The 54,753-nt window shown below is 64.5% G+C and carries 52 protein-coding genes, 1 tRNA gene, 1 pseudogene and 1 riboswitch (1 of these 55 cut by a window edge); of the genes and pseudogenes, 18 read left to right on the plus strand and 36 right to left on the minus strand.

Annotation, left to right across the window (positions count from 1 at the left end; translation table 11 throughout):
* Window positions 1-900: the 5' portion of an extracellular solute-binding protein gene (locus HMI57_RS14930; RefSeq protein WP_228721148.1), read on the minus strand. 366 nt of this gene lie to the left of the window's left edge; only the first 900 of its 1,266 coding nucleotides appear in the window; it begins with the start codon at window positions 898-900; the stop codon falls past the left edge of the window.
* Window positions 901-1,054: 154 nt separating this feature from the next.
* On the opposite strand from HMI57_RS14930, the gene HMI57_RS14935 reads away from it, so the two are divergent.
* The 3 genes from HMI57_RS14935 to HMI57_RS14945 all read left to right on the plus strand — a co-directional run bounded on the left by HMI57_RS14935 (window position 1,055) and on the right by HMI57_RS14945 (window position 3,717).
* Window positions 1,055-2,071 (plus strand): LacI family DNA-binding transcriptional regulator, encoded by a 1,017-nt coding sequence (locus HMI57_RS14935; protein ID WP_171586800.1) that lies wholly within the window; start codon window positions 1,055-1,057, stop codon window positions 2,069-2,071.
* Between the two features lie 66 nt (window positions 2,072-2,137).
* Complete coding sequence (locus tag HMI57_RS14940) at window positions 2,138-3,145, plus strand: NAD-dependent epimerase/dehydratase family protein (RefSeq protein ID WP_171586801.1); 1,008 nt, start codon at window positions 2,138-2,140, stop codon at window positions 3,143-3,145.
* 53 nt (window positions 3,146-3,198) lie between these two features.
* Complete coding sequence (locus HMI57_RS14945) at window positions 3,199-3,717, plus strand: polyketide cyclase (RefSeq protein ID WP_171586802.1); 519 nt, start codon at window positions 3,199-3,201, stop codon at window positions 3,715-3,717.
* 136 nt (window positions 3,718-3,853) lie between these two features.
* On the opposite strand, the gene HMI57_RS14950 is transcribed toward HMI57_RS14945, so the two are convergent.
* Complete coding sequence (locus HMI57_RS14950) at window positions 3,854-4,204, minus strand: cytoplasmic protein (protein WP_171586803.1); 351 nt, start codon at window positions 4,202-4,204, stop codon at window positions 3,854-3,856.
* Between the two features lie 245 nt (window positions 4,205-4,449).
* On the opposite strand from HMI57_RS14950, the gene HMI57_RS14955 reads away from it, so the two are divergent.
* On the plus strand, window positions 4,450-5,109 hold the full coding sequence (locus tag HMI57_RS14955; protein ID WP_171586804.1) for a Type 1 glutamine amidotransferase-like domain-containing protein: 660 nt from the start codon (window positions 4,450-4,452) through the stop codon (window positions 5,107-5,109).
* A 42-nt stretch (window positions 5,110-5,151) separates the two neighbouring features.
* On the opposite strand, the gene HMI57_RS14960 is transcribed toward HMI57_RS14955, so the two are convergent.
* Window positions 5,152-5,745 carry a GNAT family N-acetyltransferase gene (locus tag HMI57_RS14960; RefSeq protein ID WP_171586805.1) on the minus strand — a complete coding sequence of 198 codons (594 nt, stop codon included), beginning with the start codon at window positions 5,743-5,745 and terminating at the stop codon, window positions 5,152-5,154.
* A 227-nt stretch (window positions 5,746-5,972) separates the two neighbouring features.
* On the opposite strand from HMI57_RS14960, the gene HMI57_RS19415 reads away from it, so the two are divergent.
* The gene (locus tag HMI57_RS19415; protein ID WP_171586806.1) at window positions 5,973-6,707 is read left to right on the plus strand and encodes a serine hydrolase domain-containing protein; all 735 of its coding nucleotides are present in this window, start codon (window positions 5,973-5,975) and stop codon (window positions 6,705-6,707) included.
* A gap of 578 nt (window positions 6,708-7,285) precedes the next feature.
* On the opposite strand, the gene HMI57_RS14975 is transcribed toward HMI57_RS19415, so the two are convergent.
* Window positions 7,286-8,200, minus strand: a complete 915-nt coding sequence (locus tag HMI57_RS14975) for a hypothetical protein (protein ID WP_171586808.1) — start codon at window positions 8,198-8,200, stop codon at window positions 7,286-7,288.
* Window positions 8,201-8,401: 201 nt separating this feature from the next.
* Here HMI57_RS14975 and HMI57_RS14980 point away from each other — a divergent pair, with 201 nt between their 5' ends.
* Window positions 8,402-8,902, plus strand: coding sequence for a hypothetical protein (locus tag HMI57_RS14980; RefSeq protein ID WP_171586809.1), 501 nt, complete (start codon window positions 8,402-8,404; stop codon window positions 8,900-8,902).
* Between the two features lie 185 nt (window positions 8,903-9,087).
* Here HMI57_RS14980 and HMI57_RS14985 read toward each other — a convergent pair whose 3' ends face one another.
* Window positions 9,088-9,399, minus strand: a complete 312-nt coding sequence (locus tag HMI57_RS14985; RefSeq protein WP_171586810.1) for an ANTAR domain-containing protein — start codon at window positions 9,397-9,399, stop codon at window positions 9,088-9,090.
* 464 nt (window positions 9,400-9,863) lie between these two features.
* Between HMI57_RS14985 and HMI57_RS14990 the strand changes: the two genes are divergently transcribed.
* The 4 genes from HMI57_RS14990 to HMI57_RS15005 all read left to right on the plus strand — a co-directional run bounded on the left by HMI57_RS14990 (window position 9,864) and on the right by HMI57_RS15005 (window position 13,408).
* Window positions 9,864-10,523: a GAP family protein gene (locus HMI57_RS14990; protein WP_171586811.1), complete on the plus strand. Its 660-nt coding sequence runs from the start codon at window positions 9,864-9,866 to the stop codon at window positions 10,521-10,523.
* 182 nt (window positions 10,524-10,705) lie between these two features.
* A complete protein-coding gene (locus HMI57_RS14995; protein ID WP_171586812.1) occupies window positions 10,706-11,413 on the plus strand; it encodes an ABC transporter ATP-binding protein in 708 nt (235 codons plus the stop codon).
* A complete protein-coding gene (locus tag HMI57_RS15000) occupies window positions 11,410-12,705 on the plus strand; it encodes an ABC transporter permease (protein ID WP_171586813.1) in 1,296 nt (431 codons plus the stop codon). Before HMI57_RS14995 ends, HMI57_RS15000 begins: the two co-directional genes overlap by 4 nt.
* 67 nt (window positions 12,706-12,772) lie before the next feature.
* Window positions 12,773-13,408 carry a TetR/AcrR family transcriptional regulator gene (locus HMI57_RS15005; protein ID WP_171586814.1) on the plus strand — a complete coding sequence of 212 codons (636 nt, stop codon included), beginning with the start codon at window positions 12,773-12,775 and terminating at the stop codon, window positions 13,406-13,408.
* Between the two features lie 15 nt (window positions 13,409-13,423).
* Here HMI57_RS15005 and HMI57_RS15010 read toward each other — a convergent pair whose 3' ends face one another.
* On the minus strand, window positions 13,424-14,998 hold the full coding sequence (locus HMI57_RS15010) for an alpha/beta hydrolase domain-containing protein (protein WP_171586815.1): 1,575 nt from the start codon (window positions 14,996-14,998) through the stop codon (window positions 13,424-13,426).
* Window positions 14,999-15,503: 505 nt separating this feature from the next.
* Between HMI57_RS15010 and HMI57_RS15015 the strand changes: the two genes are divergently transcribed.
* Window positions 15,504-15,695, plus strand: coding sequence for a hypothetical protein (locus HMI57_RS15015; RefSeq protein ID WP_171586751.1), 192 nt, complete (start codon window positions 15,504-15,506; stop codon window positions 15,693-15,695).
* 254 nt (window positions 15,696-15,949) lie between these two features.
* Window positions 15,950-16,558 carry a hypothetical protein gene (locus tag HMI57_RS15020; RefSeq protein ID WP_171586816.1) on the plus strand — a complete coding sequence of 203 codons (609 nt, stop codon included), beginning with the start codon at window positions 15,950-15,952 and terminating at the stop codon, window positions 16,556-16,558.
* Window positions 16,559-16,594: 36 nt separating this feature from the next.
* Here HMI57_RS15020 and HMI57_RS19185 read toward each other — a convergent pair whose 3' ends face one another.
* From HMI57_RS19185 to HMI57_RS15040, 4 genes are all read right to left on the minus strand, one after another.
* A complete protein-coding gene (locus tag HMI57_RS19185) occupies window positions 16,595-17,125 on the minus strand; it encodes a hypothetical protein (RefSeq protein ID WP_171586752.1) in 531 nt (176 codons plus the stop codon).
* A 22-nt stretch (window positions 17,126-17,147) separates the two neighbouring features.
* Complete coding sequence (locus tag HMI57_RS15030) at window positions 17,148-17,807, minus strand: SDR family oxidoreductase (RefSeq protein WP_171586817.1); 660 nt, start codon at window positions 17,805-17,807, stop codon at window positions 17,148-17,150.
* 523 nt (window positions 17,808-18,330) lie between these two features.
* Window positions 18,331-19,395, minus strand: a complete 1,065-nt coding sequence (locus HMI57_RS15035; RefSeq protein WP_171586818.1) for an MsnO8 family LLM class oxidoreductase — start codon at window positions 19,393-19,395, stop codon at window positions 18,331-18,333.
* A gap of 140 nt (window positions 19,396-19,535) precedes the next feature.
* The gene (locus HMI57_RS15040) at window positions 19,536-19,745 is read right to left on the minus strand and encodes a substrate-binding domain-containing protein (RefSeq protein ID WP_346655229.1); all 210 of its coding nucleotides are present in this window, start codon (window positions 19,743-19,745) and stop codon (window positions 19,536-19,538) included.
* Between the two features lie 384 nt (window positions 19,746-20,129).
* On the opposite strand from HMI57_RS15040, the gene HMI57_RS15045 reads away from it, so the two are divergent.
* On the plus strand, window positions 20,130-20,312 hold the full coding sequence (locus HMI57_RS15045; protein ID WP_171586820.1) for a hypothetical protein: 183 nt from the start codon (window positions 20,130-20,132) through the stop codon (window positions 20,310-20,312).
* Window positions 20,313-21,473: 1,161 nt separating this feature from the next.
* Here the strand turns inward: HMI57_RS15045 and HMI57_RS15050 are convergent.
* Window positions 21,474-21,821: a hypothetical protein gene (locus HMI57_RS15050; RefSeq protein ID WP_171586821.1), complete on the minus strand. Its 348-nt coding sequence runs from the start codon at window positions 21,819-21,821 to the stop codon at window positions 21,474-21,476.
* Window positions 21,822-21,851: 30 nt separating this feature from the next.
* Window positions 21,852-22,922 (minus strand): alkene reductase, encoded by a 1,071-nt coding sequence (locus HMI57_RS15055; RefSeq protein WP_171586822.1) that lies wholly within the window; start codon window positions 22,920-22,922, stop codon window positions 21,852-21,854.
* A gap of 140 nt (window positions 22,923-23,062) precedes the next feature.
* Between HMI57_RS15055 and HMI57_RS15060 the strand changes: the two genes are divergently transcribed.
* On the plus strand, window positions 23,063-23,332 hold the full coding sequence (locus HMI57_RS15060; RefSeq protein WP_171586823.1) for a hypothetical protein: 270 nt from the start codon (window positions 23,063-23,065) through the stop codon (window positions 23,330-23,332).
* 280 nt (window positions 23,333-23,612) lie between these two features.
* On the opposite strand, the gene HMI57_RS15065 is transcribed toward HMI57_RS15060, so the two are convergent.
* Window positions 23,613-23,694: transfer RNA gene (locus HMI57_RS15065), tRNA-Leu, on the minus strand.
* Between the two features lie 170 nt (window positions 23,695-23,864).
* Here HMI57_RS15065 and HMI57_RS15070 point away from each other — a divergent pair.
* Window positions 23,865-24,491: a response regulator gene (locus tag HMI57_RS15070; RefSeq protein WP_171586824.1), complete on the plus strand. Its 627-nt coding sequence runs from the start codon at window positions 23,865-23,867 to the stop codon at window positions 24,489-24,491.
* Window positions 24,492-24,574: 83 nt separating this feature from the next.
* Here the strand turns inward: HMI57_RS15070 and pyk are convergent, their stop codons facing one another.
* From pyk to hisI, 11 genes are all read right to left on the minus strand, one after another.
* Window positions 24,575-26,068, minus strand: a complete 1,494-nt coding sequence (pyk, locus tag HMI57_RS15075) for a pyruvate kinase (RefSeq protein ID WP_171586825.1) — start codon at window positions 26,066-26,068, stop codon at window positions 24,575-24,577.
* Window positions 26,069-26,138: 70 nt separating this feature from the next.
* Window positions 26,139-27,596 carry a glutamate synthase small subunit gene (locus tag HMI57_RS15080; RefSeq protein WP_171586826.1) on the minus strand — a complete coding sequence of 486 codons (1,458 nt, stop codon included), beginning with the start codon at window positions 27,594-27,596 and terminating at the stop codon, window positions 26,139-26,141.
* The gene (gltB, locus tag HMI57_RS15085) at window positions 27,589-32,340 is read right to left on the minus strand and encodes a glutamate synthase large subunit (RefSeq protein ID WP_216607557.1); all 4,752 of its coding nucleotides are present in this window, start codon (window positions 32,338-32,340) and stop codon (window positions 27,589-27,591) included. Before gltB ends, HMI57_RS15080 begins: the two co-directional genes overlap by 8 nt.
* 273 nt (window positions 32,341-32,613) lie before the next feature.
* Window positions 32,614-33,666: a prolipoprotein diacylglyceryl transferase gene (gene lgt / locus HMI57_RS15090; protein ID WP_171586827.1), complete on the minus strand. Its 1,053-nt coding sequence runs from the start codon at window positions 33,664-33,666 to the stop codon at window positions 32,614-32,616.
* Window positions 33,667-33,669: 3 nt separating this feature from the next.
* Window positions 33,670-34,470 (minus strand): tryptophan synthase subunit alpha, encoded by an 801-nt coding sequence (gene trpA / locus HMI57_RS15095; RefSeq protein WP_171586828.1) that lies wholly within the window; start codon window positions 34,468-34,470, stop codon window positions 33,670-33,672.
* Window positions 34,467-35,801 (minus strand): tryptophan synthase subunit beta, encoded by a 1,335-nt coding sequence (trpB, locus tag HMI57_RS15100; protein ID WP_171586829.1) that lies wholly within the window; start codon window positions 35,799-35,801, stop codon window positions 34,467-34,469. Before trpB ends, trpA begins: the two co-directional genes overlap by 4 nt.
* A 43-nt stretch (window positions 35,802-35,844) precedes the next feature.
* Window positions 35,845-36,669 carry an indole-3-glycerol phosphate synthase TrpC gene (trpC, locus tag HMI57_RS15105; protein WP_171586830.1) on the minus strand — a complete coding sequence of 275 codons (825 nt, stop codon included), beginning with the start codon at window positions 36,667-36,669 and terminating at the stop codon, window positions 35,845-35,847.
* Complete coding sequence (locus tag HMI57_RS15110; protein WP_171586831.1) at window positions 36,670-37,002, minus strand: HGxxPAAW family protein; 333 nt, start codon at window positions 37,000-37,002, stop codon at window positions 36,670-36,672.
* Window positions 37,003-37,076: 74 nt separating this feature from the next.
* Complete coding sequence (locus HMI57_RS15115) at window positions 37,077-37,739, minus strand: Trp biosynthesis-associated membrane protein (protein ID WP_171586832.1); 663 nt, start codon at window positions 37,737-37,739, stop codon at window positions 37,077-37,079.
* Entirely contained in the window at window positions 37,736-39,310 is a 1,575-nt protein-coding gene (locus HMI57_RS15120) for an anthranilate synthase component I (RefSeq protein ID WP_171586833.1), read from the minus strand. The genes HMI57_RS15115 and HMI57_RS15120 overlap by 4 nt, the downstream gene beginning before the upstream one ends.
* A 60-nt stretch (window positions 39,311-39,370) precedes the next feature.
* A complete protein-coding gene (hisI, locus tag HMI57_RS15125; protein ID WP_171586834.1) occupies window positions 39,371-39,781 on the minus strand; it encodes a phosphoribosyl-AMP cyclohydrolase in 411 nt (136 codons plus the stop codon).
* Window positions 39,782-39,900: 119 nt separating this feature from the next.
* On the opposite strand from hisI, the gene HMI57_RS15130 reads away from it, so the two are divergent.
* Window positions 39,901-40,548, plus strand: a complete 648-nt coding sequence (locus HMI57_RS15130) for a TIGR03085 family metal-binding protein (protein WP_171586853.1) — start codon at window positions 39,901-39,903, stop codon at window positions 40,546-40,548.
* Between the two features lie 323 nt (window positions 40,549-40,871).
* Here HMI57_RS15130 and hisF read toward each other — a convergent pair whose 3' ends face one another.
* The 11 genes from hisF to aspS form a co-directional block, all read right to left on the minus strand.
* Window positions 40,872-41,642, minus strand: a complete 771-nt coding sequence (gene hisF / locus HMI57_RS15135) for an imidazole glycerol phosphate synthase subunit HisF (RefSeq protein ID WP_171586835.1) — start codon at window positions 41,640-41,642, stop codon at window positions 40,872-40,874.
* Between the two features lie 10 nt (window positions 41,643-41,652).
* Complete coding sequence (gene hisG, locus HMI57_RS15140; protein WP_171586836.1) at window positions 41,653-42,495, minus strand: ATP phosphoribosyltransferase; 843 nt, start codon at window positions 42,493-42,495, stop codon at window positions 41,653-41,655.
* Between the two features lie 72 nt (window positions 42,496-42,567).
* A complete protein-coding gene (locus HMI57_RS15145; RefSeq protein ID WP_171586837.1) occupies window positions 42,568-42,831 on the minus strand; it encodes a phosphoribosyl-ATP diphosphatase in 264 nt (87 codons plus the stop codon).
* A 63-nt stretch (window positions 42,832-42,894) separates the two neighbouring features.
* A complete protein-coding gene (gene ribH, locus HMI57_RS15150) occupies window positions 42,895-43,374 on the minus strand; it encodes a 6,7-dimethyl-8-ribityllumazine synthase (RefSeq protein ID WP_171586838.1) in 480 nt (159 codons plus the stop codon).
* A 73-nt stretch (window positions 43,375-43,447) separates the two neighbouring features.
* Window positions 43,448-44,275: a GTP cyclohydrolase II gene (gene ribA / locus HMI57_RS15155; RefSeq protein ID WP_171586839.1), complete on the minus strand. Its 828-nt coding sequence runs from the start codon at window positions 44,273-44,275 to the stop codon at window positions 43,448-43,450.
* Window positions 44,272-44,967 carry a 3,4-dihydroxy-2-butanone-4-phosphate synthase gene (gene ribB, locus HMI57_RS15160; RefSeq protein ID WP_171586840.1) on the minus strand — a complete coding sequence of 232 codons (696 nt, stop codon included), beginning with the start codon at window positions 44,965-44,967 and terminating at the stop codon, window positions 44,272-44,274. The genes ribA and ribB overlap by 4 nt, the downstream gene beginning before the upstream one ends.
* On the minus strand, window positions 44,964-45,674 hold the full coding sequence (locus HMI57_RS15165; RefSeq protein ID WP_171586841.1) for a riboflavin synthase: 711 nt from the start codon (window positions 45,672-45,674) through the stop codon (window positions 44,964-44,966). Before HMI57_RS15165 ends, ribB begins: the two co-directional genes overlap by 4 nt.
* Window positions 45,659-46,798, minus strand: coding sequence for a bifunctional diaminohydroxyphosphoribosylaminopyrimidine deaminase/5-amino-6-(5-phosphoribosylamino)uracil reductase RibD (gene ribD, locus HMI57_RS15170; protein ID WP_171586842.1), 1,140 nt, complete (start codon window positions 46,796-46,798; stop codon window positions 45,659-45,661). Before ribD ends, HMI57_RS15165 begins: the two co-directional genes overlap by 16 nt.
* 5 nt (window positions 46,799-46,803) lie before the next feature.
* Window positions 46,804-47,484, minus strand: a complete 681-nt coding sequence (gene pnuC / locus HMI57_RS15175) for a nicotinamide riboside transporter PnuC (RefSeq protein WP_171586843.1) — start codon at window positions 47,482-47,484, stop codon at window positions 46,804-46,806.
* A 101-nt stretch (window positions 47,485-47,585) separates the two neighbouring features.
* Window positions 47,586-47,731, minus strand: a riboswitch (FMN riboswitch).
* Between the two features lie 225 nt (window positions 47,732-47,956).
* On the minus strand, window positions 47,957-49,507 hold the full coding sequence (locus HMI57_RS15180; RefSeq protein ID WP_171586844.1) for an HNH endonuclease signature motif containing protein: 1,551 nt from the start codon (window positions 49,505-49,507) through the stop codon (window positions 47,957-47,959).
* Between the two features lie 219 nt (window positions 49,508-49,726).
* Window positions 49,727-51,493 (minus strand): aspartate--tRNA ligase, encoded by a 1,767-nt coding sequence (gene aspS / locus HMI57_RS15185; protein WP_171586845.1) that lies wholly within the window; start codon window positions 51,491-51,493, stop codon window positions 49,727-49,729.
* Between the two features lie 122 nt (window positions 51,494-51,615).
* Between aspS and HMI57_RS15190 the strand changes: the two genes are divergently transcribed.
* A complete protein-coding gene (locus HMI57_RS15190) occupies window positions 51,616-52,860 on the plus strand; it encodes an APC family permease (protein ID WP_228721145.1) in 1,245 nt (414 codons plus the stop codon).
* 30 nt (window positions 52,861-52,890) lie between these two features.
* Here the strand turns inward: HMI57_RS15190 and hisS are convergent, their stop codons facing one another.
* Window positions 52,891-54,237: a histidine--tRNA ligase gene (gene hisS, locus HMI57_RS15195; protein WP_171586847.1), complete on the minus strand. Its 1,347-nt coding sequence runs from the start codon at window positions 54,235-54,237 to the stop codon at window positions 52,891-52,893.
* Window positions 54,238-54,548: 311 nt separating this feature from the next.
* On the opposite strand from hisS, the pseudogene HMI57_RS15200 reads away from it, so the two are divergent.
* Window positions 54,549-54,753 (plus strand): annotated as a pseudogene (locus HMI57_RS15200) (DUF349 domain-containing protein); the annotation flags it as partial.

Consider the following 54,753-nt stretch of genomic DNA (forward strand, 5'->3'; position numbering starts at 1 on the left):
GCCCTCAACCTCAGGGAACGGGAACCAGCCCAGGTCCGGGAGTGGCTCCTCGTCAGGTGTCAGCGAAGCGATGACACCTGGGTTCCACGCCCCCATGAGCTCCATGGATGCCTTCTTGTTGGCGAGGAGTCCAGCCGAGCTACCTGCACCCTGCTGCGCGGAGGTGGTGAGGAATCCGTTGTTGAACGGCTCTGTGTCGACGAACTCCTGCAGGTTGTTACCGGCCTCCAGCCAGCATGGGTCGTTGAACTCCATGGTTTCAGCAGCAGTGTTGAGAGCATCCTGTGAGCAGGCTCGAACCGCGAAGAAGTAGTACCAGTGCGCGGCAGGCCAGGCATCCTTCGCGCCGACGGCGATGGGGTCGACTCCTGCACCCTTGAGCTGCTCAACAGCGGAACCGAGTTCGTCAATCGTCGTCGGTGTCCCCTCAACGCCCGCTTCGGCGAAGAGGTCTCCGCTGTAGTAGATGCCACCAGGCAGCACGGCGGTCGGCATTCCGTAGATCTTCCCCTCGACCGCGAAGGCGCTCAACACCCCTTCGGGCACAGCGGCCCTGGTGGCATCGTCGATAGAATCCGTAATGTCCATGGCCTGTCCGGCCGCAACGACATCCGCAAGCTTGCCGCCGCCGCGCGCCATGAAGATGTCGGGTGCATCGCCGGAGTTCAGCGCGGTTTGGAGCTTTCCGTCCATCTCCTCGTTTTGGATGGACTGGATCTCGATGGTCACGCCAGGGTTTTCCTCCTCGAACGCTGCGACCGTGTTCTCCCAGTAGGCCTTACCATCACCCGTCGTTGAGTTGTGCCAGAACGTCATGGTGACGTCGCCGTCTTCTGTTGCTCCACTGTCGGAGCCACACGCTGACAGGCCGCCGAGGGCGATTGCTGTCGCCGCCCCCATGGTCAGCAATTTCCTGGTGCTGTGCTTGTTCATCTTTGAACACCTCTCGAAAGTTTCGACATTTTTGTCGAAATCAATTAGTATGTGATGAGCGTAACAGTGGCCCGGTGAAACGCAAGTGTTTCCCGCGAAAAAAGATGAAGATTGGTTCCCCATGATCGACTCAGGTCGTAAGGTCAAGCTCAATGAATTAGCCGATGAGGCCGGAGTTTCGCTCTCCACGGTCTCCAAAGTCCTCAACGGACGGTCAGACGTGTCCGCGCAGACCCGGGCAAAAGTCGAAGAGCTCCTCTACAAGCACGGATACCAGCGACGCCCAGGCCTGCCCAACAGGGACTCCTTGATCGAGCTCGTTTTCCCTGAACTCGAGACAGCCTGGGCCATGGAGATTATCCGGGGGGTCGAAAATGTCGCTCGCGCCAACGATATGAGCATTGTCCTGACCGAGTCAGGGGACCGCCACTCCCCCTCCCCGGCCTGGATCACCGGGGTTCTCCGTCGACGCCCGGTCGGGGTAGTGCTCCTCTTCGCCGATCTCGCCGCGGAGGCGAAGGCAACCCTCCAATCCCGCGCCATCCCGTTCGTGATCATCGACCCGGCCGGAGATCCGGCCCCGGATGTCCCCGCGATTGGGTCAGCCAACTGGTCCGGCGGCCTCGACGCCACCCGCCACCTCATCGAATTGGGACACACCCGGATTGCTGCGATCACCGGTCGCGACGACATGATGTGCTCCTTCGCCCGCGTCGATGGATACCGGTCCGCCATGAACACGGCCGGCATTGAAATCGATGAACGCTTCGTGCGGTTCGGCAACTTCCGGGTCGACGGTGGCTGCAGCATCGCTCTCGAACTCCTGACGCTGCCGGACCGCCCCACAGCGATCTTCGCAGGGAGCGACCTCCAGGCGCTCGGCGTCATCGAGGCTGCCAGGACGCTTGGGCTCCGGGTGCCCGCTGACCTGTCCATCGTCGGTTATGACGATCTGCAGCTCGCTCAGTGGTCCAGTCCTGCCCTCACGACTGTGCACCAGCCGCTTACGGCGATGGCCGAGGAAGCGGCGCGGCTCGTGATCCGCATGAGTGAGAGTACCCTCACAACCATCCCCCGGATGGACCTCGCAACGCGGCTCGTCGTCCGTGATAGCACGGCCCCGCCGGCTGCGGGCTGACGGGCCGGCGCGAACGCGGTGCGAACTTTCAATAGGCGGGCTCAAATGAATCACCAGGAGAAAACCATGCAGGGCTTGAAAGTACTCTTCATCGGCGGCAGCGGAATCATCAGCGCCCACTGCACGAAACAGGCAGTAGATGCAGGCATGGACGTCTATCTACTCAACCGCGGCATCAGGAACTTGCGTCAGGTACCCGAGGGCGTGACCACCTTCGTCGCTGATTCTCGGGACAAGCAGGCAGTCCTTGATGCCATAGGCGGTCACCATTTCGACTGCGTCGTCAGCTGGGTCAACTTCACTCCGGAGCAAGTGAAGCAGGACGTCGAAATTTTCGCCGGACGAACCGGACAATACGTCTTCATCAGTTCAGCATCGGCATATCAGACACCACCGACACACATGCCCGTACTGGAATCCACTCCGTTGAAGAATCCCTTCTGGGAGTACTCGCGCAACAAGATCGCATGCGAGGACCTCCTTACTGCGGCCTACCGCGAGGAAGGATTCCCCATCACAATCGTCCGGCCCTCTCATACCTACGACGAAACGATGATCCCATTCGACGGAGGGTGGACGATTGTGGAACGCATGCGCGCCGGGCGACCCATCATTGTGCCCGGAGACGGAACCTCGTTATGGACGATCACCCACAGCCGTGACTTCGCAAGAGGGTTCACCGGTTTGCTGGGAAATACATCAGCGATTGGTGAAGCTGTGCACATCACCGGCCAAGAGACACCTTCGTGGAACCAGATCTATACCCAGGTCGCAGCGGCCGCCGGCGTCCCTGACCCCGTCCTGCTCCATGTCGCCTCGGAATCTATCGCCGAAGCCGACCCTGAGTGGGGCGCGGGCCTCTTGGGCGACAAATCCCACACAATGATTTTCGACAACACGAAAATCCGCTCACTGGTCCCCGGATTCACCGCCAGCATCCCCTTTAGTCAGGGCGCGCGGGAAATGATCGCCTGGCATGACTCGGACCCGACACGCCGAACAGTGGACGCACACATGGACGCCATTATGGACCGGCTCGCCGAAGCATACGCACCACGACGACTTCGTCTTTAGGTACGGCAACTGCCCTTCGGTTCGTACTAAAATCGGGTCAGATGGCTAGGAGCATGCATATCGTGGACCAGGAACATGTAAGCGCATCCTTGAGGATCTCCGCGTCCGCCCCGCACGTGTTCGCGGTACTGGCGGATCCGATGATGCACTCTGCCATCGATGGCAGAAGCTCCGTTGCCGACGGTACGGGCCGGATTCAGCAAGCTGTCGACCAGGCGCGGCTGACCGAGGTGGGACAGATGTTCCGGATGGGAATGAATCATCCGAACCACCCAGAGGGTAACTACCAGACGGTCAATAAGGTTCATGTGTTCGACCCACCACGCGCCATCGGCTGGCGGACTGGGCACGACCCTAAAGGTGATGGACAACTGGAGTTTGGCGGTTGGTTCTGGCGCTACGACCTGATGTTCGTCGACCAGTCGGAGACCGAGGTGACGCTCACCTACGATTGGGCGGCGGTGCCGCAATCTATTCGCGAGTACCTGCGATTCCCACCGTTCGCTCCGGAGCGTCTCACAAACTCACTGCAGCATTTGGCCGAACTAGCCGCTCCCAAGCTGAACACGTAAGCCTCCGCGGGTCGTCGTGGATCCAAGCCGATACCAGTCCGCAACGCCTCGACCACCTTGGACGCACCCGGTTAGGCGATCCTTCCAAGCAGGCGGGTCAAGGTACCGACTCTTGCTCCTGCTATATTGGCGCCGTCTACGATCGGATGGGCCCAAGATAATCGGCGTGTTCCCCAGATGAGTCGGGCGCGGCTTCCTTGAGTTCAACAAAGAATGTATGCGTATCCGTGTCGCCAGTATTTTCACCATAGTGGTCTTGCTCCGGTAACCACCGTGCCACACCAGCTGGCAACTCCACATCGATGCTTCTACCATTTGATGAAAGTCGGCGGCGGAACGAGCTGGCCGTGATCATCACGCTGTCGGGATGATGATGCTCGGTCGATGTGTCCCCAGGGCTATCCGTGTACTCAAGCACGCGCACTCGATTGTTTTCGAACACCAGCCGGTAGTTCTCAGGATTCGTCTCAACAGGGTCCTTTGACATAGCCGGACTCTACTCCTGCAAGAAAAACACCACTAGCGCAAACTGCTCCACCTACAGACCTGCAAGAGTAGGCCGCATGGCGCCAATCGCTCCCCGGCGGTGGGTAAGAACATTTCCTACGCAATACCTATTGAAGTGCCGAGCGCGACGCCGGCAGGCTTATTAGGTAGGCCGGTGAGTTCCCGCCCAGTCAGTCCCTCGTCGTCAAGCACACCCACTATCCACGCAAAACTTCGGAGGAACGTTTGAAACTCTTGCTTACGTCAGGCGGTGTGACGAACCCGAGCATTCACTCGGCGCTCGTGCAACTTCTCAATAAGCCGATCAGCCAGTGCCGCGCTTTGGTCGTCCCGACGGCGCAGTGGGGGCACCCACTGTGCGGACCGGCCTCGGTGTGGGGCCTACTGGCCGCCCAGCCAGATTTCCGTCACCTGTCCGGTCTGGGCTGGGCTTCGCTCGGAGTTCTCGAGCTCACCGCACTGCCCACCATCGGCAAGGAGCGATGGGTACCGTGGCTTCAGGAAGCGGACGTGTTACTGGTCGACGGCGGCGACGCGACCTACCTCTCCCATTGGATGCGGGAGTCCGGGCTAGCCGACCTGCTGCCGTCACTTCCCGACACGGTCTGGGTGGGAGTGAGTGCCGGAAGCATGGTGATGGCGCCCCGCGTCGGAAACTCTTTCGTCGAGTGGCCCTCTGCGCCGGACGATCGCACGCTAGGAGTGGTCGACTTTTCGATCTTCCCGCACTTAAACGCTTTCCCTACCAACACTCCTACCCACGCAGAGCGGTGGGCCGCCGACCTCGGAGGCCCGGCCTATGCGATCGACGAACAAACCGCCATCAAGGTCGTCAACGGCTCCGTCGAGGTGGTTTCCGAAGGGCAATGGAAGAAGTTTGAGTGATCAATACCGAACACTTGTGCGTTGGATTCACGGCGGCATTGCTCAGCCCGGGGCAGGTTGAATCGTCTTGCGCATTACGGTTTTGCGCTTGCCGATGTGGCGCTCGAACGTGAACCCAGCCTTCTCGAACATGGCGCGAGTGCCGTTGTGAAGGAACGAGGACGACGTCCTTTTGCCGGGGACAAGTTCGTTGGGGAACGAGATCACCTCGCCCCCGCCTGCATGGGCGATCAGCTGGAGCGCGCCGTCTAGCGCTTCCCGCGCTACGCCCGATCGTCGGTGGTCGCGGTCGACGAAAAAGCACGTAATGCGCCACGGTGCTGGCTTAGTCTCGCCAGCGTCGTATTCCTTACGGTGGTAGATCCCCGGCAGCTCAGCCGGACTGCCGTACTCGCACCAGGCGATCGCGTCCTCGCCGTCGAAAACGAGCGCAGCATGTGCGACGCCCTCCTCCACGAGTCGTTGTTTGAACGTTGGCCCGTCGTACTTGGCTTTGACTGTGTCCGCAGTGTCACCATGAAAATACGAGCAATAGCACCCGCCCCAGACTCCGTTGTGTTTCTGCGCAAGCGCTAGCCAGGCGGGGAAAGTCACCGGAGTGAGCGCCTTGATCGTATGCGAAGTCTTCACACTCACCTCCGCAATCGGGCCGGAAACGAAGTGGGGAAGGTCAGGAAGCCGGCTTGGTCGCAAGAGAATCGGGAACACACAAGGTGACTAAGTTTTTCGTCGTTCCACCCCGACATTAGTGAACGCCTCCAATACGCGACCCGACAGCCCTTCCAGTGCAACAGTAAATCCGGTGCCGAACCAACTTCAAGGAGTTCGATCACCCCAAAACCGGCCACTGTTACGATCAGGCGATGGAAGCGCTACAGCTGATCGAGACGATCCGTCCGATGGTGGACGACGGTGAAGTTCCCGGGGCTGTCGTGGGGGTCGTGGATCACGGCCGTACCTCGGTGGCCGCTGTGGGGACCACTGAACCTGGCGGGGCTACCGCGATGACCCGTGATGCGGTCATGCGTATCAGCTCCAACACGAAGCCCCTGGTTGCCGCTGTCGCACTGCTCCTGGTTCAAGACGGTGTGTTGAACCTCGACGATGCGGTCGAGAGATTCGTCCCTGAATTGGCCGACCGCCGCGTGCTGCGCCGGATTGATGGCCACCCGATGGATACCGTCCCAGCTCAACGATCAATCACGATCGAGGATCTCTTGACGATGCGGATGGGCTTCGGATTCGTCCCTGAGAGTGCCTGTCCCGCAATGAAAGACGCTGAGAAAGCTGGCCTGGGGTTTGGCCCCCCTGACCCCTCGGCGATGCCCTCACCCGATGAATGGCTGGCCCGCTTCGCCAGACTGCCCTTGCTGGAGCAGCCGGGCACAACCTGGAGATACGACTTAGCTTTCGGGGTACTGGGAATCGTGCTTGCACGCGCGACAGGACAGTCGCTTGACGTCCTCATGCGTGAGCGACTGTTCACACCCCTTGCCATGTCTCAGACTGGGTTCGTCGCTCCGCCCCAGCACCTTGTGCCTGCCTTCGCGCAAAGCGAGGACGGTTTGATGCTCTTTGACAACATCCTCGAGATGTAGATGGTCGACGCCACCGGCGATCCCCGACGCGCGCGGTGGCCTGGTATCCACGGCAAGTGATTTGCTGCGATTCGCCGGCATGCTGTTCGATGACAGCGGCGGACTGCTGTCCGCCGAATCAGTTGTGGCGACGACGTCCGACCAGCTCACCGCGGAACAAAGATCCGGCCCCTCAGCGCAACCCTTCCTGGATGGAGGCGGATGGGGGTATGGAATGGGAGTGAGCGACGGAAATTGTGGACGTCGCTACGGATGGGGCGGGGGGCTAGGCACGCTCTGGTACAGCTGGCCCGAGCACCGAGCGGCAGTCGTCCTGATGACCCAAGTGTTACCCCCGTCAACGAAGCTCTTCGATGCATTCACCAGCGCCGCCGAAGCAATACTCAACCCTTCTCCGCCTATTTCCGGGCTATGAGGAAAATTTGAACGTCTCGGGTCTCCAAGTCACCCCGCATGTAACGATGACAAGTTGGCGCTCACTAGCAGTCCTGAATATCTCGTAAGGAGGAGAATCCTTGAGCGAGTACGGGGCGTGGTGAGATCCCTGGTGCGTGTGTGGGTCACCGACGCGCGCATGCCTAAGCCTTGTCTGTTTTGGGCTCCGTGGCGGGTTCGAGGTAGAGCGGTTCCCCACGACGCCAGGTCTGGAAGGCCATCACGATGGCAATCACAATGGTGATGACCCCGGGAATCATGAGAAGTGCTGCACCCGCATAGTCGCGGGACCCGGCGAATAGAGCGAGAAACAGCAGCGCACCACCGATGAAAGCCACTGAGAGGTCGAGCCCTTGACCTCGCCGGTCGTTGCGGTAGAAGTAGGGTTTTGGCTTGGTTTGAACGAAATTGGGGTGTCGCCTCATCTGCCCGGGATAGGACAGTTTCTTGATCACCGACACGAGTGTCGCGGTCGCCGCGCCGACCGCGGCGATGGCCGGGACGATCAGCAGCAGGTACAGGTGCTGTTCGTTCAGGACACGGTTACGAGGGGAAAGAACGCCGTACTCCTGCTGCACCGGAAGCAGGAAAACGTACAGTCCCAACAGGAGAGCCACCCAGGCACAGTGTAATGGGAGTCCGATTGGCAGGACGGGTCGGTTGACGCTGTGCAGCAGACGCGGGAAAGACTGATACTGCACGACGGCGTCGGGCTGCCGCGAACTGATGCTGTGGATCAGCAGCAGCCAGGAGCCGATCAGGAATCCGGCAACGGCCGCAGCGGCAAAATAGAAAGTCCGCGGTAACTGGGGGTCGAAACCAATACCGCTCAGGTCCCAGGATGCCGCGAGGAAACCGGCGGAGGACCCACCGGCCGCGGTCAATAGTATGAGTGATGCGTAGCCGGCCACGGACACCACAACAAGGACCAGGCCAACCGCCAGGACGCTCGAGCGCAGGCGGGCGGAGACCGCCATCTCCTGCGCCGTGGGCAATGCGTCCGGGACTGGCCTGAACTCGGGCGGTCCCCAGAGAATCCGGCGAAAGATTTTATCCATGTGGGTGATTCTCCAAAAAAGGTCGACGGCGACGTGCAACCCGGGGGTATTGTGCTCGGACACGATCCCCGCAAGAGGCACTGGCGCAGATGGTGCGTCCGCCACGGTACAGTCTGAACTCCTGGACGGAGCCAGCATCTTCCCCTTTTCGGGGGCGATGGCAGTGATCGTCAACCAAACCCTACGTGAGGCGGTGAACGGATGCGTTCCAAAAGACGGCTGGGCCTTGGCGTGGTGGTCCTGGCTTTGATGCTTGCGGTTGTCGTGCTGTTCGTCAGTTGCAGCTCCACCGGTGACCTGAAGCGGACCGAGGCCCGGCTTGATGAGCTGCCCGGTGTCAACGGGTCGTACCTGTGGACCTCATCGGACGGATTTCCGACCAACCGCCGGCTGAGCGCCCGGATTTACGTGGACTCCGACCCCGGGGAAGAACTGGCGGCGCTGCTTGACGCGGCCCTGGAAACGACGTGGTCGTTCACCGGATTCGAGCCGACCGCCGGGATCAGCTTCCAGATTGTGGTCGGGCAACGCCCCGAGGAACCCGTGGCCTCAAACTGGGACAACCGTGTTGTGCTTGAGGACGTCCTGCCGGAGATCGGGCTCGACATCGACGGTGTGGGAGTACCGTCCTTCGGCGACGAAGTCCAGGTGACTCCCGAGGTGATGACCGACCGTTACGGTCCCTGGCCAGGCGACGACTAACGACTGCCGACCGCGGACGATCGAGATACCTACCGTGTCCCCGACACTGCCGCCGCCGCTCCGCCGCGGGTACTTCCGTCCGACAGGAGACTGCTCCTGATTTCTGCTTCCCAGCAGAAAGGTACCGCATCACGAAGCAGACACCGCCCCAGCATGGTCAAAAGGGGGTCGCAAACGACGCAGGGTTAGAGGGCGAGGGAACCTTCGACGATCTTCCCTGAGGGCTCCCGTAGATTCAGGTGGTCTGGTCGCGCGTACCGGGCGAGCCGGGCGAAGGCTTCGTTCATGTCGACGCCGTTCATCTGAGCAATTACAGCCTTCGCTTGTTCGATCAAGACTCGACTGTTCAAGGCGCGCTGCAACTGGTCGTTGACCAGGGTGCTTTCGCGGAGGGCTTGCTCGTGCAGCAGGCTAATCGTCGCCACATCGACGAGGGCCAGCCCGATGGCTGAGTCCTCATCGCTCAGCGCCCCCGTATTGCTGCCACACAATCCCATCGCTCCGATCATTCACTCTTGAACTCTCAAAGGAACTGTGTGCGCTGAAAGGAACCCTTGCCTAAGCGCTGCTGAATAACGGGCACAATTCCAACTCCCGGGGCCAGCTGCCACAGACGATCTTGGAGACCTCAATCTATTCCCTGGGTTCCGATTCACCGAGCGGCTTTCGCCGGTTCGGAGATGCGGGCGGAACTGCTGGATCAACTGCGCCATCTACGGGCGCGACCGACGGGATGGTTTGAGAATCCCGCCTTCCGCCCCGCCACGCCATATTTCCCTCTTCTGGACATTGCCCTCACTATGCGATGACTCGCCCCAAGCCAGATCACCTCATTCGGGTGATGTTGCGCCGAAGTTGATCAGGCGAGGCTTGACGTGTTGCCGTATTGGGTCTGGTGATCGATCGGAGGCGAATCGCGCCTAATGAACCGTCTATTGCGGGTCCGCCCTAGGCACTTTTGTTGACCGCCCTCGGGCTGCTGATTCCCATCGCAGTAGCAGTCGCGATCAGCACAGTCCCAATCCTCGTCGGGATCGGATTGCTGCTCTCTGAAACCGGCAGCAGCTCACCAATCGCCTACCTGATTGGGTGGGTTACCGGTCTTTTTGCGGTTGCGGCGTTGTTCAGCCTCGGGCTCTCCGCCGCTTCCCCGGCGAATGCGCAGAGTTCCCTTCCATTCCTCGGCACCGCCGAAATCCTGATCGGGGTAGCACTGGGGACTTTTGGCATGACTATGATCTTTCGTAAGTCCACCCCCGGTACCACACCTTGGATTGACAGAATGTCCCGCATCGGACCGCTGCCTGCGGCAGGTGTGGGCATGGTTCTGAACCTTCGGCCAAAAGCATTGCTTCTAGCGGCGGCCGCAGGTTTAGCAATTGGAACTGCGCGTTTGACAGTCGCTGAAGCTGCCATCGCTTTGGCAACTTATACAGCCATCGGTTGTGTCACCGTGGCAATACCCATCGTTCTGACTCTCGCTAGACCAGACGCTATGAAAGTGCGTCTCCGAGTGCTCCTCGGGTGGCTCCAACGCAACCAGAGAATAGTTACCGGAATCGTCCTGATAATGATCGGTGCAGTCGTACTTGGAAATGGATTGACCCACCTGGCGACCTGAGTGCGCCAAGAATGTTTCACCCAACTGGCTTCAAACGAGACTTTGATTGCTCCTAAGCGATGCGCAAGCGACACCTGTCTCCGATCTGTACTCCCCCGAAACCAACGACAAATACAGTCTAAGCATGTTATTGTGCAGTCACTGCATTTTTTATCCGGGGACCGGACTGAGAGTTCACAACAATGACATCCACGCCGATCATCGATGCCAGGAATATCAGTAAAGCCTACGGATCCGGGACAGGGCGGTTCGAGGCGCTCCGAGATGTCTCTCTCCGAGTGGACCAGGGTGAGAGTGTTGCCATCGTGGGTAAGAGTGGATCTGGAAAATCCACGCTGATGCACATCATCGCGCTGCTTGATGTCCCTGACACAGGAACGGTTTTTTTCGCCGGTCAAGATGCGCTGTCGCTTCCCGCGAAGCAAATCAGCGAGGTTCGCAATAAGGAGTTCGGCTTCGTCTTCCAGCAGTTCTTCCTCACACCTGGTGCCTCGGTACTCGACAACGTCACCTTGCCTCTGAAAATAGCCGGTGTTTCGAGCAAGCTGCGGAAAGAACGCGGGCTGGCAGTCCTGAAACAGTTCGAACTCGCAGATAAAGCTTCGAATAGGGCCACGGACCTCTCAGGCGGTCAGAAGCAGCGCGTGGTGATCAGTCGGGCGGTGGTCAACAAACCGAGCGTCATCTTCGCCGATGAACCAACCGGCAACCTCGACAGTGCCACGGGAAAAGTGGTCGAGGACACGCTCTTTGATTTGAACCAAGACCTCGGAATCACGCTCGTCATTGTGACCCATGACGAGGACCTCGCGGCACGATGTGACCGCCAAGTCTTTGTGCACGACGGCGTCATAGTCTCCGAATCCCGCAAACCTGAGCACGCAGCATGAAAGCCACTGACCTGATCGGTTCCGCCGTTCGCAACACGTTCCGCAGCAAGCTCCGGACAACCCTCACCGTGCTTGCACTGTTCATCGGTGCGTTCACCTTGACCCTAACGACAGCAGCAGGCGCGGGAGTCACCGACTACGTCACGAAGCAAGTGGCGAGCCTAGGCACAGATGATGTTTTCATCATCTCCCGCACCGCACCAACGTCAACTGACGGCCCCGTCCCGTACGACCCCGCCACCTCAAGCGCATCCTCCGGCGCCGAAGGGACCAGCCTCCCGGGCGCAGGAGGAAGCGATCCCCTAACGGACGCCGACCTCGCCGAACTGGCAGGTATTGACGGGATCCTCAGCGTGGACCCGGTCCAGGGCATCGCCATCGACTTCATCGAACTCGACGGCGGACCACAGTATGAGTTCAGCATCAACCCCACCTCCTCCATCACGCAGGCTGATCTCCTAGCAGGAAAGCAGCTCACCCAAGACTCATCGACCAATGAAATAGTGATTCCCTCCAATTATGTGGAATCGCTTGGCTTCGCCGACGTTGAGGACGCCGTCGGCTCCACTGTCCAACTTGGTCTGACCGATTTACTCGGGGAGCACCACACGGTCGACGCCGTCGTCGTCGGCGTATCTCAGGACAGCCTCCTCGCCGCCGGCGCGGGCGCGAATCCTGCACTGGTTGCCGAAGCCGCGGACCTACAATCGGCACGGATCGACACCGGCCCGGCCCGTTACCCCCTCGCCGTCGCCTACTTCGACCCGTCCCAATCTGTTGCGGGGATCGACGCGTTGCAGGCCGAGATCTCTGATGCAGGTTTCAGTGCTCAAACCGTTCAGGACCAACTCGGGGTCATCAAGACCGTCATCGATGGGATTGTCGGCGTCTTGAACGCCTTCGCTATCGTCGCGCTCATTGCTGCCGCGTTCGGGATCGTGAACACGTTGCTGATGAGCGTGCAGGAACGCACCCGCGAGATCGGCCTGATGAAAGCAATGGGAATGCGTGGCGGCAAAGTGTTCTCCCTCTTCAGCCTCGAAGCAGCGTTCATCGGGTTCCTCGGCAGTGCCATTGGAGTCATCACCGCCGTCGCGATCGGCACAGCGCTCAACTCAATCCTCAGCGCAGGTCCCCTCTCCGCCCTCCCCGGGTTGGAGATCCTGCTTTTCGAACCTTCAGCCATCATCGGGGTCATAACCCTAATCATGGCGATTGCCTTTGTGTCAGGCACGCTTCCTGCGAGCAGGGCCGCGCGAAAGAATCCCATCGACTCGCTACGCTACGAGTAATCGCATGATCCAATCGACCAGACCCGCCAATGCGCGAAGGGCGAACTCGTAGCAGGAGGAACCGCGCATGATAGTCCCCAAAGAACCGGGACCGCGCCAACGTAAACAAGCAGCGACAGCGCTCACTATCGAACGGAGCGCCGTCGCTCTCGTGCTCGAACACGGTCTCGAAGCGGTCACCGTTGACATGATCTGCGCTGCCAGCCACGTATCCCAGCGCACCTTCTTCAACTATTACGGGACAAAGGACGCGGCGATCCTCGGCACGGTCCCGGTCAGTCTCAACGAACAGAAGGTACGGGAATTCCTCGCTTCAGACTCCCCCGACCTCCTCGGGGATCTGTTGGACCTTCTCGCCGCGCTCCTTCCCGGAGAAGGAACTGACCTGGAACTCGTCGCCTCGCGGATGAAGATCATCGCCCAGACATCGTCACTGATGCATAAGGAAATGGAGCGGTTGTCAGCTATCCACGATGACGTCTGCAGCATCCTGTATCTTCGTTTGCGCCGACACGCTCAACCGGGGGAAACAGAAGACGCGATCCGGCAGCAGTGCACGCTAATTGCCCACCTCATCCCCGGCCTGGTGCGTTTCACGTTCGAACAACCACACAACGGCGCCACTCCCAGCGAGGCCGGCCCCACATCGCTCCTGACCGCGGCGTTGAAGAAGCTCATCCCACCGGACCAGCGAGCCGATTAAGCCTGAGCAGTACGGCTAGGGAATGTCGCTTCTCGCCGCGTCTTGCCGCAGGTCACGTGCGTCGTAATCCGTCAAGAACCCCTGGCGCTCAAGCGTCCGTGCACTGTTCTTCACAGCCTTCACATATGAACCGTGGTTCTTGTACAGGCTGTCGATTGTGTTCTGCGGCAGGGGCCTTTCATACCCGGCGATGAAGCAGAACGATGCCCCGGTTGCCGTGCCGTACCAGGTGCTGGTGGGCGCGTCGAGGAACGGGGAACGCAGTCCGCCCTGGACGTTGCCGAACTCATCGAGCACTGGCGCTCCGTCGCGCACGAGGATTGGCTCGGCGCGTGGCGGGGCTATGCCCTCGCGAACCCAGAGGTCGAGGTTTCGCAGCGCTGCGTTGAAGAAGATGGAGCTCGGGAACCTGCTGCGCGGCCCTTCGTTGCAGGACGCGGGTGGAACGGCGCGGTCCGCCGCGATGATGTCCTCTGACGATGCAGAGAAGACCAGCTCGTCGGGTGTCGCGTGTCCGGCTCCGGCCATCTCGTAGTGACGGTACTGATCCCCCGGGGCGTCGCTGTCGGCCCGGCGGGATCCGATACCCGGGAGATAGTCGGACTGAGACATCATCCGCATGATAGGGACGCCGACGTCCTTGAACTGGCGACGGACATCGGCGGCAGGCGGAGCGGGTTCGCACTGGTTCATAGGGTAGGCGCCAGCGAAAGCGCCTCCGGCGACGGCAACGATATATGCGTCATAAATTGGGGCGCCGTCGGCCGCGACCACGAGTGGATTCACACCGTTGATGTAGTTGACAAGGAATCCGCCTGTCTGTGAGTACCCGAAGCCATATGCGTGCTCGACTCGTGTGGTTGGGGAACCATAGCGGAGCGGATTATCGGCGGTGTCGCTCTTCAGCCAGGCGCCGACCTGCGAATAAATGTCCCAGATGAGGCCGTTTTCAGTGGTCCTCGAGGAATCCGCGGCGACAGTGGCGCAGTTCCTGGGGTCGGTCAAGGGCAGTGGGTTTGCGAAGGACAGCGATGCATATCGCTCGGGGTCAAAGTTCTGCAGTGCCTGCACCGCGATGGGCTTCGCGGTGATACCTACCCAGGCGTCACCGTTCGCTACGACCTGCTCCTGCGTCATCGCCCAGCCGATGTTAAGGTCGAACAGGTTGCTCGGGTTGAGCATTTCGACGACGACGTTGCCGCTGAACTTCTGGCCCTTGGCGGGCTTTCGGACGAGCACACGGGTGGTGTAGGGAGCATCGGCGGTCCGGATCTGGGCCGGGCCCGCCGCGGGCCAGGTGTAGACGTTGGATGTGCCGCTGACCAGGTATTCCTCTTCCAAGTAGCCGAGCTTCGCCAAATCCTGGGGTACTTCCTGATGATCGGCAGCTCCGAATGGATAGGACTCAGCGGTGGATTTCAGAGGTCCCTCGACAGCACGGATCGCGGTCGAGGTGCCGAAAGAAGCGGCTGCGACAGGAGCAGGAACGAGTGCTGCGTCCTTCGCGAGTGCCGGACTGGTGGACAAACCGGCGCTGATAACGGCAAGACACACGGACAACAGGACTGATTTGCGAAAGAGGGTAGTCATGGACACTCCTTATCAAGACCAGGCAACACTGCCCAGTCGGCCTCGCAGGGCACCGGCTTCGGCACCGGGCGCTCGTGCCCAAGCCGCTGAGCGAAGGCCGCGAGACCCCACACAGTATTAGGCGTGACGATCGCGGTCAAGGGTGACGTCGAGCATCTGCAATACCCTGTAGAAGCGCTCTCGATTCGCCAACGTAGTGTGCGCCAGCCCATTCCTCGACACCGGCGTGACTACAGGCTCACTGCCACCGAAGACGCATCTGGAGGGCTACACGCAAGCCCGGACCGGACCCTGACGTCAATCACCGCACACCTTCGTGATCCAACCGCCACACAACAGCTTTGGGACTGCCTGAATTTTCGTCGACTCAGGCGCCCCGCCCGTGGCGGGCGGGTTCGGCTGACTGTTTCGCTCACCCTGGCAAGGCGCTGGGTGCCGGAGCTACCCCGAGACAACTCCAGGCTGCGTCCCCTTGAGGAATCTGAGCATCTTCCGGAGCTGCCGGATGCCGCATCACCACTGTTTGTCGTTCTGGTCCCCCTTCATCGCTGAGCAGGGCCTCCGCGCAATCAGTGCGCGATGCGCCGGGAGCTGGGTCTTCAAGGCCCGCATCGTTGGCGACTACGCCGTCAACGGCACCACTCACCCGCGCGTCTGGTCCATCGGCGCCGGCCCCAAGGGGGACACCGGCAAATAACCCGCCGTTCCCCACCGAGCAACCTTGAAACCGCTGTGCCCGGGGAGCGTCTGCGGTCCGGAACCGCCGAACATCAGTAAGTCGAAGTCCGACGGTGATCACCCCGTCGAGGCGTTTGCGCAGGAGACGGGCCCGCCAGCGAACCGCGCCCGTAGCGGGGCACGACCGCCAAGCGGAATAGTCAGTCCCCGCCGCAGGTTGTCGTGATGGACAGACCGATTCCCCGCCCTACAGGAAAGCATCCAGTCACCACCATGAGCTCTTCACCCACGAACACCTTGTCCGAACTGCTAGCCGGCGCCGACGCCGCTGGACACGACCACGCAGCCACGGAGAAGAACAGCGGCCTGCAGCACATCCACAACCACGCCACTGGGGCGGTCGTATGGTTTCCCACCTGGCAGAAGTTCCGCCTGACCAGCGACTGGGCGGGTGCCGTCGGCGAGCAGGAGGCCCGTCTCAACGCCGCCACGGCTGACGGAACGCCGCTCCAGGACGAAGCCTCCGCGTTGCTGGCGGATCGGCTTGAGAGCCTACTGGAACGGGCTGCCCAGTCCCCCGACGCCAATATTTTTGTCCAGGAGAACCTCACGGCCCACCTGACCGAGACCTGGGCCATCGCCGACGCCGCAGCGCGGACATCCGGCACCGGGCTCCCCGCGGGGACACCGCCAGCCGTCTTTTCGGACTACCCCTATCACGTGTACGCCCAGGACGGACGGGCATTCGCCACGGCGCTCTGGAATGATGTGATCGACGCCCGACGCCACCGTGCCCTCGCCGAAGAGGCCGCCCGAAAGGCCCTAAAGCCGGTGTCCCGCAAGGCACTGAAGAACGCCGCAAGGAAGGCTGCGCGGCGCTAGCACGGCGAATGCGGGCCTGACACCGGAACCGGAACGTCACCGTCGAGCGCCCCTCGGCGCTTTCAGCAAGCGTTGCGCCTCGAACGGCACGGCCTTCTGGAACTGGGCGTCCTCGGAGGTGGATACGCTTGCCCGACGTGCGTGCACTCCTGCAGGCCCTAGTAATGGGGCAGGTCCCAGGTCCAAGGCCATCTGGATAGCTGCCGTCTCGCGCGCGGCGTTGCCGGGGTACTCACCCATTCCCCACGTTCCGATCCCGAGCACCGGGACAGCATCGCCGGACGGAAGAATATCTCGCGCATCGCAACTCCCGTCAGAAAATGCCCGCTCCCTTAGTGGGATGCACCGCGTCCCGTATTTCACGGCGGAACACAGCGGACCGCGCCGCCCCGGTTGTTCCGGATAAGGCGAAGCAGTGCACCGGCCGCCCGGCCACGAATCGCTTCGGCCGTATCCGCCGGGGGCGACGTTCTTCGCGGGCTCCAGGAGGTTGTGGTGGATGACAGTGATGTTTTCAGCAACCACCGCGGCGAGCAGCAGTCCGAGAATGAGTGCCAGCTGCTGCATGCGCCCACTTTCCCCGAATGGGCTAGGCCACCGCCTCCAAGGCTGCAGCGATGGGCTGGCTGCCGTCACGGAATCCGATAGTCCGACCGATTGCGGCGGGCAGCTCCAGGACGGCCGCAGCGACGAGGGCGACGTTGGCGCGGGCGGTTTCGGCAGCCTGCCAGGGCTCGTTGACGTGGACGTCTATCAGGCCGCTGCCCGGCTTTTCCGTGAGCGCGCCGGGGCCGAGGATGGTCCAGTCCAGGCTGGTGCCGCGCAGATAGGAGTCAGCGGCGGCCTTGGCCTCCGCGTAGTGGAAGAAAGGGTTGTCCGGGGGCACTCCGTGGTCCGGTCCGGCTCCAAGATAGGACACCATAACGTAGCGGCCGACGCCGGACTGGGCAGCAGCGTCCATCGAGCGGATCGCGGCGTCACGGTCCACGGCGTAGGTTCTCCCGGGGTTTCCGCCGCCGGCACCGGCCGACCATACGACGGCGTCGTGACCCGAGAGCGCCTCGGCGATTTCCGCCGTCGTCGCATTCGCCACGTCCAGGACGACTGGGGTGGCGCCGGTTGCCGCGACGTCGGACACGTGTTCGGGGTTGCGGAAGATGGCGGTGACCTCCCGCCCGTCCGCGGCCAGGACTTTGGAGAGTTCCCTGGCCACTTTTCCGTGGCCGCCGATGATTGCGATTCGGGTCATAGACCCATTCTGTCCCACGTCCGGGCATTCCGGCACCCTTTGCGCTATCAGATTCGGCGGCGTTGCCGGCGGTCTGGTGGCCAAAGTGATAGCGCAACCGGAGACAGCTGTGGCCCCCTGCCGAGGGTGCTCCAGTCGCGTGCAGGTCAGGGCCGCGAACGCGGTCCCGACCTGGCGGCCGGAGTAGCTCTAACACGCTGCCTTGGTGCGGGACAATGGCTTGTCCAGTGTCATGCATTACCCCTAAGGTCCGGCCTCAAAACGGAAGCAATCCCCCGACTGGGTCTCCCCAAAAAGGGCACGGCCAATTGAAAACCACCGTAATGCGAGCGAACAACCCGATCGACGACCGAATTATCCCGAATGCCGTCAAAACGTCCGGCAGCTTTCGGGGCAACACCAGACAGCGACGCCGGCGACACCTCCCTGCGCGGTGGCGCCGAGCAGTAACTCGTCCACCGCCCTATTACAGCACCGGGCCGGGCCGGAATGGCTGCTCGGGCTAGGATGGCGCTAGGTGGCGTCAAGCCGGGTGGGCGTCGATGGGATGGCGCGAATCCCCGGGCGGTCGTCCAGGCTGCGGCGCTCGTCTTGGGGGAAAGATTCTGGCCAGGAGCCGATCGGATTCCGCCTGTGCCGGGACGTCGAAGGCTCCGCCCGTGATCAGCAACTCGTCGGCTCCGGAGGGCGCGAGCAGGTGCTGGATTTGGGTCCAAACCTCTGAGGCCGTGCCGTAGATCGATGTGGACAGGCTCTTTTCGACCGCTTCCTTTTCCCGGAGAGTCAGCTCGGCCCACTCAGTCGGACTCACGGGCGCCAAAGCAGCGAATTCGCCGGTGGTCCTGGAGCGGGCCAGCGCGAAGGCTTCGGGCAGAAGCAGTTCTCTCGCCGCCTGTCGGGTGGCGGCCACTGCTACGTTGGCGGAAACCATAATGTAGGGCCGCTCGAACCAGCGTGATGGACGGAACTGTGTGCGATACCTATCCAGCGCCGGGATTGTGCCGTTCTGATCCGTCCGGAACACGGCTGGCCCACCCAGCACCACACCCAGGCCGGCACGGGCTGCAATATCGATTCCCGAACCGGTGGCCAACACGAATACCGGTGTAGCCGAATCGTTCCGTGGCCGGGCAGTGATGTCCGCGGCTCCGGACAGGTAAGCAAGCAGTTGGGCCAGATGGTCTTCAAATTCCTCCGCCTCCTGTTTCCCGGCGCGCAGCGCATCCCGGACGGCCGGGGTGAAACCGACAGATCGGCCCACGCCTAAGTCGATCCGCCCAGGATGCAGAGCCTCCAGTGTGGCCGCCTGTTCGGCCACCACGAGTGGTCGGTGGTTGGGAAGCATGATGCCGCCTGAGCCCACCCGGATGGAGTGCGTCCGTGCGGCAACGGCGGCCATCAGCACGGCCGGAACGGAACCGGCAATGCCTGGCACCGCGTGATGCTCTGCGACCCAGAAACGGTGGTAACCCCACTCCTCGGCCCGCTGGGCCCGTTCCAGCACGCGGTTCAGGGCATCCGAAGCAGAAAACCCGTCCCGGGCATTGGCGCGGTCGAGAATGGAAATCCGAAGAAGGGGAAGGGCCATACTCCTGGAACCACTCCGGGCAGAGAAGAATTCCGCTCGGGAACGCGGGCACGGAGTCCGGGTCCCCAAAGTCCTGGCACCGGGAGCACGTAGCGCACTGACGATAAATCGAGTCATCTGGAAGCACGCACCAGTGTGCTTCATTGATCGATAGTCGTCAATCCGAAAACCGTTCCAAGCGGGTGCTTGTCCACTCCGATAACGGATAGCTGATCCGGGACCCGGAGGCCAAGATCACGAGCTGCAAGGATTACACCGATAGCCATCTCATCTGAAGCGCAGCATATTGCGGTGGGACGGTTCTGCGGGTCAGCCAGCAAGGACCTCGCTACGGCATATGCGCTGTTCACGGTGTAGTCGCTGATCAATGACCACTCCGGCCTTTATTTGAGGTCTGCGAGTTCCATTGCCGATCGGTAGCCTGGCATTCGGGACTCGCGTGACCGTCAAACCTGCCCGCCGGACAACAGCACGATCTACCGGTAACTTCGCGTGGAGAGTCAGCGTCTGGGTCGTGTGGCCTCGTGCGCTCAAGACACCTTCGCCGGGTCCCTACTAATCGCGGAAATGAGCCTTCTTGGCCCTTGGCCCCTTCGCGGTTTGACGACTTTAGGAGCTTCGTCCTAGGCAAGACAGGGCCCGGGCGGGCCGGAGCCCTGCGACGGACGGCACTAGATCCAACAGCCGGCCGCGCCAGCGGACGCCCGTGCTGGTCCTCGCACTAGGCTGGGCGGATGAATAACACCAAAAGGGCAACCCTCATTTGGTCGCTGGGGGCAGTTATTTTCTCTCTCATCGGCGTGTACACCGCACTGACTTCCGACGGCGTTTGGTACCTGATCGGGTCCGCCGTCCTTCTCATTCTCGCCGGTGTTGTCTTTGCCTCAAAGGCAATTCTGACCCTCCGGGCAGCTTAGAATCCCGGCCCCCCCTAGTCGGGTGTTCCTGCGAGAGACGCCTCTGATCGTTGTCATGTTCTTCTCCTACGCGTTTCGGCCGGTGACCGTGCACGATCCGGAAAGTTGGTAGTTGTGACATATACCCGTCGGCGTCCTTGGAAGGGCGCACTTATCTTCAGCGGCGTGGTTCTGCTGGCGACGATCTCGGTGATGGTGTTCGTGCCAACGGAACGGCCTTGGCTGCGCGGCCGGCACGTCGACGGTTGCTGCTGGTGTGGGAAGTCGTTTTCCCGTCGCTGCCCCGGGCGCGCTCATGCTGGTCGCCGTGGACCTGTCTATCGGCCGGCGGATGGCCGGCGATCTGGGGGTGTCAGATTGTTTGTATAGGAGGGATGTAGCTGTCGGGGTGATTGGAGAATCATTGTGGCTATGACTGAACCCCGTGAAGTGCGTCCGGAGGAGTTGGAACGCAAGGCCGCGGCGGTGACGGAGCGAAATTCCGCGCCGGGGTCTGCGCGGAACTGGCCAACCGCTGTGTCAGGGATGTGCTGAAGAGAAACATTCCGAGGGACGACAGGGCCGAATCCTCATCATTGAAAAGCTCAAAGCAAGCGGCTTCGCCGACGAAATGCTGCCGAAAAATGCAGCTGCCGCGATCGCGGAGCAGACCAGGTTTAGGTTCTCAGTCAACGACTTTACGAAGATGCGCCATCGGGACGGTGTCGGACCAAAGAAGGGCCACGGTCCATCGGCAGGGTACGCCGACGGTGCACGATGAATGTACAGCAAGGCACATAACAGCCACGTCTACACGCAGGCCTACATTGCCGCAATGATCCAGGAACTCCGCGACCCTGCCCGGCACGAAGCCGCCTTGGGAAAGGCTCCCGAGGTACCAGGTTCCACGCCTAGTCCGAAGCAACATCCTTTAGCCAAGCAGAAAAGTAGCTGCGACAAGGTTCGCCGGCGCACTTCCCTGCACTAACCCTGCTTCTGCTCGACGCTCTTCTGCCGTTGCTGAATGAAGGCGTGTTGGCCGCTCTGTCCCGCTATGGTTTCCCCAGTCATCAAGGATCCGGAGCGCCGCTCGATCGCTCGGAGGGCTGATCCCGATGGTGTTGACGTCGTGGAGTCTTCCTTTCAACTGGAAGACCCGACTGTCAACAACCTCCGTCAGTTCTATACCTGGCGCCGGTGCATCCGGAGTGCGAGGTGGATGCCGATGAAGGCCGCAACTCCCATGGTGCCGGCGAGTATCAGGAGGGTCTCCCCCGTGAAGAACCCAACGGCGGCGACAATGACGCTCGCGACCGCGGCGAGGGGCTGACGGTACGTCTCGAGATGGCCGAGAGGCAGCCTCTCGCTGATCACGCCCATCAGGAAGAATCCGGCGCTGCTCAGCGCGAGGGCGATGATGCCCGCCATAATCAACGTCCGATCGGCGTTGACGTCGCCGAAGACGATTCTTAAACGCGAACAGTGGGCAGAATGGGGATCTGCCCACTGTTCGTGGCTGCGACTGGACATGTCCAGCCGTTAGGTTGCTGCTGCCTGGCGCTAGTTCTGGTAGGCCGGGTAGTCCGTGTAGCCCTTGGCGCCGTCGCTGTAGAAGGTAGCGGCGTCCGGCTCATTGACCGGCAGCCCTTCGCTCCAGCGGCGGACCAGGTCCGGGTTGGCGATCGCCGGGCGTCCGACGACGACGGCGTCAGCGTGGCCGTCCGCAACAATCGCCACGGCCTGCTCGCGAGTCGTAACCACTCCGAAGCCGGTATTCAGCAGGAAGGTTCCGTCGAATCGGGCGCGCAGGTCCTGGACCAGTTCGCTCGTGGGCTCCTTGTGGAGGACGCTCAGGTACGCCAAATTCAGCGGTGTCAATGCGTCCACCAAGTGGCCGTAGGTCTCGCGGACATCGGCCGCGTCCAGTTCGAGCGCATCTTGAATGTTGTGCTCCGGGGAGATACGGATGCCCACGCGGTCGGCGCCGACGGCGGCCACTACGGCTTTGACAAGCTTGATGACAAAACGAACGCGGTTCGCGGGCGAGCCGCCGTAGATGTCGTCGCGCTGGTTGGAAGCCGGCGAAAGAAATTCGTGGAGCAGATAGCCGTTGGCGGAGTGCATCTCAACGCCGTCGAACCCTGCACCGATGGCGTTCAGGGATGCCTGGACGAACTCCTGGACGATGCCCGGCAGTTCTTCGGTGGTCAGGGCGTGCGGCACCGGCAGGGGTTTTTTGCCCTCGTGGGTATGGGTTGCACCATCGATTGCGATGGCACTGGGCGCAACGACCTCATAACCGCCGGTGGTGTCCTCGTGGGTAACCCGGCCTGCGTGCATCACCTGGGCGAAGATCCTGCCGCCCTCGGCGTGGACGGCGGAGGTGACCTTGGCCCAGCCCTTGAGCTGCTCCTCGGTCACGAGGCCCGGCTGGCCCGGGAAGCCCTGGCCGGCGTGGCTGGGGTAGGTTCCCTCACTGACGATGAGGCCGAGCGAAGCGCGCTGACGGTAGTACTCGACGACCAGCGGGCCCGGGATTCCGTCTTTGCCGGAGCGTACTCGGGTCAGCGGGGCCATCACAAGGCGGTTGGGCAGTTCGAGCTCGCCCAGAGTCATAGGGGAAAACAGCATGCGCAGTTCCTTTCAAGGGATAGGTTTCATCACCTGCAACTGCAAGGCGGCTGCCACTATTCCATCTGCGCTGCGGATCACTAGGGATGCCTTCTCGAGCCACTACTCCCACAAAGGATTAGGGCGTACAGAACCCTCGCATGCGCGAGAGCTTGGAGGTACTCGACGGACTCCTGACCGCCCAGAAAAACCCGACGGCGCAACGCGACGGCATCCACTTCCAAGGCCAGCCCTACCTCGCACCGGCGTCACCGTGGCAGATTCCGATGGTCTGTTCTTTCCTTACTGCGTGCCGTCCCCGATCAGGTCTTCCGCTTGACTCACGGGTTCCGCGCGGCCAAGCCACAGTCGTCTGCGGCCACTGCTGGCTCGCAGACCAAACCCTCGCTGCAGCCGCTACCACATCATGATGATCGATCGTCTGATCGGAGCATTGCAACGTGCTTGGCCTGAGGTGGCTCCTCCGAATCGTAGTAGTCGACGAAAATATTCTCACCAAAGTCATGTACCTTCACCACCACTCCCCCATGAAGTAGTAAGAAAGCCCACCAAGGGCTTCAGAAGAAAAAGGAGGCCGACCGCCACAGGAAAACTGCAACCCACCCACCGAAACCGGCACACCGGGTGCACACGACGCGCCGGTTTGTGCACAGTCAGAGAGCGAAACAGCCTCTGACAAGGGGTAACGTGTGCCCGAAGTGGGACTTGAACCCACACATCTTTCGATACTGCATTTTGAGTGCAGCGCGTCTGCCAATTCCGCCATTCGGGCTAACGTGCGCTCCGACCAAAAACCGACTCAAGACCCAGGCTCAGGATCCGGGACAGACCCGATCAAAGCTAGATGAAGTACTCAAGTCATCGTCAGTGCGCGAAACTACTCTACATGCCGATAGGCTGTTTCAGTGAACCGGCAACGGGTGCTGCCCGGCCGGGCAAATGATGGAATTGAACAAGGAGCCTGCTGTGTCTGAATCCAACGAGCCAACCGTCTCGGGTGTTGCGCGGCGCGTGATTGTTGCCGAGGATGAGACCCTCATCCGCCTGGACATTGTGGAGATTCTCCGCGGCGAAGGGTACGACGTCGTCGCCGAAGCTGACAACGGCGAGAAGGCCGTCCAGCTCGCCAAGGAGCACAAGCCCGATCTGGTCCTGATGGACGTCAAGATGCCCGTCATGGACGGCATCACCGCGGCAGAACAGATCGTTAAGGCACGTATCGCCCCCGTCGTCCTGCTGACCGCTTTCAGCCAGAAAGAGCTGGTGGAACGAGCCCGCGACGCCGGCGCCATGGCGTACGTCGTCAAACCGTTCACCCCCGCTGACCTGATCCCGGCCATCGAGATTGCCCTCTCCCGCCACGAGGAGATCAAGGCCCTGGAACACGAGGTCTCGGATCTGCAGGAACAGTTCGCCACCCGCAAGCTCGTGGAACGCGCGAAGAGCCTGCTCACCACCAAGATGGGCCTCACTGAGCCCGAGGCCTTCCGCTGGATCCAGAAGACCTCGATGGACCGCCGCCTCAGCATGCGCGAGGTTGCCGAGACCATCATCAACCAGGTCAACTAGCTGCCACTTCGAACAACACACGCTGAACAGAGAGAAGGTCCCCGCCGGTGAAAACCGGCGGGGACCTTCTCGCGTCTAAAGGGTTACTTGTGCTTGTTCTTGACCGGCCACGGGCCGACCTTCTCCTTGTTGGGGGTGTAGCCGTCAGGCAGCTGACCCGCGTCGGCGATGTCGCCGACTTTGTGCACCTTGATTGAGTTCGTGGACCCGGCCTGTCCGGGAGGCGAACCGGCAGCAATGACCACCAGGTCATCGGGCTCCACGAGACCCTGCTCGAACAGCACCCGGTCCACCTGTGCGGTCATTTGGTCGGTGTGCTCAACGAACGGCACCAACATGGGCTGCACGCCCCAGATCATCGCCATCGTGTTCAGCGTCGACTGCACAGGGGTGAAGGCAAAGACCGGCTTGCTCGGGCGCAGACGTGACAGACGCCGCGCCGAGTCACCCGACTGAGTGAAGGTACAGATGTAACGGGCATCCAGCTGGTCCGCAATCTCCACCGCAGCGCGGGTGATCGCGCCACCGCGGGTCCGTGGCTTGCTGCCCAGCGGCGGCACCCGGTCCAGTCCGTGCTTCTCGGTGGACTCGATGATATTCGCCATCGTCTGCACGGTTTCCATGGGGTACTTGCCCACACTGGTTTCGCCGGAGAGCATGACGGCGTCAGCACCATCCAGCACTGCGTTGGCACAGTCAGAGGCCTCAGCGCGGGTGGGGCGGGGGTTGTCGATCATCGACTCCAGCACCTGGGTGGCGACGATGACCGGCTTGGCCCAGCGACGGGCCAATTCGATGGCACGCTTCTGCACAATGGGAACCTCTTCGAGCGGCAACTCCACGCCCAGGTCACCACGGGCCACCATGATGGCGTCGAACGCGTCGATGATCTCCTCGATCGCGTCCACAGCCTGGGGCTTCTCGATCTTCGCGATGACCGGTACCCGGCGTCCCTCCTCGTCCATGATCTCGTGGACGCGGACGACGTCGGACGCGTTCCGCACGAAGGACAGCGCCACCATGTCGACGCCGCGCTGGATGGCCCACCGCAGGTCGGCCTCGTCCTTGTCGCTCATCGCTGGCACACTCACGGCGACGCCGGGCAGGTTGATGCCCTTGTTGTTCGACACCGCTCCCCCCACGGTCACCACAGCGACAACCTTCGTGTCGTCAACGGCGGTGGCCCGGAGGGCGACCTTGCCGTCGTCGATCAGCAGGGAATCGCCCACGTTGACGTCCTGGGGCAGTCCCAGGTGGGTGGTGGAGCAGATCTCCTGGGTGCCTTCGACATCCTCGGTGGTGATGGTGAAGGTGTCGCCGGGGGCCAGCACATGCGGGCCGTCCACGAATCGACCAAGGCGGATTTTGGGACCCTGCAGGTCCGCGAAGATCGCGACCGGGCGGCCCAGTTCTTCCGATGCCTGCCGTACGTACTCGTAGGTCTGGTTGTGCACCGTGTGATCGCCGTGGCTCATGTTCATCCGGGCAACGTCCACACCGGCCTCCAACACCGCCACGGTGTTCTCATAGCTTGCGATTGCAGGGCCGAATGTTGCAACGATTTTTGCGCGTCTCATGAAACCTAGCCTAGTCGTGTTGTTGGAGGTGTTGTGGGGTGCGCGGTGACCTTTCCGCGACGTGGTGCACTCAGAGCACTGCCATAGCGCGGTCGGTGGGAGCCACCGGTGCCGGCAGTTTGGTCTCCCCCATCAGCCACTTGTCCACTGCTGCGGCGCACGCGCGCCCCTCCGCGATGGCCCAGACGATGAGTGACTGTCCACGACCGGCGTCGCCAGCCGCAAAAATCCCGGGCGTGTTGGTCATGTAGTAGCCGTCCCGACCAATGTTGCCGTGCTCATCGAAGTCGGCCTGAACCTGTTCGGTGAGGCCGGCGGGCTCCGGACCGGTGAACCCCAGCGACAGGAACACCAGGTCCGCCGGGATGTCCTTCTCGGTGCCGGCCTTCGGCACCCGGCGGCCGTCCACAAACTCGGTCTCCGCCACCCGGACCGCGGTGAGCTTGCCGTTCTCGCCCACAAACTCGACGGTCGAGGCGAGGTAGGTCCGCTCACCGCCTTCCTCATGGGCGCTGGCCACCTCGAACAGGGTGGGGAACGTCGGCCACGGCTGGTGCGCCGCACGGTCCGCCGGCGGCTGCTGTCCGATGGCCAGCGTCGTCACGGAGGCCGCGTGCTGCCGGTGGGCGGTGCCCAGGCAATCAGCGCCCGTGTCGCCGCCACCAAGGATCACCACGTGCTTGCCCTCCGCGTGGATCTGGTCCTCAACAACACCGCCCGCACTCACCCGGTTGGCCTGGACCAGGTAATCCATGGCGAAATGAACGCCTTCCAGTTCCCGTCCCGGGATTGGCAGGTCACGGGGAATGGTGGCGCCGGTAGCAACCACGACGGCGTCGTAACGACGCCGGAGCTGGTCCCAGCTGATGTCGCGTCCCGCCTCGACGCCGGTCCTGAACCGGGTACCCTCGGCACGCATCTGCTCAAGGCGACGCTCCAGGTGACTCTTTTCCATCTTGAAGTCGGGAATCCCGTAACGCAGGAGCCCGCCAATCTTGTCGTCACGCTCATACACGGCCACCGTGTGACCGGTGCGGGTGAGCTGCTGCGCTGCGGCAAGGCCTGCAGGGCCGGAGCCGACGACGGCGATGGTCTTGTCGGTCAGTCGTTCCGGCGGGTGCGCCTCAACCCAACCCTCGGCGAAGGCCTCATCAATGATCGAGACTTCCACCTGCTTGATGGTGACCGGCGGCTGGTTGATCCCCAGCACGCAGGATGCCTCGCAGGGTGCCGGGCACAGCCGGCCGGTGAACTCGGGGAAGTTGTTGGTGGCGTGCAGCCGCTCGATCGCTTCCCTGCCCTTGTCCCGGTAGGTGAGGTCGTTCCACTCCGGGATCAGGTTGCCCAGCGGGCAGCCCTGGTGACAGAACGGGATGCCGCAGTCCATGCAGCGTCCGGCCTGGGCCTTGAGGACGCCCTTCTCCTGCGCCTCGTAGACTTCCTTCCAGTCCATGATCCGCACCGGCACGGGCCGGCGGGGCTGGGTCTGGCGTTCGCGTACCTTCATGAATCCGCGTGGGTCACCCACCGGTTACCTCCAAGATTCGGGTCCAAGCTTCTTCGCCGTCGGGGTCAAGGCCATCTTCAACCGCAGCGGCCCGGGCATCCAGAACAGCTGCGTAGTCGCGGGGCAGCACCTTGGTGAGCCGCGCGATGGTGTCCTCGAAGTTCTCCAGCAGGTGCGCTGCGAGGTTCGATTCGGTCTCTTCAACATGCTTGATCATCAGCTGACGGACAATTTCGATGTCCTCGGCATCCAACTCGACGAGCTTCAGCTCCCCGTTCTCGATGCTCTGGGTGTTCATCCGGCGCCGGTTGAGGTCCAGCACGTAGGCGGTGCCGCCGGACATGCCGGCACCGAAGTTCCTGCCGGTCCGGCCCAGGATCAGGGTCTGGCCGCCGGTCATGTATTCGCACCCGTGGTCGCCGATGCCCTCGACCACCGCCGTCGCACCGGAGTTGCGCACCAGGAACCGCTCCCCCACCTGCCCGCGGAGGAAGATCTCCCCGCTGGTGGCGCCGTAGCCGATCACGTTGCCAGCAATGACATTGCGGTCGGCGGCGAAGACGTTGGACCGGTCCGGCCGGACGATGATCCGCCCGCCGGACAGTCCCTTGCCCACGTAGTCGTTTGAGTCGCCAAACAGCCGCAGGGTGATGCCCGCGGGCAGGAACGCGCCAAGGGACTGGCCCGCCTGACCGGTGAGGGTGACGTCGATGGTGTCGGTGGCGAGGGTGTCAATGCCGAACCGCCGGGTCACCTCGTGGCCCAGCATGGTGCCCACCGAACGGTCAGTGTTCACGACGTCGACCGAGATGCGCACCGGGGCCCGGTGGTCCAGCGCGTCGGCGCTCATCTCGATGAGCTTCTTGTCGAAGTGCTGGTCCAGCTCGTGGTTCTGCGTGGTCATGTTGCGCATCGGCGCGTCGTCGCCGAACTCGTTGCCGCGCAGGATCGGGTCGAGGTCGAGACCGTCGGCCTTCCAGTGGTCGATTGCCTTGCGTGCGTCGAGCGACTCGCTGTGGCCGATGGCTTCCTCGATGGACCGGAAGCCCAGGCTGGCCAGGATCTCCCTGACCTCCTCGGCGAGAAACTCGAAGAAGTTGACCACGAACTCGGGCTTGCCGGTGAACCGGCTGCGCAGCTCGGGGTTCTGCGTGGCGACGCCCACCGGACAGGTGTCCAGGTGGCAGACGCGCATCATGACGCAGCCCGAGACCACCAGCGGCGCCGTCGCGAAACCGAACTCCTCGCCGCCGAGCAGCGCGGCGATGACGACGTCGCGCCCGGTCTTGAGCTGCCCGTCGACCTGCACCACCACGCGGTCGCGGAGCCCGTTGAGCATGAGGGTCTGCTGGGTTTCCGCCAGGCCCAGCTCCCAGGGAACGCCCGCGTGCTTGAGCGAGTTCAGGGGGCTGGCACCGGTGCCGCCGTCGTGCCCGGAAATCAGGACGACGTCGGCCTTGGCCTTGGTGACGCCGGCCGCGACCGTGCCGATCCCCACTTCGGAGACCAGCTTGACGTGCACGCGTGCCGACGGGTTGGACCGCTTCAGGTCGTAGATCAGCTGGGCGAGGTCCTCAATGGAGTAGATGTCGTGGTGCGGCGGCGGCGAGATCAAGGCCACGCCGGGAGTGGAGTGCCGGGTCCGGGCCACCCACGGGTAGACCTTCTGGCTCATCAGCTGGCCGCCCTCGCCGGGCTTGGCACCCTGCGCCATCTTGATCTGGATGTCAGTGGCGTTGGTCAGGTACAGGCTGGTCACGCCGAACCGGCCGGAGGCAACCTGCTTGATCGCTGACCGGCGCTCGGGGTCGAGCAGCCGGTCAATATCTTCCCCGCCCTCGCCGGTGTTGGACTTGCCGCCGAGGCGGTTCATGGCGATAGCCAGCGTCTCGTGGGCCTCCTGGGAGATGGAGCCGTAGCTCATCGCGCCGGTGGAGAACCGCTTGACGATGCTGGAGACCGGTTCAACCTCGTCGATCGGCACCGGTTCGCGCACGCCCTCCTTGAACTGGAGCAACCCGCGCAGGGTCATCAGTTCCTTGGCCTGGTCGTCGACGCCACTGGTGTACTTCTTGAAGATGTCGTAGCGCCGCTCGCGGGTGGCGTGCTGCAGCCGGAACACGGTCTCCGGGTTGAACAGGTGCGGTGGGCCCTCGCGGCGCCACTGGTACTCCCCACCGTTGTCCAGGTCCCGGTGCGGATCGTCGATCCCGTCCTGCGGGTAGGCGCTGGCGTGGCGCGCTGCCGTCTCGGCAGCGATCACCTCCAGCCCGACGCCGCCGAGCTGGGTCTGCGTGCCGTGGAAGTATTCGTCCACGAGTTCCTGGCCCAGACCGAGTGCCTCGAAGGTCTGCGCGCCACAGTAGGAGCCGACCGTTGAGATGCCCATCTTGGACATGATCTTCAGGACGCCCTTGCCGAGCCCCTTGATGAGGTTGGCGACGGCCTGCTCGGCGGTCACTCCGGTGATGTCGCCGTTGCGGACCAGTTCCTCGCAGCTTTCCATGGCCAGGTAAGGGTTGATCGCCGAGGAACCGTAGCCGATCAGCGCTGCCACATGGTGGACCTCGCGCACGTCCCCGGCTTCGACCACCAGTGAGGTCTTGGTCCGGTTGGCGCTCTTGAGCAGGTGGTGGTGAACGGCACTGGTCAGCAGCAGGGACGGGATGGGCGCCCACTGAGCGTTCGAGTCACGGTCTGACAGGACAATGTACTGGATGCCCCGATTGATGGCGCTGGAGACCTGCTCGCAGATCTCGGTGAGCCGTGCCCGGAGGGACGCCTCACCGCCCTCGGGCCGGTACAGCCCGCGGACCTTCATGGCGATGCGTTCGCCGTCGCTGTTGGACATGTTGGCGATCTTCGCCAGTTCGTCGTTGTTGATCACCGGGAAGCTCAGACCCACCTGCTTGGCGTGCACCTGCTTGGTGGTCAGGAGGTTGCCGTTGGGGCCCAGGGACGCCCGCAGCGAGGTGACGAGTTCCTCGCGGATGGAGTCCAGTGGCGGGTTGGTGACCTGCGCGAAGGACTGCACGAAGTAGTCAAACAGGAGCCGTGGTCGCTTGGACAGCACGGCGACCGGAGTGTCGGAGCCCATCGCGCCGAGCGGTTCGGCTCCGGCCTTCGCCATCGGTCCGAGAAGGATCCGCAGCTCTTCCTGCGTGTAGCCGAAGGTGCGCTGGCGCCGGTTGATGGAGGCCTTGGTGTGCAGGACGTGCTCGCGTTCGGGGAGGTCCTTCAGGAGCAGCAGGTTGTCCTTGACCCATTCGCCCCACGGGTTGGCGGAGGCAACCTGCGCCTTGATTTCCTGGTCCTCGATCACCCGTCCGGCCTCGGTGTCCACGAGGAACATCTTGCCCGGGGACACGCGGCCCTTGTGCACCACCTTGGAGGGTTCGATGTCGATGACTCCCACCTCGGAGGCGAGGACCACCAGACCGTCCTCCATCACCCAGTAGCGGGCGGGGCGGAGGCCATTGCGGTCCAGGACAGCCCCCACCAGGGTCCCGTCGGTGAAGGACACGGCCGCGGGGCCGTCCCACGGTTCCATGAGCATCGAGTGGTACTGGTAGAACGCACGGCGGGCAGGATCCATCGTGGCGTGGTTCTCCCACGCCTCAGGGATCATCATCATGATCGCGTGGGTGATGGGCCGGCCGGAGAGCATCAGCAGTTCGGCGACCTCGTCGAACGACGCCGAGTCGGAGGCTCCGGGGGTGCAGATGGGGAACAGTTCCTCGGGGTCGTCGCCGAGGAGGCTGTTGGACAGCTGCGACTGGCGTGCGCGCATCCAGTTCCGGTTGCCCTTGACCGTGTTGATTTCGCCGTTGTGGGCGATGGTCCTGAACGGTTGGGCGAGAGGCCAAGAGGGGAAGGTGTTGGTGGAGAACCGGGAGTGCACGATGCCCAGCTTGGTCTTGAACCGGGGGTCGGACAGGTCCGGGTAGAACGGTTCCAGCTGCGCGGTGGTCAGCATGCCCTTGTAGACCATGGTCTTGGAGGACAGGGACGGGAAGTAGACGCCGAGCTTGTTCTGGGCGCGCTTCCGCACCCTGAAGGCCAGCGCGTCCAGGTCGACCGGCGCAGCTTTACTTCCCGACGGGGCGCTGTCCGGAGACGCATTGTCCGAGGAGGACGCTCCGCCGGTGGGTGCCAGGAAGAGCTGCACGAAGTGCGGCATGCAGGCACGAGCCATGGCGCCCACGAGGTCGGCCTGGATGGGCACTTCGCGCCAGCCGAGGACGGTGAGTCCCTCGGATTCGGCGATCGCTTCCAGTCCGGCGCGTGCGGTCTGTTCCTCGCGTCCCTCAGCGGGAAGGAACGCGGTCCCGACTGCGTACTGGCCAGCCGGGGGAAGGTCGAAGTCGACTACCGCGCGGAAGAACTCGTCGGGAACCTGGGTGAGCAGGCCGGCGCCGTCGCCGGTGCCCTCATCGGCGCCCACTGCACCGCGGTGCTCAAGGTTGCGCAGCGCGGTCAGCGCATGATCGACGATGTCGTGGCCCGGTTCCCCGCGAAGGGTCGCGATGACGGCCAGGCCGCATGCATCCTTCTCGTTCTCCGGGTTATACAGTCCGGTGGCCTCGGGAATGTTGGAGAACCGCTCGAAGGGAGAGACGACGGTGGACTTCTCAGCACCGGGGGTGACCTCGGGGGTGACGTCGTCAACGATCGAGGCATCCTCGCCGTAACGGGTCGCTGACCCGTTGTCCGAGGTGTTGGTGGAAACGCCGGCGGTGGGGTTGCCGGAAGTGGGAGCATTCATAGGTAGTGTCCTTCCCCCAGAATGGAGCGTCGGGAGGGGACGGCCTTGGCCCCAGGTCTGCAGCCCGAGTGGGCTGCTCACTAAACGAACTTGTTAGCAGAATTCTATGGCGTGACTGATGCTTCCCGGGAGGTTCCCGGAACAACGATTGCAGAACAACTGGGCACCTGAGGTGCCCGCCATATCCGGTGCGCCTGGAGAGGGGTGTTCCGCCGGGGCGCCGGGGCCACGTCACTGTGGCGGTGTGTCCAGTGTGGGCGGTGGCCCTGGACGCTAGGGTCGGGAGTCGTTCTCCCGCTTTGTCGGATCGGTGCTGTCCCGCTCGGAGAGAGGTTCATCACTACCGTTTGTTTCGACGAGATTACCACGGGTGGTGGATTTCGTTTCGTCTGTGTCGGCAATGTGGGTGTCGGTGGTGTCTTCCAGCGAATCCACTGCCGACGGTTCACGGCCTGGCAGGTACAGCGACGGCGTGTCGGCCCCCTTGCGTTTCGTACCGAGGTAGATGAGGACGGCGATGGCACCGACCAGGACCAGGATGCTGGTCCAGACGTTGAGCCGCTGGGTGACACCGAACAGGGTGACCAGTTCGGCGTCGTCGATGCGGAGGGCTTCGATCCAGACGCGGCCCGCCGTGTAGAAGGCAGCGTACGCCCAGAACATCATTCCCCCGCGGAGGCGGAACCGCTTGTCGATGAGCAGGAGCAGGGCGACGCCGGCGAGGTTCCACAGCATCTCGTACAGGAAGGTCGGGTGGAACAGGGTGTCCACGGGGACGCCGTCTGGGAAGTTGGCGTTCTCCGGGTCGATTTCCAGGCCCCACGGCAGGGTGGTGGGGGCGCCAAAAAGCTCCTGGTTGAACCAGTTTCCGAGCCGGCCCACCGCCTGCGCAAGCAGGATGCCCGGGGCGGCGGCGTCGGCGAAGGCGCTCAGCCGCACCCCGGACCGGCGGCAGCCGATCCAGGCGCCCACGGCACCCAAGGCGATGGCGCCCCAGATGCCCAGGCCGCCCTCCCAGATCCGCGGGATCCGCGACAGGTCGCCGTCGGGTCCGAAGTAGGCGTCGGGTGAGGAGATCACGTGGTAGAGCCGTCCGCCGAGGATGCCGAACGGGATGGCCCAGATGGCGACGTCCCAGATGACGTCCGGGTTGCCGCCGTAGCGCTTCCACCGGGATACGGTCAGCAGCAGGGCCAGGATGATCCCGGCAAGGATGCACAGGGCGTACGTGTACAGCGTGAGCGGTCCAAGGCTGAAGGACGCCCACTCCGCCGGTGGGCTCGGGATACTGGCGGGAAGCGTCCCGATGGTGCTCACGATTCGCATGGGTTAGCTCTTTCCCGTTCCGCTGCTGAGGTCCTTGGTCAGTTCGGCGAGGGCGGGTACTCCGCCGTCGCGCAGGGCCGCCACCAGGGCGGTGCCCACGATCACGCCGTCCGCGTACGCGGCGATCTCCCGGACCTGGTCTGCGGAGGAAACGCCGAGCCCGACGCAGGCGCGTTCAGCGCCAGCACCGTGGGCGGCGTCGACGACGGCGCGGGCCGCGGAACTGACAGCGGTCCGGGCGCCGGTGACGCCCATGATGGAGACGGCGTAGACAAACCCGCGGCTGGCCGCGACCGTCCGTTCCATCCGCTCGTCGCTCGTGGACGGGGCCACGAGGAAGACCCGGTCCAGGCCAAACTCCTCGGAGGCGGCCAGCCATTCGGCGGCTTCGTCGGGGATCAGGTCGGGGGTGATCAGTCCTGCTCCCCCAGCCTCGTGCAGCCGACGGGCGAACTCGCGGACGCCGAGCTGCATGACCGGGTTCCAGTAGGTCATCACGAGCACGGCCGCGTCGGTGCGCTCCGTGATGCCCTTGACGATGTCGAAGACCTTCTCGACGGTGAACCCGTTCTGCAGGGCCTGCACCGTTGCTTCCTGGATTACCGCACCGTCCATCACCGGATCCGAGTAGGGGATGCCGATCTCGATCAGGTCCATCCCGTTCTCCGCCATGGCAACCGCCGCGTCGATGGTGGTCTGGACGTCGGGGAAACCGGCGGGCAGGTACCCGATCAGCGCGGCACGGCCGGCGTCGCGCGCACGGTCGATCGCGGCGGCCGACTTGCTGGTGGTCTGGGTGTTCACAGTTGTTCCCCGTCTTTTCCGATTTCGGATTCGGCGCTGTTGTCGGGCAGCAGGTCGAAGAATTCGGCGGCTGTCGCCACGTCCTTGTCGCCACGGCCGGAGAGGTTGATCAGGACGATCTTTTCCGACGGGTCGCCGCCCTCGGCGGCGAGGCGTTGCCCCACCTTGATGGCTCCGGCCAGGGCGTGGGCGGTTTCGATGGCCGGGATGATTCCCTCGCTGCGGCACAGCAGCTTGAATGCGTCCATGGCTTCGGCATCGGTGATCGGCTCGTAGCTGACCCGGCCGATGTCGGCCAGGTAGGCGTGCTCCGGGCCGACGCCGGGGTAGTCCAGTCCGGCGGAGATGGAGTGGGACTCGATGGTCTGGCCGTCGTCGTCCTGCATCAGGTAGGAGCGGGCGCCGTGCAGCACGCCGGGACGGCCCAGGGTAATGGTCGCGGCATGGCGTCCGGTTTCGACGCCGTCGCCGCCTGCCTCGAAGCCGTACAGTGCCACCTCGGGGTCGTCGAGGAACCCGTGGAACATACCGATCGCGTTGGACCCGCCGCCGATGCAGGCGCACACCGCGTCGGGCAGGCGGCCGGTTTCGGCCAGCATCTGCTCGCGGGCTTCCTCGCCGATGACCTCGTGGAAGTACCTGACCATTGACGGGAACGGGTGCGCTCCGGCGGCCGTGCCGAGGAGGTAATGGGTGGTGTCCACGTTGGCCACCCAGTCGCGCAGGGCGTCGTTGATGGCGTCCTTGAGGGTCTGCGACCCGTTGGTGACCGGGACGACTGTGGCTCCGAGCAGTTCCATCCGGGCCACGTTCAGCGCCTGCCGGCGGCAGTCTTCGGCACCCATGTAGACGACGCACTCCAGGCCCATCAGGGCTGCGGCGGTGGCACTGGCGACTCCGTGCTGGCCCGCACCGGTTTCGGCGATGACGCGGGTCTTGCCCATCCGCTTGGCGAGGAGGGCCTGGCCCAGCACGTTGTTGATCTTGTGGGATCCGGTGTGGTTGAGGTCTTCGCGCTTGAGGAAGATCCGCACACCGCCTGCATGCTCAGAGAACCGCTTGGCCTCGGTCAGCAGCGAGGGGCGCCCGGCGTAGGTGCGGTTCAGTTCCGCCACCTGGGCGGTGAACTCGGGATCCGCCTTGGCCTTCTCGAAGGTATCGGTGAGCTCGTCGAGAGCAGCAATCAGCGACTCGGGCATCCAGCGGCCGCCGTACTCACCGAAGTAGGGGCCGGGCGCGTGGCGCAGGCTCCCCGTGGGGTTGAGGAAGGCTTCTGCAGTACCTTCGGTGACCTCGGTGGGTCCGTTGGCTGCCTGGGGCGAATCGGTCATGAGCTTGCCTGTCCTGTCGTGGTGGTGTGCTGCGTGCCGGTGGCTAAGCGGTTGGCTGGTCCTGGAGGGCCAGTCGCGCGCTGCGGCCGGCGTCGAGGAACGCGGCGATCGTGTCCTGGGGATTGTCGTGCCGGACCAACGCCTCGCCGACCAGAATGGCGTCGGCTCCATCGGAGGCGAACCGTCCGACGTCGGCTGCGTCCCGCACTCCCGACTCGGCGATGATGAGCGTGCCCGCCGGGATACCGGCGGCCAGGGGGGCGAAGACCGACCGGTCAATGTCGAGCGTCTTCAGGTTCCGTACGTTGATGCCGACGATCTTGGCACCGGCCGCAACTGCCCGTTCCACCTCGTCAGCGGTGTGGGTTTCCACCAGTGCGTTCATGCCGAGCTGGTGGGTCAGTGCGAGGAAGCTGCGGAGCTCCTCGTCGGTCAGGGCTGCGACGATCAGCAGGACCAGGTCGGCGCCGTGGGCGCGGGCCTCCCAGATCTGGTATTCGTCGACGGTGAAGTCCTTGCGCAGCAACGGCAGGTCGACGGCGGCGCGCACAGCATCGAGGTCGGCCAGTGACCCGCCGAAGCGTCGCTGTTCGGTGAGGACGCTGACGACGGCGGCGCCTCCGGTTTCGTAGCGCACCGCCAGAGCCGCGGGGTCGGTGATGTCGGCCAGCGCTCCCTTGGAGGGGCTGCGGCGTTTCACCTCGGCGATCAGGGTGATCCCGGTGCCGTTACCGCGCAGGGCGGCGTAGGCGTCGCGGGGCGCGGGAGCCGAGGTGGCGTCGTCGCGCAGTTGCTCCAGCGGGAGCGCCGCAACACGGGGTGCGAGGTCCTCACGGACTCCCGCGATGATGTCGTCGAGAACGCTCACCTAGTCGTCTTTGCCCTTCAGCTTTGATCCGCCGACACCGTAGCCGGCGCGCTTCATGACGAGGCCCGCTCCGAGACCCACCACCATGACGGCGATGCCGATCCAGAACAGAACGGTTCCGGCGCCCATGTTCCCCTCGGTGCTGGCGAAGACATAGGCGAAGGACGACACTGCTGCGCCGACGAGCATGATCAGCACGCAGGTCCACGCCGCGGGGCTGTTGCCGTGGCCGATGGTCTCGTCATGCATTGATGCGTGGTTTTCCCGTGAATTTTCCGGGTGCTCCACGGAGGCGGTCCGGGTCGTTGCGTTGGCTGTGGCGTCTTTGGCCATGGTGACTCTCCTTGAAACTCGTCTGGTCTTCATTCTGCCATTAGTTAGGGGCGGCCGTGGTCTGCCGTGCTGGCTCAGGTGGTGGGATCTTTCCCCTTGGTGAGCTGGTCCCAGCTGTCGATCTCGTCCGAGTGGGCGGTCGACTTGCGCGCGGACGGGTTCTCGTCGGCGACCTTCTCGTACCGCTTGGACCGGTTCCAGCCGCGGCTGGCGAGGAGCATCCAGACCGCAGTCACTGTCAACAGGACGCCAGCAGCGGCGGCCAGCCAGGGGAACACGGTGAGCGCCAGGGTGGCACCGCTGCCGGTGCTGACACCGATTGCCTCGCCGATCGCCGGGGCAGCGGCCCCGGTGGGGTCTGCCACCACCAGCAGGCTGTTCCAGACGATCCCGACGCCGGCGATGAGCAGGATCGCCACCACCAGGATCCGGGCGATCCGGCCAGCGATGGAAACGGCCAGCGCCGCGGCCAGGGACACTAGCGCGAAGGCGGTGACGGCGGTGGCGGCGTCGCTGCCGGGGATGGTGAGGTTGGGGGTCTGGACGGCGTCCTGTGGCAGGATCACCGTCAGCCAGGTCTGGGTGGTGCTTGCGAACGCGAGCAGGGAGAACAGCACCGTGGCCAGAATCACAGTGCCTTTGCGCTGCCACGCACTTGGCGCCTTGGGTGTTGCGGAGGCCTTCGAGTGCCCGGAGGAGCTTGCCTGGCCGTCTGTGGTGCCCGGGTCGGTGCTCATGGGACCTCTACTTCCTCTAGCGCCTCGGCAGCGGTGACGGTCCTGAGGCTGGAGGCGATCAGTGCCGCACGCAGCGGCGCTGCCGCCTTGTTGACGGTTTCCTGCGCCTCGTCTTCCAGGACGGAGTCGGCCACAATCCCGCCGCCGGCCTGCACGTAGGCCCGGCCGTCGCGGAGCAGTGCTGACCGGATGGCGATGGCCAGGTCCATGTCGCCGGCGAAATCGAGGTAGCCGACCACCCCGCCGTAGATTCCGCGGCGGTGGGGTTCCACCTCGTCGATCAGGCGCAGCGCGCGGGGCTTGGGAGCCCCGGACAGGGTACCGGCGGGGAAGGTGGCGGCGAGCACGTCATACGCCGTCTTCGTGGGGGCCAGCGAACCGACCACCGTCGAGACGAGGTGCATGATGTGGCTGAACCGCTCCACTTCCATGAACTGGGTGACGTCGACCGAGCCGGGCACACAGACCTTGGAAATGTCGTTGCGGGCCAGGTCGACCAGCATCAGGTGTTCGGCGCGTTCCTTCTCGTCGGCCAGCAGCTCGTCGGCGAGGGCCCGGTCCTGGTCCAGGGTGTGCCCGCGGGGGCGGGAGCCGGCAATCGGGTGGGTGATGACGTCCTTGCCGGTGACCGTGACGAGGGCCTCCGGGGAAGATCCGACGATCGAGTACTCCCGCCCGTCGGCGTCGGCCAGGCTGAACAGGTACATGTAGGGGCTCGGGTTGGTGTTCCGGAGCACCCGGTAGACGTCCAACGGGGACGCGTCGCAGTCGAGTTCGAACCGCCGGGAGATGACCACCTGGAACACGTCGCCGTCCACGATGGCCCGCTTCCCGCGCTCGATGGCGGCCAGGTACTTGGGCTTGTCCCAGCGTTCGTCGACGCGGGAAAGGAGTTCGGCGGTGTCCACCGACCCGTCCCGCAGCACGGAGACGGGCTGTTCGGCGGCTTCCCCCAGCTTGGTGAGCATGGCGCGGATCCGCTGGACGGCGTCGTGCCAGGCTTCATCCACCCGGTCGCTGGAGCCGTCGAAGTTGATCGCGTTCGCGACGAGGGTGAGGGTGCCCTCGGAGTTGTCATGCACGGCCATGTCGGTGACCAGGCACATGGCCAGCTCGGGCAGCAGCAGATCGTCTTCGGGTGGGCTGGTCAGCCGCTCCCAGTGGCGGACCGACTCCCAGCCGATGAAGCCCACCAGACCTGAGGTGAACGGCGGCAGGTTATCGAACCGGGGGGTGCGCAGCGCCTCGATGGTCTGGCGGAGCGCCTCGACCGGGCTGCCGGTGGTGGGGACACCTGCCGGCGGCTCCCCCAGCCAGTGCGCCTCGCCGTCGAGGCTGGTCAGGGTGGCGCGCGAGTGGGCGCCGATGAACGAGTACCTCGACCACACGCCGCCGACCGCCGCGGATTCCATCAGGAAGGTACCGGGCTGGCCGTCAGCGAGCTTGCGGTAGATGGCGATGGGGGTGTGGGCGTCCGCGAGCACCTTCAGATGGACGGGCACCACGCGGCGGTCCCTGGCGAGTTCGCGGAACTCCTCAAGGCTGGGGCTGATGACTCCAAGTTCCTGCATAACGGTGTGTGCTCTTTCAGCTGGCGGTGGGAAACGTCACGGTGGGCGGCGCGTGGGCCGCTAGTGGGAGGTGTCGGGACCGGTAACCACGGCGAGGTCCCTGCCGTCGAAGCAGGTCCGGGTGCCAGTGTGGCAGGCGGCACCCACCTGGTCGACGCGGATGAGGAGGGCGTCGCCGTCGCAATCGATGGCCGCCGACTTGACCCACTGGATGTGGCCCGAGGTGTCGCCCTTGCGCCAGTAGGCGTTCCGGGACCGGGAGAAAAAGGTGACCCGACCGGTGGTGAGGGTGCGGTGGACAGCCTCGTCATCCATCCAGCCAAGCATCAGGACTTCCCCCGAATCGTGCTGCTGGATCACCGCTGCGACCAGCCCAGCGGGGTCCCGTTTGAGGGCAGCAGCGATCTGCGGATCAAGGGCTGACCCGGTAGAAGAATCGGGCGTTGACGGGGTATCGGTCTGTGATGGCATCACCGTCAATTCTATCGCGACACCGGGTGGCCAGCTGACGGACGGTTGAGTGCTTCAGGGTGGTGCGGCGCGGCGGTTCCCCGTGCCAAGAAGCACCGGATCTGCTAGTTTCAGCAGTGATGCAATATGTAGAACCATCCCGCGAAGTCCTGGCCGAAACGCTTCTCGCAGCAGGGCCCCATTCGCCGACGCTGTGCGATGGCTGGCAGGCCAAAGAGCTGGCCGCCCACCTTTACCTGCGGGAACACCGACCGGCCGTTGGCCTTGCCATGGTCATCAAGCCCCTGGCCGCCGTGTCCGACAAGTCGGTCCGCAAACTCGCCGCCAAGGCGGAGTCAGTTGAGGGTTTCAAGAAGCTGGTCGACGATTTCCTCGCCGGGCATCCCTTCTACTCCCCGCTGAAGCGGTCCAAGTCGCTGGATGCCAGCGCCAACCTGATTGAATACTTCGTCCACACCGAGGACGTCCGTCGTGCACGTAGCCGGTGGGCGCCTCGTGCGCTGGACGAGGATTACTCGAACGCGCTCTGGGACGAACTGATCAAACGCGCCGCGATTCTCTACCGTGGGGTGGACCTGGGGATTGTGCTGGTGCGCTCCGACGGGCTGCGTCATGTCGCGAAACGAGCGCCCGTGTCCGTCGCCATCAAGGGCGATCCCGGCGAGCTCCTGATGCACGCCCACGGCCGGACCCGCCACGCCCTCGTCACGTTCGAGGGCCAGCCCGACGCCGTCGCGCTGCTGGACAGCGCCGAGGTCGGCCTGTAGCCACCCGCCTGGCTAACCGCTTCCTCCGAACGTAACCCTCCGCCGTCGGGCACATTTGTGCACATATGGCGGGTGCGAAGGCTCGTGAGGGTGCCGCCGTCGGACACCTTGTACATGTGTGGCGGGTACCTACGCCCACGAGACGCCGCCGTCGGACAGGTTGTGCACGTATGGCGGGTTGCGCGGGGTCTTACCCGCCACAGCTGCACGAACGGCAGGGGGAACCCGCCACAGCTGCACAGAAGATGGCAGCGTCGGGAAGCCCGCCGACCCGCCCGTTGAGGTGGGAGGGCTGACTTGCCCACCCAAGCAACAAATCCCAGCTATCGGACGGGGAAGCCCGCGTCGCTGATGGCTTTCTTGACCTGGGCGATGGCGTCCAGCGGCCCGAAGTGGAACACCGACGCCGCCAGCACCGCATCGGCACCGGCCTGGACGGCAGGCGGGAAGTGCTCCGGCAAGCCGGCCCCGCCGGAGGCGATCAGTGGAACCTTCACTGCCGCCCGCACCGCGCGGATCATCTCCAGGTCGAACCCGGCCTTGGTGCCGTCGGCATCGATCGAGTTGAGCAGGATCTCGCCCACCCCACGGTCGGCCGCCTCGCGGGCCCACTGCACTGCGTCGATCCCGGTGCCCTGCCGGCCGCCATGCGTCGTGACTTCATAGCCCGACGGCGTCCCGCCGCCCGGCACGCGCCGGGCATCGAGGGACAGCACCAGCACCTGTGATCCGAAGTGGCTGGTGATTTCGTCGATCACGTCGGGCCGGCTGACAGCTGCCGTGTTGATCGAGGCCTTGTCCGCGCCGAAGCGCAGCAGCTTGTCGACGTCGGCGATCCCGCGCACTCCCCCGCCGACGGTCAACGGGATGAAGACCTCCTCGGCGGTGCGCGCGACGACGTCGAACGTGGTGTCCCGGTTGCCGGAGGACGCGGTCACGTCGAGGAAGGTCAGTTCGTCGGCGCCGGCCCGGTCGTACCGGTGCGCGAGCTCCACCGGGTCACCGGCGTCGCGCAGGTCGGCGAAGTTGACGCCCTTCACCACGCGGCCGGCGTCGACATCGAGGCACGGGATGACGCGAATGGCTACACCCATGGCTGCCGTCCTAGACCCTGCAGGCGTGGATGGTGCTGACGAGGATGGCGCGGGCGCCGAGCTCGTACAGCTCGTCCATGATCCGGTTCGTGTGGGTGCGCAGCACCATCGAGCGGACGGCCACCCAGTCGGAGTCGCGGAGCGGCGAGACCGTCGGGGATTCCAGGCCGGGGGTCAGCGCGGCTGCGGCGTCGACGAGGTCCTTGCGGATGTCGTAGTCCATCAGCACGTACTGGCGTGCCACGAGGACTCCCTGCAGCCGACGGATCAGCACATCGAGGCCGGCCGGCGTGTCTCCGCTGCGGCCGATCAGGACGGCCTCGCTGCGCAGGATCGGGTCGCCGAAGATTTCCATTCCGGCGGCCTTGAGCGTGTTGCCGGTCTCGACGACGTCGGCGATCGCGTCGGCGACGCCGAGACGCACCGAGGATTCCACCGCACCGTCGAGGCGCACCACTGTGGCGTCCACTCCGTGGTCGGCGAGGAAACGGCGCAGCAGCCCGTCATAGCTGGTGGCCAACCGCTTGCCGTCGAGCTGGGCGACGTTGCTGAAGTGTCCTACCGGTCCGGCGAACCGGAAGGTCGAGGCGCCAAACCCGAGGGTCAGGCGCTCCTCGGCGTCGACGTCGGCGTCAAGGAACAGGTCGCGGCCGGTGATGCCGACGTCGAGGGTTCCGGCGCCCACGTACACGGCGATGTCGCGGGGGCGGAGGAAGAAGAACTCGACCCCGTTGTCGGGGTCTTCGAGGACCAGTTCGCGGGTGTCGCGGCGCTGGCGGTAGCCGGCCTCGGCGAGCATGGCGGAGGCTGATTCGGACAGGGCGCCCTTGTTGGGGACTGCTACACGAAGCATGGAGGTTTTCTTTCGCTGAAGGTTCGAAGGGAGGTCTGCTGCTGGGGCACCTGGATCCTGGCGGAATGGTGCCTAGAGATGCTTGTACACGTCGTTCAGCGTCAGACCCTTGGCGATCATCAGGACCTGCAGGTGATAGAGCAGCTGGGAGATTTCCTCGGCGGCTGCCTCATCGGATTCGTACTCGGCGGCCATCCACACCTCGGCGGCCTCCTCGACCACCTTCTTGCCGATGCCGTGGACGCCGGAGTCGAGTTCGGCGATGGTCCGCGACCCGTCCGGGCGGTCGATGGCTTTGGCGCTGAGTTCAGCGAAGAGGGATTCGAAGCTTTTCACACTGCCAACGTTACTGGGTTGGCGGCATTGAGCCTCATTCGGTGGGTTGGGTGTGACAAAGCTCTATCCCTGCCAGCTGTCCAGGACGGCGGCGGTGGTCAGCGCGGCAGCCACCGACTCGTAGCCCTTGTCCTCGCTGGACCCGGGCAGACCCGCACGGTCCAGGCCCTGCTGTTCCGTGTCGCAGGTCAGGACGCCGAACCCCACCGGGATGCCGGTACGGACACTGACGTCGGTCAGGCCGGAGGTGGCCGCCTGGCACACGTAGTCGAAGTGCGGGGTGCCGCCGCGGATGACGACGCCGAGGGCCACCACCGCGTCGAAGTGCGGTGCCAGCCGGGCGGCGGCGACGGGTAGTTCAAAACTCCCTGGAACCCTGACCACTGTGGGTTCGATGCCTGCATCTTTCGCGGCGCGGAGGGCGCCGTCGAGCAGCCCGTCCATGATCTCGGTGTGCCAACTGGCGGCGACGACGGCGAGCCGCAGATGGCTCGCCCCGGACAGGTGGCTGAGGTTCAGGGTGGGTGCGCCGTGGCCGCTCATGGTGTGTCTCTTTCCTGCAGTAATTAGTCGGTGATGCGTTGTCAGTAATGGTTGATTGCTCGTGACCGCCGGGTCAGCTTTGCTGGAGCCCGTGGTCTTCGAGGAGGGTCAGCCGGTGGTTGAGCCGGTCGCGCTTCGTTTGGAGGTACCGCTGGTTCTCGGCCCGCGCCGGCACTTCGGAGGGCACCATGGCGGTGACCTCGATGCCGTGGAGCTGGAGCTTGTCCCGCTTCTCCGGGTTGTTGCTGAGCAGCCGTATCGACTGCAAACCGAGCTGGTGAAGGATCGCTGCTGCCGCCTGGTAATCCCGCGAGTCCACGGGGAGTCCGAGCTGCTCGTTGGCTTCGATGGTGTCTGCGCCGGTGTCCTGCAGCGCGTAGGCGCGGATCTTGTTGGCGAGGCCGATGCCCCTGCCTTCCTGACCGCGCAGGTACAGCACGGTGCCGCCCTGCTCGGTGATGAGCTGCAGGGCCTGCTCCAGCTGCTCGCCGCAGTCGCAGCGGAAGGAGGAAAAGACGTCACCGGTCAGGCACTCGGAATGCAGCCGGACCAGGGGTGCGGTGCCGTTCTCTGCCGCCTGGCCGTTCCCGCTCACCTGGCCGTTATGGTTCGCCTGGCCGTTCCCGCTCACCTGGCCGTTCTGGTTCGCCTGGCCGTTCCCGCTCGCCTGGCCGTTCTGGTTCGCCTGGCCGTTCCCGCTCGCCGGCCCGTTCTCTGCCGCCTGGCCGTTCCCGACCGCGGAGAGGCTGAGATGCTCCACCCCAGTTACCTCGTCCGTCCAGGCCTGGGTGGTGAAGGGTCCGAAGGCGGTCGGGAGGGTTACCACCGGCCCGCCTGTGACGTTGGAGGGGGGCACGTTGGAGCCGGTCAGGTTGGAGGTCGTCACATCGGAAGTGGTCATCGCAGGTCCTTTTCTGCAGCGGGTGTAGTGGGTGCGGTGTGTTCAGCCTGCCCGGCGGCTGTGTAGCTGAGCAGGTCCTTGATGGAGATCAGGGGCAGGCCGTGCACATCGGCGAAGTCACGCAGTGCGGGCAGTCGCATCATGTGACCTTCGTCGTGGACCACCTCGGCGATGACCGCCGCGGGTTCCAGACCGGCGAGGGCACACAGTTGCAGGCCCGCCTCGGTGTGTCCGGGGCGTTCACTGACCCCGCCGGGTGCCCCGCGCAACGGGAACAGATGCCCCGGCCGCGTGAGGTCGGCCGCCGTCGTCGTCGGATCGGCGAGCAGGCGAGCAGTTCGGGCCCTGTCGGCGGCGCTGATGCCGGTGGAGACCCCCACCGCCGCGTCGCAGGACACCGTGTACGCGGTGCCCTTGGCGTCCTCGTTGACGGCGGTCATCGGCGGCAGCAGCAACCGGTCAGCCACCTCTCCGGAGATGGGGACGCAGAGGACGCCCGAGGTGTAGCGGACAGTCCAGCCAACCAGCCGTTCGGTGGCGAACTGGGCGGCGAAGATGATGTCGCCCTCGTTTTCGCGGCGCTCGTCGTCGACGACGACGACGGCCCGGCCAGCGGCCATCGCCGCCACCGCAGCGGGGACGGTGTCGAGCCGGATGGGCTGGGCCGCAGGTTCGGTGTCGTGGGTGGTCATGACAGGGGCTCGACGATCGCTGGCGGGACCGTGGGCTTGCTGACCGCGGGTTTCTGAATGGGCAGAGACTGGGTGTTCGGCGACTGCCAGGCGGGCAGCATGAAGCTCATCAGCCGCTCCGCGTACTTGGCCAGCACATCCATTTCCAGGTTCACCGAGTCGCCCGGCTGTTTCACACCGAGGTTCGTCTCCCGCAGGGTGGTCGGAATCAGTCCCACCTCGAACCATGGGTCAGGGGCGGAGGCTGCACTGACGGCGCTGATGGTGAGGGAAACGCCGTCGACGGTGACTGACCCCTTCTCTGCCGCGTACCGGGCCAGCCGGGTGGGAAGGCCGAACCGCAGCCGGTGCCAGGCGCCCTGGTTCTCACGCTCCAGCAGGGTTCCGATGCCGTCGACGTGGCCCTGGACAACGTGTCCGTCCAGCCGTCCGGTCGCCGGGACGCATCGTTCCAGGTTCACTGCGCTGCCGGGAGCGAGCAGACCGGTGGTGGTCCGGAGCAGGGTCTCCCCCATCACGTCGACCACGATCCTGCCCTCGTCGACGCTGGTCGCGGTGAGGCAGACGCCGTTGACGGCAATAGACCCGCCGAAGCCCAGATCCTGTCCAGTGGTGGGCGCGTCGAACACGAGGACGGCGCTTGTCTGGTCTGCCGCGACCTCAAGTGAGACAACACTGCCCTTTTCGGCGACTATTCCTGTGAACATGTGCTGGTTCCTTTGCTGCTGGTGATCGTTCGGTGAGAAGACTTCGGTGGTGCCGGCGTGCTGGGCCCGTCGTCGGCCGGGACCGGACTGAGGTGGAGACGGACGTCGCTGCCGCACTGGCTGATCGCCGCTCCGCCATGGGGATCGAGCTCCCACCTGCTGGCGTCCTGCAGGGACCCGATCCCGAGGCCCTGGATGGCCGGGGTGCCGGTTCCGAGGAGCAGGGGCGCCTGGTAGATAAACAGTTCGTCTACCAGTCCCGCGGCGAGGAAGGCGGTGGCGATGGTGGGGCCGCCCTCAATCATCAGGTGGCCGACGCCGTCGTCGTACAGTCGCTTCACCACTTCCCACGGATCGCGGGTAGCGAGCTGGACGAAGTTTCCGGCGCGGATCGCGGCGTCGTCGGGGACGGCGCGCAGGCCCATCGCCACCCGCAGGGGCTGCCGCACGGCGTTTGTGCCGTCGGCGTGCCGTGCCGACAGCCGGGGGTCATCGGCAAGCACGGTGCCGGTGCCGACGAGCACAGCGTCGGCACGGCGTCGGATCGCGTGCCCGTCGCTGCGTGACTCGGGGCCGGTGATCCACTGGCTGGTGCCGTCGGTGGCTGCGACGCGGCCGTCGAGGGTCTGGGCGGTCTTGAGCGTAATGAATGGCCGGCGTGAACTGGTGGCAGCACGCCAGCGATGGTTCAGGAGCTGTGCCTCATCGGCGAGCAGCCCGCCCACAGTATCGACGCCGTGGGTGCGGAGCCAGCTCCCGCCACCGGAGGCGGGTCCGTGGTCGTCGTGGGCGGCGAAGACCACGCGGGCGATACCCGCGGCCACGATGGCCTGGGTGCAGGGTCCGGTCCGGCCCGCATGGCTGCAGGGTTCGAGCGTGCAGACGAGGGTGCACCCGGTCAGGTCAGCGCGCTGTGTCCGGGCGTCGGCAAGGGCTGCGATTTCCGCGTGCGGTGTGCCGGCGCCCTGATGGTAACCGGTTCCAATAACCCGCTGCTGTTCGTCAAGGATGACCGACCCCACCAGGGGGTTGGCGCCGCGGACACCGCGGCCCGCGAGGTCGAGTGCACGCTGCATCGCTGTCGTTTCGGCGTCCGGTGCCGCGGCCGGGTCGATGTGGGTCATGGCGGTCACCGGAGTGTGGGGTCTGGTAGCAGGACGTCGACGCGGGGTTTGGTCTCCCGGGCGCGCATCCAGACGAAGAAACCGATCAGGGTGAAGATCCCGTAGAACAGGTACATGAAGGCGGTGGCGTAGTAGCCGGCGCTGAACAGCAGGGGCACCCCGACGACGTCGACGGCCACCCAGATGAGCCAGAACTCGACCCACCCCTTGGCCATGCCGATGGTGGCGAGGAGCGATCCGACGAACGTCCAGGCGTCTGCCCACACCGGTTCGTAGGAGCCGAGCATCCGGAAAAGGGGTGTGATCGCGACGGTGCCGAGGAACATGCCAGCGACCAGGCCGATCCGTGCGCGGGTGGGAGCCCACCGCGGCGTGATGGCGTGGCCGTCGGGCTGGGCGCTGGCCCGCCACTGTCGCCAGCCGTAGACGGCGACGGCGATGAACATGATCTGGCGGCCGGCCTGTCCCAGGAGGTTGGCGGCGTCGGCCCCGCCAAAAAAGGAACCGAGGAAGACGGTGAGGAGGAGCAGGTTTCCGACGATGCCGACGGGCCAGGCCCACAGTTTCCTGCGCATCCCGCCGAGTGCGCTGAGCAGCCCGAAGACGTTGCCGATCACCTCGCGGAGCAACAGCGAGCTACCGGCAACAGGGATCTGAGCGTCGAACAACCACCTCAGAAAATCCATGTCGTCCCCTTGTCTCGAGCGGTATGCTCCGGGGTACGACAGGAACGGCCAGTGCCGGTGACGGCGCAATAAGGCGCCAGCAAACCAGCACAGCCGAGGCTGCACATGCTTCTCCCATCCAGACTTTAACTGTCGGTGCCGGAATTTCACCGGCTCAACCGGCCACGCCAGCGCGGTAGCACTGACAGCGGACGGGTCGCGGACTATAACCGCCGGTTCGGAATTACACCGACCCCGGAGCATGTTTGTGTGTATCAGTATTTCATAACCGGATTAAGCGTGTGTCCATTCCCGTCACATTCCATAACGCGCACAATCCGTCCCGGTTCGCCAATCCCGCCGTTCGGGTTCACGCCGGTTCGTGCATTCGGGTTCGTGTCACCGGGGTTCGCGCCGGTTCACTCCAATGGCGTTGACGAGCGCGCTGCGTTGACGTGCGCGCCCGCTTCGGTGATGGAAGGTACTTGATTCTTTAGAAAGGTGGTGGGGTTTCAGGGAGAGGCGCCGGTGGTGGGTCCGGTCGGGTGAGGTAGGTTTCGCCGGCCGGTGAGATGGCGATGATCAGTCCGGGTTCGGGTTGTCGGTAGTGCCAGTAGCCTTCGGATTTGAGCTTGTGATGCCGTTTACACAGGGCCGCCAAATTGCCGTAGCCGGTTTTCCCGCCCTGTGACCAGGGTTTCGTGTGGTCGAGTTCGCAGAACACCGCCAACCGGTTACACCCCGGATGCCTGCACGTCCGATCCCGCACCCTGACCGCGTCCTGCAGGTCCTTCGGAACCCGATACGTGGTGGCGTCGGCCCCAAGCCTCGCCCCGGTGAACGGGTGAGTGAGAATCCTTGTGAATGATGGCGCGTGCCCGGCGAGTCTCCGGGCGGTCTCGGGGTCAATCGGCCCGTACCCTTCCAACTCTCCCGGAGCGTCCCCTCCGAGGAGGGTCATCACCGGGACGGTGACGAACACCTTCGCCTGCACACCCCAGTACGAGGCGCTGCTGCCGTTAGGTTCCGTGGGGTTACTGTCGCCGTCAGCGATGTGCCCGGTGGCACCGGCGCTGGTGAGGACGTCGGCGAGGACGTCGGCTCGTAGCTGGGTGAGCGTCCGTGGTTCGTCGGGGCCTTGCAACGCACGGGCTGCGGTGTCGACGCGGTGGAAGATCCCGGCAGCCTGATCCACGGGTAGGTAGGCTTCCAGCCAGGCCATCCCATCCCGCTGCGGGGTCAACTGCACCAGCCTCCCCTGCACCGCCTTCGCATGCCGGACACTGATCGACTCCGGATGCAATCGCTCCCGCAACCGCCGCGCCTGATAACAGAACCGGGTCACCGTCGTCTTGCCCGCCATCCCCACCAGACGCTGCTCGAACGCCGCCGTCACCGCGGGCACCAGGTCAGGGATGCCGGTGGCCTCCTCCACCACCGCCCACGCATGCCGCTTCGAGAGCTTCCCGCCCTCCAACGCGGCCAACGCCAACCGGTAATGCCGGGTCAACAACTCACTGTGCTCAATCAGTGACCCCGCAGACCGCTCCGGAACACGCAACGCAGCACCAATCTCGGACTCCGTCACCATCCGGGCATACCCCAACCGCCCCGCCGGACCCGCCGACTCGGCCGTCAAATCCGCAATCCGGGTGACAACCTTGACCTCTTGGGCATCCGCCCACGACCGCAACTCGGCCAGATCCTTCAACGCATCAACGGCTTCGGAATGATCCAACTCCCCCACCGGGGTCAACCCCAGCCATCCCGTCAACGCCGGCGGCCCCTCACTGGACCGCTCCCGCCCAGACGATCCGCCAGCACCCGCACCGGGACCACCAGTGGAAAGGCCCGTATTACCCACGGGAGCCACCCAGAACGCCTCGCCACCCAACGGCCCATCAGCCCCATACCTGGCCGAGCCAGGACCAGCTTCACCCGGCGCCCCCGCAGAAGCATCCCCGGCCACGCCATCCGCGGCCGGATCAGACCCGAATCCGGGAAGAAATCCCGTCCCAGTAGAAGAAGCGTTGGGGCTTTTCATATCTCAAGTCCATCACCCGCCACCCCCAAAATAAGGGTCACAAAAGAGGATCTCGAGAAAGTTTCTCCAAGTTTTTCCGGCGTAATCGAGGGCCCCGAAAGCTCCTTAAACACACCCGCCGAGGAGTGGGATCGGGTGGACCCAGGAGCGCTGGGCCCGCCAGGTCTAACTCCTCGGCGGGGGGTTTGAGGGAAACAGACCCTCAGTGAGTTTGCAAAGCTAGTTCTTCTTTTCCGGCTTGAAGTCCACTCCGGCTTCCTTGCGCTGCTGCGCGGTGATCGGGGCCGGCGCCGCGGTCAGCGGATCGAACCCGCCACCGGACTTCGGGAACGCGATGACGTCGCGGATTGACTCGGTGCCGGCCATCAGTGCAACGACGCGGTCCCAGCCGAACGCGATGCCGCCGTGAGGGGGCGCGCCGTATTTGAATCCCTCGAGCAGGAAGCCGAACTTCTCCTGCGCGTCCTCCTGGCTGATACCCATCACGGAGAAGACTCGTTCCTGAACGTCACGCTGGTGGATACGGATCGAGCCGCCGCCGATTTCGTTGCCGTTGCAGACAATGTCGTAGGCGTAGGCCAGAGCGGTCTCGGGATCCTTGTCGAAGGTGTCCATGTACTCGGGCTTCGGGGACGTGAAGGCGTGGTGCACGGCCGTCCAGGCTCCCCCGCCGACGGCGACGTCGCCCGCCGCGACAGCTGCCGACGCCGGTTCGAACATGGGTGCGTCAACCACCCAGACGAAAGCCCACGCGTTCGGGTCGATCAGGCCGGTACGGTGGCCGATCTCCACGCGCGCTGCACCGAGCAGTGCCCGGGACGGGGTCTTCTCCCCGGCCGCGAAGAAGATGCAGTCGCCCGGGTTGGCGCCGACGGCGGAGGGCAGGCCCTCGCGCTCGGCGTCGGTGAGGTTTTTCGCGACGGGACCGCGGAGGCTGCCGTCGTCGTCGACCAGGACATACGCGAGACCCTTGGCACCGCGCTGCTTGGCCCATTCCTGCCACGCGTCGAGCTGGCGGCGCGGCTGGGAAGCACCGCCGGGCATGACGACGGCGCCGACGTAGGGTGCCTTGAAGACACCGAACTCAGTGTCCTTGAAGAACTCGGTGAGCTCGGTCAGCTCAAGCCCGAACCGCAGGTCGGGTTTGTCGGAACCGAACCGTGCCATCGCGTCGGCGTAGGTCATCCGCTGGATGGGGGTGGGGATCTCGACGTCGATCAGCTGCCAGAGTGCCTTCACCAGGTTTTCGCCCAGGGCAATGATGTCGTCCTGCTCCACGAAGCTGGCTTCGATGTCGAGCTGGGTGAACTCAGGCTGGCGGTCCGCGCGGAAGTCCTCATCGCGGTAGCAGCGGGCAATCTGGTAGTACTTTTCAAAGCCGCCCACCTGGAGCAGCTGCTTGAACAGCTGCGGGGACTGGGGCAGGGCGTACCAGGACCCGGGTGACAGGCGGGCCGGGACCACGAAGTCGCGGGCACCCTCGGGGGTGGACCGGGTCAGGGTGGGGGTCTCGATTTCGACGTACCCGTCCTGGTGCATCAGTTCGCGGGCCACCCGGTTCGCCTCGGAGCGGAGGCGGAGGTTGGCGTTCGGCGCGGGCCGGCGCAGGTCGAGGTAGCGGTGCTTGAGGCGGGCTTCCTCGCCGACCTCCACGTGCTCATCGATCTGGAACGGCAGCGGGTCGGAGGTGTTGAGGATGGTCACTGTCTCGGCGATCACTTCAATGCCGCCGGTGGCCAGTGCGGGGTTCTCGTTGCCCTCGGGCCGCTTCTCGACGGAGCCGGTGATCTGCAGGACGTACTCGTTGCGCAGCCCGTGGAACACTTCCTCCTCACGGACCACCACCTGGGCGAAACCTGAGGCGTCGCGCAGGTCGAGGAATGCGACACCGCCGTGATCTCGGCGGCGGGCTACCCAGCCTGCCAGGGTGACGGTGTGTCCAATGTGCTCGGTCCGCAGTGAACCGAGGTCATGTGTGCGCAGCACAGCATTCCTTCCGGGTGGGGGCACGGGGCAGAAAAGCGCTACCCGCGTATGAAAAGATCGTCTCGTTCGAGTTTACCGGTGATACCGGGACCCACCCGCCACGGCAGGGGAACCACATGGCCATGAGTAACCCACCAGGGCTTCGGCGGCAGCTGGGCGGCTTCGACGCCACCACCGTGGGTATCGGTTCGATGATCGGCGCCGGCGTGTTTGTGGTGTTCGCGCCTGCGGCCGCGTCGGCGGGCACCTGGCTGCCGGTGGCGGTCGCGATCGCCGGTTTCGTCGCCTACTGCAATGCCGCAGCGTCGGCGCAGCTCGCCGCGGTCCACCCGCACAGCGGTGGAACCTACGTCTACGGGCGCCGCCAGCTCGGCCCATGGCCAGGGTTTGTCGCCGGCTGGAGTTTCGTGACGGGCAAGATCGCCTCCTGCGCGGCGATGGCCCTGACGTTTGGGCTCTACGCGGCGCCCGGATTCGAGACCGCTGCTGCGGTTGCGGCGGTGGTGGGCCTGACAGTCGTGAACCTGCTCGGGGTTACCCGCACCGCGCTGATGACCCGGATCATCGTGTCCCTGGTGGTCCCGGTACTGGCCTTCGTGGTGGTCGCAGCCTTCGCCGCACCCCCACCGCCCGACGCCGTCGGGTTGCCCACCACCTGGCTCGGCGTCCTGCAGGCCGCCGGGTTGCTGTTTTTCGCCTTCGCCGGGTACGCGCGGATCGCCACCATGGGCGAGGAGGTCCGCGATCCGCGCCGCAACATCCCGGCCGCGATCTTCGGGTCGCTTGGGTTCACCCTGGTGCTGTACCTGCTGCTGTCTATCGGCCTGCTCCGCGCACTCGGCCCGACGACGCTCGCCACCTCCGCTGCACCCCTTCGGGAGGTCTTCGCCGCCTCCACCTCGGGGATCCCGACGACGGCGGTCACGGTAGCTGCTGCCCTCGCCAGCCTGGGGGCCCTGCTAGCTCTCATCGCAGGAGTCGGCAGGACCACGCTGGCCATGGCGCGCGAGGGGGACCTCCCCCGGGCGCTGGCCGGAATCTGGGAGCGCTTCGGCGTCCCCTATGCCGCTGACGTGGCGACCGCCGTCGTCGTCATCGTCCTGCTCCTGACCACCGACGTGCTGACGGTGGTGGGCTTCTCCAGCTTCGGGGTGCTGATCTACTACGCGATCGCTAACCTGTCGGCGTTCACCCTCACCGAGCGGCCGTGGCATTCCCCGCGGGCGCTGAACGCGGTGGGTTTCTGTGGGTGCGTGCTGTTGGCGCTCACCCTGCCAGTGACCTCGGTCGTCACGATGGTCGCCGTGCTGGCGGCCGGAGTCCTGGGCCGCGCCGTCGTCCTCGGGATACGACGACGGCGAGCCTAGTCACTGCGCGGGAGGACCCGGGCCTGCCGCCTAGCCGTCAGCGCGAAGCACGGTCGGCACCAGGTCAGCCGCTGGCGGTGACCAGGTGTCCGGGTCCGCGGGTTCCTGGGCGCCGGTGCGGATGTCCTTGACCTCGTGGGTGCCGTCCGCTGCGGTGAACCAGACGAACGGGATCCCGCGCCGGTCAGCGAACTTGATCTGCTTGCCGAACTTATCGGCTGAGGCTGCCACCTCGGCCGAGATGCCGCGGCCCCGCAGGGAGGCGGCAATGTCTTGAGCGGCAGACCACGAGCTATCGTCAGTCAACGAGATCAGGACAGCGGTGGGAACCTGTCGGGACACAGCAGTGAAATCCTGGCTGAGGATCCGCGACACCAGCCGGGTGACGCCGATCGAGAGACCCACCCCGGGGAAGGTCCTGTTGCCCTTGGCTGCCAGGCTGTCGTAGCGGCCGCCTGAGCAGATGGACCCCAGGGACTCATGTCCATTGAGGACAGTTTCGTAGACGGTGCCGGTGTAGTAGTCCAGACCGCGGGCGATGCTCAGGTCGGCAACCACCCGGCCTGGCGCCCGCTTCGACGCCTCAGCGATGACCTGCTCCAGCTCGTTCAGTCCCTCCTCAAGCAGCGGGTGGGTGACGCCGAGCTCGCGCACCTGGTCGACGAAGGAGACATCGCCGGTCCTGATCGAGGCGAGACGAAGCGCGAGAGCCGCCTGATCGTCGGTGGCGCCGAGTTCGGTCTGCAGCAGGGCGGTGACCTTTTCCGCGCCGATCTTCTCCAGCTTGTCGATGCTGCGCAGTACACCGGCGGTGTCTTCGAGGCCGATGCCCCGGTAGAAGCCTTCGGCCAGCTTCCGGTTGTTCACACGCACGGTGAAGTCGGGAATCGGCAGCGCCGAAAGGGCGTCGACCACCACGAGGGCCAACTCAACGTCGTACCGGAACGGAAGGACGCCGTCGCCGACGACGTCGATGTCGGCCTGGGTGAACTCACGGAACCGCCCGTCCTGGGGACGCTCGCCGCGCCAGCACTTCTGGATCTGGTAGCGGCGGAAGGGGAAGGCCAGGTGGCCTGAATTCTCGACGACGTAGCGCGCGAAGGGCACGGTCAGGTCGTAGTGCAGGGCGAGGCCGTCGTCGGCGCTGGATGTCTTGGAGGAGTCGTCGTCGGCCTGGAGACGGGAGACGGCGTACACCTCCTTGTCGATCTCGCCCTTGCGGAGCAGGTGGGAAACGGTCTCCACGGCACGGGTTTCAATGTTGGAGAAGCCATGCAGCTCGAAAGTTTTGCGCAGCGTGTCCAGCACATGGAGTTCGACCAGGCGCTCCTCCGGCAGCCATTCGGGAAAACCGGACAGTGAGGCCTTACGTGCCATGCGGCTGAGCTCCTTGCGGTACATCGCTTTCGGGTGACTGGTGCGGCACTCATTTTAGGGGTTGCGGCGAACCCACGCGAAACGGCGCGGTCCCACGGGTGTGGACATCCGCGCCCGGTGGCTGCGAGATTCCGCTGTCGAACCCTTGTGCGTAAAGTAACCCCTGGGGATGTACGGCACTGCAGGCATCAAGCTCGCCGGAGGAAAGACAGGGAACGGTCCGCCGGTAGGTGCTGTGACGATAGACTCAGTAGCCCTGAACTAATTGCCGCGAGGTAGCGGGCAAACCAACGAGCGAAAGACTTCTAGCGGTGACACACAGTCAGCAATCCGACGAAACACCCCGTACCGACGAAACGTCAGGCGACGAGGAAACAACTACACCCGAGCAGGCGGCCCCCGAGGCTGCCGCGCCTGAGGAAGCAGCAGCTGAGGACGTAACCCCCGAGCCGACACCCGAGGAAGCACCGGCTCCGGCCGCGACGCCCCGGCCGGTCCCCCACCCCAGTGCCACCC

The sequence above is a fragment of the Arthrobacter sp. 260 genome (assembly GCF_013116745.1).
Classification (GTDB): domain Bacteria; phylum Actinomycetota; class Actinomycetes; order Actinomycetales; family Micrococcaceae; genus Arthrobacter_D.

Bases quoted from the DNA above. Each gene is read 5' to 3' on its own strand.
- HMI57_RS14935 (WP_171586800.1), top strand. From the start codon at position 1,055: ATGATCGACTCAGGTCGTAAGGTCAAGCTCAATGAATTAGCCGATGAG.
- HMI57_RS14940 (WP_171586801.1), top strand. From the start codon at position 2,138: ATGCAGGGCTTGAAAGTACTCTTCATCGGCGGCAGCGGAATCATCAGC.
- HMI57_RS14945 (WP_171586802.1), top strand. From the start codon at position 3,199: ATGCATATCGTGGACCAGGAACATGTAAGCGCATCCTTGAGGATCTCC.
- HMI57_RS14950 (WP_171586803.1), bottom strand. From the start codon at position 4,204: ATGTCAAAGGACCCTGTTGAGACGAATCCTGAGAACTACCGGCTGGTG.
- HMI57_RS19415 (WP_171586806.1), top strand. From the start codon at position 5,973: ATGGAAGCGCTACAGCTGATCGAGACGATCCGTCCGATGGTGGACGAC.
- HMI57_RS14975 (WP_171586808.1), bottom strand. From the start codon at position 8,200: ATGGATAAAATCTTTCGCCGGATTCTCTGGGGACCGCCCGAGTTCAGG.
- HMI57_RS14980 (WP_171586809.1), top strand. From the start codon at position 8,402: ATGCGTTCCAAAAGACGGCTGGGCCTTGGCGTGGTGGTCCTGGCTTTG.
- HMI57_RS14985 (WP_171586810.1), bottom strand. From the start codon at position 9,399: ATGGGATTGTGTGGCAGCAATACGGGGGCGCTGAGCGATGAGGACTCA.
- HMI57_RS14995 (WP_171586812.1), top strand. From the start codon at position 10,706: ATGACATCCACGCCGATCATCGATGCCAGGAATATCAGTAAAGCCTAC.
- HMI57_RS15000 (WP_171586813.1), top strand. From the start codon at position 11,410: ATGAAAGCCACTGACCTGATCGGTTCCGCCGTTCGCAACACGTTCCGC.
- HMI57_RS15005 (WP_171586814.1), top strand. From the start codon at position 12,773: ATGATAGTCCCCAAAGAACCGGGACCGCGCCAACGTAAACAAGCAGCG.
- HMI57_RS15010 (WP_171586815.1), bottom strand. From the start codon at position 14,998: ATGACTACCCTCTTTCGCAAATCAGTCCTGTTGTCCGTGTGTCTTGCC.
- HMI57_RS15015 (WP_171586751.1), top strand. From the start codon at position 15,504: ATGCCGCATCACCACTGTTTGTCGTTCTGGTCCCCCTTCATCGCTGAG.
- HMI57_RS15020 (WP_171586816.1), top strand. From the start codon at position 15,950: ATGAGCTCTTCACCCACGAACACCTTGTCCGAACTGCTAGCCGGCGCC.
- HMI57_RS19185 (WP_171586752.1), bottom strand. From the start codon at position 17,125: ATGCAGCAGCTGGCACTCATTCTCGGACTGCTGCTCGCCGCGGTGGTT.
- HMI57_RS15030 (WP_171586817.1), bottom strand. From the start codon at position 17,807: ATGACCCGAATCGCAATCATCGGCGGCCACGGAAAAGTGGCCAGGGAA.
- HMI57_RS15035 (WP_171586818.1), bottom strand. From the start codon at position 19,395: ATGGCCCTTCCCCTTCTTCGGATTTCCATTCTCGACCGCGCCAATGCC.
- HMI57_RS15045 (WP_171586820.1), top strand. From the start codon at position 20,130: ATGAATAACACCAAAAGGGCAACCCTCATTTGGTCGCTGGGGGCAGTT.
- HMI57_RS15050 (WP_171586821.1), bottom strand. From the start codon at position 21,821: ATGTCCAGTCGCAGCCACGAACAGTGGGCAGATCCCCATTCTGCCCAC.
- HMI57_RS15055 (WP_171586822.1), bottom strand. From the start codon at position 22,922: ATGCTGTTTTCCCCTATGACTCTGGGCGAGCTCGAACTGCCCAACCGC.
- HMI57_RS15060 (WP_171586823.1), top strand. From the start codon at position 23,063: ATGCGCGAGAGCTTGGAGGTACTCGACGGACTCCTGACCGCCCAGAAA.
- HMI57_RS15070 (WP_171586824.1), top strand. From the start codon at position 23,865: ATGGAATTGAACAAGGAGCCTGCTGTGTCTGAATCCAACGAGCCAACC.
- pyk (WP_171586825.1), bottom strand. From the start codon at position 26,068: ATGAGACGCGCAAAAATCGTTGCAACATTCGGCCCTGCAATCGCAAGC.
- gltB (WP_216607557.1), bottom strand. From the start codon at position 32,340: ATGAATGCTCCCACTTCCGGCAACCCCACCGCCGGCGTTTCCACCAAC.
- lgt (WP_171586827.1), bottom strand. From the start codon at position 33,666: ATGCGAATCGTGAGCACCATCGGGACGCTTCCCGCCAGTATCCCGAGC.
- trpB (WP_171586829.1), bottom strand. From the start codon at position 35,801: ATGACCGATTCGCCCCAGGCAGCCAACGGACCCACCGAGGTCACCGAA.
- HMI57_RS15110 (WP_171586831.1), bottom strand. From the start codon at position 37,002: ATGGCCAAAGACGCCACAGCCAACGCAACGACCCGGACCGCCTCCGTG.
- HMI57_RS15115 (WP_171586832.1), bottom strand. From the start codon at position 37,739: ATGAGCACCGACCCGGGCACCACAGACGGCCAGGCAAGCTCCTCCGGG.
- HMI57_RS15120 (WP_171586833.1), bottom strand. From the start codon at position 39,310: ATGCAGGAACTTGGAGTCATCAGCCCCAGCCTTGAGGAGTTCCGCGAA.
- hisI (WP_171586834.1), bottom strand. From the start codon at position 39,781: ATGCCATCACAGACCGATACCCCGTCAACGCCCGATTCTTCTACCGGG.
- HMI57_RS15130 (WP_171586853.1), top strand. From the start codon at position 39,901: ATGCAATATGTAGAACCATCCCGCGAAGTCCTGGCCGAAACGCTTCTC.
- hisF (WP_171586835.1), bottom strand. From the start codon at position 41,642: ATGGGTGTAGCCATTCGCGTCATCCCGTGCCTCGATGTCGACGCCGGC.
- hisG (WP_171586836.1), bottom strand. From the start codon at position 42,495: ATGCTTCGTGTAGCAGTCCCCAACAAGGGCGCCCTGTCCGAATCAGCC.
- ribH (WP_171586838.1), bottom strand. From the start codon at position 43,374: ATGAGCGGCCACGGCGCACCCACCCTGAACCTCAGCCACCTGTCCGGG.
- ribA (WP_171586839.1), bottom strand. From the start codon at position 44,275: ATGACCACTTCCGATGTGACGACCTCCAACCTGACCGGCTCCAACGTG.
- ribB (WP_171586840.1), bottom strand. From the start codon at position 44,967: ATGACCACCCACGACACCGAACCTGCGGCCCAGCCCATCCGGCTCGAC.
- HMI57_RS15165 (WP_171586841.1), bottom strand. From the start codon at position 45,674: ATGTTCACAGGAATAGTCGCCGAAAAGGGCAGTGTTGTCTCACTTGAG.
- ribD (WP_171586842.1), bottom strand. From the start codon at position 46,798: ATGACCCACATCGACCCGGCCGCGGCACCGGACGCCGAAACGACAGCG.
- pnuC (WP_171586843.1), bottom strand. From the start codon at position 47,484: ATGGATTTTCTGAGGTGGTTGTTCGACGCTCAGATCCCTGTTGCCGGT.
- HMI57_RS15180 (WP_171586844.1), bottom strand. From the start codon at position 49,507: ATGAAAAGCCCCAACGCTTCTTCTACTGGGACGGGATTTCTTCCCGGA.
- HMI57_RS15190 (WP_228721145.1), top strand. From the start codon at position 51,616: ATGAGTAACCCACCAGGGCTTCGGCGGCAGCTGGGCGGCTTCGACGCC.
- hisS (WP_171586847.1), bottom strand. From the start codon at position 54,237: ATGGCACGTAAGGCCTCACTGTCCGGTTTTCCCGAATGGCTGCCGGAG.